This is a genomic window from Streptomyces sp. NPDC007901, assembly GCF_042959465.1.
Lineage (GTDB): Bacteria > Actinomycetota > Actinomycetes > Streptomycetales > Streptomycetaceae > Streptomyces.
In genome coordinates this window covers 57001-114286 of record NZ_JBIBKW010000008.1, presented here as the reverse complement: position 1 = coordinate 114286, position 57286 = coordinate 57001, and the positions used below count along the sequence as shown (strand labels likewise).

Genomic DNA, 57286 nt, shown 5'->3' with positions numbered 1-57286 from the left:
GGCCCGCGGCGAACACGGCGTCGAGGGACTCCGAACGCACCGGCAGCGCCGCGACGTCGGCGAGCAGCAGCCGGCCCGCGCGGTCCCGTCCGGCCCGCACCGCGGCCTGGAGCATCGCCGGGGTCAGGTCCATTCCGAGCACCGCGCCCGAGGGGCCCACGGCCGCCCGCAGCGGCGGCAGCGCGCGCCCCGTGCCGCAGCCCGCGTCGAGCACCCGGTCACCCGCGCGCAACCCCAACTCGCCGACGGCGGCGCTGTACGCGGGACCGTCGTCGGGGAATTTCCCGTCCCAGCCGGCCGCCCGCGCGGTGAAGAACTCCCGGACATGTGTGTGGTCTTCGCTCATGTCCCGCATGATCCCTCACCGTCACGGAGGACGCTCCTGCGCGCACGTTCGAACGGGACGCGATCGTTCCGGCACATCTCTGAGTCATATTGCGGCACCTTTCGAAATGCGCCCCCTTTGTGCTCCCATGCCCCCTAGCGTCCCTGGGCCATGGGACACCTGGACCACGCCACCTTCGGCTGGCTGACCCCCGTGCTGTCGTACGTGATGGCCTGCATAGGCGCCGCACTGGGGCTGCGCTGTACCGTCCGCGCGCTCGGCAGCACCGGCCGCTCGCGCCGCAACTGGCTCCTCACCGCCGCCTCCGCGATCGGCACCGGCATCTGGACCATGCACTTCGTGGCCATGCTCGGCTTCAGCGTGAGCGGCACCGACATCCGCTACGACGTACCGCTGACCATCCTCAGCCTGCTCGTCGCCGTGGTCGTGGTGAGCGCCGGCGTCTTCGCCGTCGGCTACAGCCGTGACCGCGGCCGGGCACTCCTGCTGGGCGGGCTCACCACCGGACTGGGCGTCGCCAGCATGCACTACCTCGGCATGGCGGCGGTCCGGCTGCACGGCGACGTGCGCTACGACCCGATGCTCGTCGGACTCTCCGTCCTCATCGCCGTGGTCGCCGCGACCGCGGCCCTGTGGGCGGCCCTCAACATCAAGTCGCCCGTGGCCGTCACCGTCGCCTCCCTGGTCATGGGCGCGGCCGTCAGCAGCATGCACTACACCGGGATGTTCGCGGTCAGCGTGCGCGTCACCCCCTCCGGCACCCCGCTGCCCGGGGCCACGGCCATGCAGTTCATCTTCCCCCTGGCCGTCGGCCTCGGGTCCTATCTGTTCCTCACCTCGGCCTTCGTCGCGCTCTCGCCCACGGCCGGGGAGCGCGAGGCCTCCGCCTCCGCCCAGCGGCCCGTCACCGGCGTCGCGCGCTGACCCGGCCCGAACCAGTTCCCCAGATGAGCGAGGAGGCCATGCGTACGCCCCGTAGGACCCCCAGCACAGGCCCGGAGACACCGTCCCCGCGACCTCCGCGCGGCCGTCGCGCGCACGCCGGACCACCCGCCGACGAACCGGTCGCCGACCTCGTCGACGCCGCCGACGGCACGCCCCCGCACGCGGGCGGTTGGCGGATCCGCCCCCGGACCGTCCGGGCCAAGGTCGTCTGCCTGCTCATGGTTCCGGTCATGTCGCTGCTCGCCCTGTGGGCGTACGCCACGGTCACGACGGCCCAGGACGTCTCCCGCCTGCGCCAGTCCCAGCGCGTCGACACGGCGCTGCGGACCCCGGTCGCCACCGCCGTCGCCGCGCTCCAGGCCGAGCGCGCCGCGGCCGTCCGGTACGCGACCGATCCCACCGCCGAACAGACCGGGGATCTCAGGAGACTCGGCGCCCGCACCGACCGGGCCGTGGCCGGACTGCGGCTCGGCAAGGGCAGCACCGTCGCCGACAGCGAGGAGCTGCCCTCCGGTGTCGCCCGGCGCCTGGAGACCTTCGTCTCCGGCGCGGAGCAGCTGCGTACGCTGCGGACCGCGATACAGGACCGCGGCACCGGCTGGGACGAGGCCTACGGGCGGTACACGCGGACCATCGCCTCGGCCTTCGCCGTGGACGGTGCCCTCACCGGCATCCAGGCCGACGACATGGGCTCCGACGCGCGCGTGCTGCTCGAATTCTCCCGCGCGGGCGAGGCACTGGCCCAGGAGGACGCGGTCCTCGCCGGCGCGCGGCTGGCCGGCGGCCTCGACGGCGAGCGGCTGCGGCTGTTCACCGGCGCCGTCGACACCCGCCGTGCTCTCACCGACACGGCCGTCGCCGACCTGCCCGGCGCCCAGCGCACCGCCTGGCGCCGGCTCACCGGCGGCGACGACTACACCGCGCTGGGCGCCGCCGAGGACCGGATCCTCGCGAGTCCACCTGGCGCCAAGGCCCTGCACGCCGCTCCGGAACCCGCCTGGGACACCGCCCACGCGCGCGTGCAGGACGGCATGCGCACCATCCAGACCGACACGGCGCGCACAGTCGCGGGCCGGGCCGATCCGTTCGCGCGCGGGCTGCTCACCCCGGCCGGTGCCGCCGTCCTCCTGGGACTGCTCGCCGTGGCCGCCTCGCTCGTCATCTCCGTCCGCATCGGACGCGGTCTCGTGGTGGAGCTGGTGAGCCTGCGCAACAGCGCCCTGGAGATCGCGCGCCGCAAACTCCCCGAGGCCATGCGCAGACTGCGGGCCGGCGAGGAGATCGACATCCGCGCGGAGGCGCCCCCGGGGCCGGCCGCGGAGGACGAGACAGGGCAGGTCGCCGAGGCCCTCGGCACCGTGCACCGCGCCGCCCTGCGCGCGGCCATGGAGCGCGCCGAACTCGCCAGCGGCATCTCGGGCGTGTTCGTCAACCTCGCCCGCCGTAGCCAGGTCCTGGTCCACCGCCAGCTGAGCCTGCTGGACAGCATGGAACGCCGCTCCGACGACCCCAACGAACTGAGCGACCTCTTCCGCCTCGACCACCTCACCACCCGCATGCGCCGCCACGCGGAGAGCCTGATCATCCTCTCCGGGGCGGCCCCCGGCCGGGCCTGGCGCATGCCGGTGTCCCTCACCAACGTCGTACGGGCCGCCGTCTCGGAGGTCGAGGACTACGCGCGCGTGGAGGTACGCCAGCTCCCCGAGGCGGCCGTCGTCGGCGCGGCCGTCGCCGACCTCACCCATCTGCTCGCCGAGGTCGTGGAGAACGCCGCCCAGTTCTCGCCGCCGCACACGCGCGTGCGGATCACCGGAGAGCCCGTCGGCAACGGCTACGCCCTGGAGGTCGAGGACCGCGGCCTCGGCATGGGCCAGGAGACCCTCGCCGAGGCCAACCGGCGCATCGAGCAGTCCGAGGCCCTCGACCTGTTCGACAGCGACCGGCTCGGCCTCTTCGTGGTCAGCAGGCTCGCGGCCCGCCACGGGATCAAGGTGCATCTGCGCACCTCCCCCTACGGCGGCACCACCGCGGTGGTGCTGCTGCCGAAGGCCCTGCTGCACGGCGGTCCGGCGGAACGTTCCGGCCGTCCGGCGACCGACACCGAACCGGCCCCGGAGCGCGCGTACGCGCGCGTGCCCGACGCCGCCCTTCCGGAGGCCGTCCCCGCCGACCGGCCCGCCCTGACCGTCACCGCCCGCCCGTCCCCGCAGCCGGCGGCTCCCGAGCCGCCACCTCCCGGAGTCACCACCTTGAGGCCGCACCGCCCACCGCACGACTCCGAGCCCCTGGACGACGACCTTCCGCGCCGGGTACGGCAGGCGAGCCTCGCCCCCCAACTACGCGCTCCGCGCGCCGAGGAGCCCGCGCCCGCCCGCCGGGGCGACGAGCGCACCCCCGAACTCGTCCGCGACCGCATGGCGGCCTACCGCGACGGCTGGGCACGTGGCGGCGGCAGGAAACCCGGCCGCGGAGCCGCCCCGGAACCCGCCGAGGGCACCGACAGCACCGAAGGAGACCGCGCATGATCCAGGACCCGAGCACAAGGGCGGACCGGCGCTCCGGCGAACTCGACTGGCTGCTGGACGACCTGGTGCTGCGCGTCACGGAGGTACGGCATGCCGTCGTGCTGTCCAACGACGGCCTCGCCGTCGGCGCCTCGACCGGCCTCAAGCGCGAGGACGCCGAGCACCTCGCCGCCGTGGCCTCCGGCTTCAACAGCCTCGCCAAGGGCGCCGGACGGCACTTCGGGGCGGGCGGGGTGCGCCAGACGATGGTCGAGATGGACGACGCCTTCCTCTTCGTGGCCGCCGCCGGCGACGGCTCCTGCCTCGCCCTGCTCACCGACGTCACCGCCGACATCGGCCTGGTCGCCTACGAGATGGCCCGCCTGGTCAAGCGCGTCGGAGAGCACCTCTACACCGCGCCGCGCGTCGGCGCGCGGCCGCCCGCCGCCGGATGAACCGGAAGACCGCCCCCGATGACCGAGTACGCGAGCGGCACCCCGCACGAGCCGGGCAGCCAGTGGTACGACAACGAGGCCGGGCCGCTGGTCCGCCCCTACGCCATGACCGGCGGCCGCACCAGACCGGGCCCCACCGGGGTGCGGTTCGACCTGATCGCCCTGGTCACCCTCGACCCGGGCGCACCCGGCGTGGACGACGACACCCCGCTCGGCCCCGAACACCGGGCGCTGATCGACCTGTGCCGGGTGGAGACGCAGTCCGTCGCCGAACTCGCCGCCGGAGCCGACCTCCCCGTGGGGGTGGTCCGGGTGCTCCTGGGCGATCTGCTGGAACTGGGCTGCGTCACCGTGAGCCGCCCGGTGCCACCGGCGCAGCTCCCCGACGAACGGATTCTGCGCGAGGTCATCGAGGGATTGCGGGCACTGTAGATGACCATCCGGAACCAACCGGGCACGAGCCGGTCAGCACCGACGCGTTCCGGTCCAACCGTCCGCGGCCGAGCGGCAGTTGTCATGATGCTGGCTTCGCGTCCTGACCACCCGCAGTGTGCCGAACCCCCAGACGTCGACCGAAGCCGGCCCTCCCGAGAGAAGTGATCATGGTCTCCGAGCACTCCGAGCCCGCCGCCGACGACACGGCGGCCATGGCGCTCAAGATATTGGTCGCCGGCGGCTTCGGCGTCGGCAAGACGACCCTGGTCGGTGCCGTCAGCGAGATCCGGCCGCTGCGCACCGAGGAAATGCTGAGCGAAGCGGGCCAGTTGGTAGACGACACGGACGGCGTGGACCAGAAGGTCACCACCACCGTCGCCATGGACTTCGGACGCATCACCATCCGCTCCGGGCTCTCCCTGTACCTCTTCGGCACCCCGGGGCAGGACCGGTTCTGGTTCCTCTGGGACGAGCTGTCGCAAGGGGCCCTCGGTGCCGTCGTCCTCGCCGACACCCGCCGTCTGGAGGACTGCTTCCCGGCGGTCGACTACTTCGAGCACCGGCACATTCCGTTCGTCGTCGCCGTCAACTGCTTCACCGGCGCCCGGGCCTACGGCGCCCACGACGTCTGCCGGGCCCTCGACCTGGACCAGGGCACGCCGGTGGTCCTGTGCGACGCCCGCGACCGGGACTCCGGCAAGGAGGTGCTGATCCGCCTCGTCGAGTACGCCGGGCGGATGCACACCGCCCGGCTCCTCGACTCGGTGGGCTGAACCTCAGTCAGCGAGGTCCTTGAGCGCCACCACCTTCTCCACGGCGACCCGGACCACCAGCTCGCCCGGGACGCCGTTGCGGGCGCCGAACTCCTCGGCCCGCTCCTCTCCCATGTACCGAGCGGAGATCCGGGTGGCCCAATCACGTACTTCGTCCAGCTCCTCCGACAACCGGGCACGCCCGCTCAGCACCACGAAATGGAAGGGGGGCCGGTCGTCGTCCACGCACAGGGCGACCCGCCCGTCGCGGGTGAGATTGCGCCCCTTCACGGTCTCCTTGCCGGTGTTGAAGACCAGATCGTCTCCCTCCAGCAGGAACCAGATGGGGGCCACATGCGGGCTGCCGTCGGCGTTGACGGTGGACAGCTTGCCGGTGCGGGTGCCGTGCGAGACGAACGCCCGCCATTCCTCGTCGGTCATCTTCTGTGCCATGTCCCCATCCTCCTTGCCCGGACGCCGGTGGTGGGGAAGGCTGGCGGGGAGATCCTCCAGCCAGGGGGAGAGGGCACACGGGGAGACGCGGGACATGGCGCAGAACCAGGGACTCGGCTGGCTGCTCGACGACCTGACCGAGCGCGTGGAGCACGTACGGCACGCGCTGGTCCTGTCGAACGACGGGCTGGTCACGGGCGCGAGCACGGGCCTTCGCCGGGAGGACGCGGAGCATCTGGCCGCCGTTGCCTCCGGGCTGCACAGCCTCGCCAAGGGCTCCGGACGCCACTTCGGCGCCGGTCAGGTCCGCCAGACGATGATCGAGTACGACGACGCGGTCCTGTTCGTCACCGCCGCCGGAACCGGCAGTTGTCTGTGCGTGCTCAGCGGCGCCGAGGCCGACATCGGCCTGATCGCCTATGAGATGACCCTGCTGGTGAACCGCGTCGGCGAACACCTCGGCGTGGGCGCCCGGCAGCCGGAGAGAACCTCCGTGATGGACCTCTGACCTGCGGATTCATCGTAAGCCGCGGGGTTATCCACAGGTCTGCCACGAGATTCGCCGCAGCGGCTACGGTCTTTTCCACGGCGAGCGCACCCGGCGCGAGCCACCCGCTCCACGGGGGAGAACGACCATGCCCGGCAGCCACGCCATCACCCAGCCCCGCCCGCTCACCTGCGCGTCGAGCCGCGCGGCTCGAGAACTGGGCCTCAAGCGAGGCGAGTTCGACCTCGCGGTGCATCTTGGCCGAATCCGTACGGTGCCCGACGAGGGCGGCGGTGGAGGCCGCCGCGTCCCACGCGCCGAGATCGACCGGCTCCTGGCCCGGGCCGATTCCCTCCGCGAGAGCGTGCGGGTCGTGGGGACGGCCGAGGGCGCGGCCCTGATGAAGATCCCGGCGAGCAGGTTCACCCGGTTCGCCAAACTGGGCCTGACCACCCCCGTGAAGTGGTATCCCAATCGCTATCGGGCCGTGGTCTGGCTCTATCTGGCCGAGGAGCTACGGCGGTTCGCGGCCGACGAGAAGAACGCGCGGCTGCTCACCGGCCGTACCCCCGAAGACCTGCGCGACCGGCTGAACGCGGGCGCGGACCAGCGGGCCCGGAACTGGCGGGGACGCCACTGCGGCTTCCTGTTGAGGCAGGCGGACGGGCCGTGGGAGCGGGCCGGTGCGGTGGCGGGCTTCCTGGACCCCGAAGAGATCGACGAGGTTCTGACGGACCTCCACGAGCGCGCGTACGTCAGGTCCCTCCGTTCGGCCCCACCCGCCCACGGTGCGCCGGGCTCGTCCGCCGCGCAGCTCGCCGAGGAGCTCATGACGGCGGACGACCCGGACGAGATCGGCTGGTTCCGGAGCGAGCTGGCACGGGAGGTGGCCCAAGCCCGCACGCTCCGGCCGGCACCCCGCGCTGCCGCACCGGCCCACAACCCTGCCGCACCGACTCAAGACCCTGCCGCCCCGGCTGAACACCTTGCCGCACCGCCTCGCCCCCCGGCACCGCCCCGGCCCGCGCACGGCCTGCGCGCATGGCTGCGCCGCAGAAGCCCCCGCCTCGCCCACTGAACTCGGCACTCCGAGCCCGAACTACAGGGCCCGGAAAAGCCCTTCCTGGACGACCGACACCAGCAGCCGCCCCTCCAGGTCGTAGACCCGCCCGCGGGCCAGACCCAGCCCGCCCGTGGCGACGGGGGACTCCTGCTCGTACAGGAACCACTCGTCCGCCCGGAACGGCCGGTGGAACCACATCGCGTGATCCAGCGAGGCGATGTCGAAGTTCCGCGGCCCCCACAGCGGTTCGACCGGGACGCGCACCGCGTCCAGCAGGGTCATGTCGCTGGCGTAGGTCAGCGCGCAGGTGTGCACCAGCGGGTCGTCGCCCAGCGGGCCGACCGCGCGCATCCACACCGCGCTGCGGGGCTCGGCACCCGCTATCTCCTCGGGGTGCCAGCGCAGCCGGTCCACGTAGCGGATGTCGAAGGGCTGCCTACGCGCCATCCGCTCCAACTGCTCCGGCAGCTCGCCCAGATGCTTGCGGATCTCCTCCGCGAGCGTGGGCAGCGACTCGGGGTGCGGCACCTCCCGGAACGGCGGCAACTGGTGCTCGAAGGCTCCCACCTCAGGCTTGTGGAAGGAGGCGGTCAGATTGAAGATCGTGCGGCCCTGCTGCACGGCGGTGACCCGGCGCGTCGTGAACGACCGTCCGTCCCTGACCCGTTCGACCTGGTACACGATCGGCACCCCCGGCCGGCCGGGACGCAGGAAGTACGCGTGCAGCGAGTGCACCGGGCGGTCGTTCTCCACGGTGCGGCTGGCGGCGACCAGCGCCTGCCCGGCCACCTGGCCGCCGAAGACCCGCTGGAGGGACTCCTGGGGGCTGCGGCCGCGGAAGATGTTGACCTCGATCTGCTCCAGGTCGAGCAGGTCGACCAGTCTCTCGGCCGGGTTCGTCATGGGTGGGGTTCTCCTGTGGTCGGGGCAGGCCGGGTCAGAGCTGGCCGACATCGGTGACGCGGACGATCGCGCGGCCCTCGGCGTCGGAGGCCGTCAGGTCGATCTCCGCGCTGATGCCCCAGTCGTGGTCGCTGTTCGGGTCGTCGAAGATCTGGCGGACCCGCCACAGCGCGTTCTGCGGCTCCTCCTGGATGACGAGCAGCTTGGGGCCGCGGGCGTCGGGGCCGGTGCCCAGGTCCTCGTACTCGTCCCAGTACTTGTCCATCGCGTCGCCCCAGGCGTCGGCGTCCCAGCCGGACTCCGCGTCCATCTCGCCCAGTTCCTCGACCTGGTCGAGTGCGGCGAGCTCCACGCGCCGGAACATCGCGTTGCGGACCAGGACCCGGAAGGCGCGCGCGTTGGCGGTGACTGGCTTGACCTCGTCGGCCTTCTCCTGGGCCTCCTCGGCGGTCATCTCCTCCGGATTGGCGAGCTGCTCCCACTCGTCCAGCAGGCTGGAGTCGACCTGGCGCACCATCTCGCCCAGCCACTCGATCAGGTCTTGCAGGTCCTCGGACTTCAGGTCGTCCGGGATGTTGTGGTCGAGGGCCTTGTAGGCGCTCGCGAGGTAGCGCAGCACGATGCCCTCGGTGCGGGCCAGCTCGTAGACCGACACCAACTCGGTGAAGGTCAGCGCCCGTTCGTACATGTCCCGGATGACCGACTTCGGCGACAGCGGATGGTCGCCGACCCAGGGGTGGCTCTTGCGGTACGTGTTGTACGCGTGGAAGAGCAGCTCCTCCAGGGGCTTCGGGTACGTGACGTCCTGGAGGCGCTCCATGCGCTCCTCGTACTCGACGCCGTCCGCCTTCATCGCGGCCACGGCCTCGCCCTTCGCCTTGTTCATCTGGGCGGCGAGGATCTGGCGCGGATCGTCCAGGGTGGACTCGACGACGGACACCATGTCGAGAGCGTAGGACGGCGATTCGGGGTCGAGGAGTTCGAACGCGGCCAGGGCGAAGGTCGACAGCGGCTGGTTGAGCGCGAAGTCCTGCTGGAGGTCGACGGTGAGCCGGACGATGCGGCCGGTGGCGTCGGGCTCGTCGAGCTTCTCGACGATGCCGCCGTCGAGCAGCGACCGGTAGATCGCGATCGCCCGGCGGATGTGCCGCAGCTGCTGCTTGCGCGGCTCGTGGTTGTCCTCCAGAAGGTGGCGCATGGCATCGAAGGCGTTGCCCGGGCGGGCGATCACCGACAGCAGCATCGTGTGCGTCACGCGGAAACGCGAGGTCAGCGGCTCCGGTTCGGACGCGATCAGCTTCTCGAAGGTGTTCTCCGTCCAGCCGACGAAGCCCTCCGGCGCCTTCTTGCGCACCACCTTGCGCCGCTTCTTCGGGTCGTCGCCCGCCTTCGCCAGCGCCTTCTCGTTCTCGATGACGTGCTCGGGCGCCTGGGCGACCACCAGACCTGCCGTGTCGAAGCCTGCCCGGCCCGCACGGCCGGCGATCTGGTGGAACTCACGGGCGCGCAGGGTGCGCACCCGGTTGCCGTCGTACTTGGTGAGGGCGGTGAACAGCACCGTGCGGATGGGCACGTTGACGCCCACGCCCAGGGTGTCGGTGCCGCAGATGACCTTCAGCAGACCGGCCTGCGCGAGCTTCTCCACCAAGCGCCGGTACTTGGGGAGCATGCCGGCGTGGTGCACGCCGATGCCGTGCCGGACGTAACGGGAGAGGTTCTGGCCGAACTTGGTGGTGAAGCGGAAGTTGCCGATCAGCTCGGCGATCTGCTCCTTCTCGCCCTTCGAGCACATGTTGATGCTCATCAGCGCCTGCGCCCGCTCCACCGCCTGGGCCTGCGTGAAGTGCACGATGTACACCGGCGCCTGCCTGCTCTCCAGGAGCTCGGTGAGCGTCTCGGTCATCGGGGTGAGCTGGTACTCGTAGGAGAGCGGCACCGGACGGGTCGCCGAGCGGACCACCGCGGTGGGGCGACCGGTGCGGCGGGTCAGGTCCTTCTCGAAGAAGGAGACGTCGCCGAGGGTGGCCGACATGAGGATGAACTGCGCCTGGGGGAGTTCGAGGAGCGGGATCTGCCAGGCCCAGCCGCGGTCGCCCTCCGCGTAGAAGTGGAACTCGTCCATGACGACCTGGCCGACGTCCGCCTGCCTGCCGTCGCGCAGGGCGATGGAGGCGAGCACCTCGGCGGTGCAGCAGATGACGGGCGCGTCGGAGTTCACGGAGGCGTCGCCGGTGAGCATGCCGACGTTCTCGGTGCCGAAGATCTTGCACAGCTCGAAGAACTTCTCCGACACCAGCGCCTTGATCGGAGCCGTGTAGAAGGTGACCTCGTCACGGGCGAGCGCGGCGAAGTGCGCGCCCGCCGCGATCATGCTCTTGCCGGAGCCGGTCGGCGTCGACACGATCACGTTCGCCCCGGAGACCGCCTCGATCAGCGCCTCCTCCTGGTGCGGGTAGAGCGTGAGGCCACGCTCCTCGGCCCAGGACTCGAAGGCTTCGTAGAGGGCGTCGGGGTCGGCGGTCGGCGGCAGTCGATCGATGAGGGTCACGGACCCATCTTGCCTGGCCTTGGTGGTGAGAGGGGAATCGGCTGCGAGCACGAAGATCATGGCCGCTACGCTGTGTCGCCGACGGAGCGTCATCGCACCCGGTCAACTGGACAGCGGCATACGAGGAATGGGGCGGGCAACGGCCATGATGGGACCAGCACACTCACTGTCGGGGGCCGCCGCCTGGCTCGGCGTAGGAGCCGCGGCGGCAGCGGCCGGGCATGCGATGCCCTGGCCGGTGCTGCTGGTCGGGGCGCTGATCTGCGCCGGCGCCGCGCTCGCCCCGGATCTCGACCACAAGGCCGCCACCATCTCGCGCGCCTTCGGACCGCTCTCGCGCTGGCTCTGCGAGATCGTCGACAAGCTCTCCTACGCCGTCTACAAGGCGACCCGCAAGCCCGGCGACCCGCGCCGCAACGGTGGGCACCGCACCCTGACCCACACCTGGGTGTGGGCGGCGATGATCGGCGGAGGCTGCTCGGCCGCGGCGATCCTGGGCGGCCGGTGGGCGGTGCTGGCGATCCTCTTCGCGCACATGGTGCTGGCGATCGAGGGTCTGCTGTGGCGGGCCGCCCGCGGCTCCAGCAGCGATGTGCTGGTGTGGCTGCTGGCGGCGACCAGCGCCTGGATCCTGGCGGAAGTCCTGGACAAGCCGGGCAACGGCGCGGACTGGCTGTTCACCCAGCCCGGCCAGGAGTACCTGTGGCTGGGGCTGCCGGTGGTGCTGGGGGCGCTGGTGCACGACATCGGGGACGCGCTGACGGTCTCCGGCTGCCCGATCCTGTGGCCCATCCCGATCGGCCGCAAGCGCTGGTACCCGCTGGGCCCGCCGAAGGTGATGCGGTTCCGCGCGGGCAGCTGGGTCGAGCTGAAGGTGCTGATGCCCGTGTTCATGGTGCTGGGCGGCATAGGCTGCGCCGCCGCCCTCAACGTGATCTGACCCCGAGGGAGCCCCGAGGGCCAGGGTCAGCCGGCCTTCCCCGAGCCGTTCCCGTAGCGGCGCTCGAAGGCGGCGACGCGGCCCTCGGTGTCCACCGTGCGGGCCTTGCCCGTGTAGAAGGGGTGGCTCTCGGAGGAGATCTCCACGTCGACCACGGGGTAGGTCTGGCCGTCGTCCCACTCGATGGTCTGCTCGCTGGTCGCGGTCGACCGGGTCAGGAACGCGTAACCGGCGGCCCGGTCGCGGAAGACCACGGGATGGTAGTCGGGGTGCTTGTCCTGCTGCATGGCGGCTCCTCGGACAGAGCGGTCGGGGCGGTCGGGCGCGGACGGAAGGGCTCAGCCGTAGGCGGTGTCCTCGTCGACGATGTGCATCGCGGCCTCCTCGGCGGAGGCCCCGGCGCCGTCGATGCCGATGTCGGTGGCGACCAGGCCGTTCTCGTCGTCCTCGTGCGCCCCCTCGTTCGGGGCCACCAGGCGGCCGGAGCGCAGATCGCCGACCTCGTTGTCCAGGGGTTCGCCGTCGCTGCCCTGGCAGTCGCCGATGCCGTCGTCGTCCGGGACGCCCGGATCGGGCAGCTCCTCGGCGAGCCGCTGGTCCAGGGTCTCGCCCCGGTGGCGCTCCGCCGCGGTCACCCCGGTGTGCTCCACGGCCCACGGCCGTTCGGGCGGGGACCAGCCACGGTCCAGGGGATCGCTGACGCCGTCGGACTCCAGCGTGTCCTCCACGTCGAGCAGTCCCGTGTCCTCGCGGATCTCGGATCCGTCGGGCTGGTAGACGTCGTCCCCCCATCCGTCGGCGGTGGTCACGGCTACCTCCAGGGAGTGAGGACGCGGTCCGCGGGGCGGGCCGCCGGCACGCTCGGCACGGGTCTCACACGGCGCGAACCCTGCGGTTCCCGGTCGGTTTCCGCACCGGTGCCGCTCTCCAGCCTTCCACCCCTGCTCGCACCCGCGCAACGGCACGGGGCGCGACCTGCGGCGCGCACCCCGTGCCACGGCCCGTCACCCGTGCCACGACCGCCACAGCGCCGCGTAGGGCCCGCCGGCGGTCACCAGCTCGTCATGGCTGCCGAGCTCGCTGATTCGGCCGTTCTCGACCACGGCGATGACGTCCGCGTCATGGGCGGTGTGCAGCCGGTGGGCGATGGCGACCACGGTGCGGCCGTCCAGGACCCGGGCCAGGGACCGTTCCAGATGGCGGGCCGCCCGCGGGTCCAGGAGCGAGGTCGCCTCGTCAAGGACCAGGGTGTGCGGGTCGGCCAGCACCAGCCGGGCCAGTGCGATCTGCTGGGCCTGCGCCGGGGTCAGCGCGAGGCCGCCCGAGCCGACCTCGGTGTCCAGGCCCTCCTCCAGGGCCCGCGCCCAGCCGTCCGCGTCGACCGCGCCCAGGGCGGCCCACAGCTCGGCGTCCTCGGCGTCGGTTCGGGCGAGCAGCAGGTTGTCGCGCAGGGAGCCCACGAAGACGTGGTGCTCCTGGTTGACGAGGGCCACGTGCGAGCGGACCCGTTCGGCGGTCATTCGGGACAGCTCCGCGCCGCCCAGCGTGATCCGGCCGTCCCGGGGCGCGTAGATCCCGGCGAGCAGCCGGCCCAGGGTGGACTTGCCCGCGCCCGAGGGGCCGACCAGGGCCAGCCGAGTGCCGGGCGCGACCTCCAGGGAGACCTGGCGCAGCACGTCGACGCCCTGCAGGTAGCCGAAGCGGACCTGGTCCGCGTGGACCTCCCGGCCGGAGGGGGCCAGCGCGGCGTCCCCGGCGTCGGGCTCGATGTCCCGCACGCCGACCAGCCGGGCCAGCGACACCTGGGCGACCTGGACCTCGTCGTACCAGCGCAGGATCAGGTTGATCGGCTCGACGAGCATCTGGGCGATGAGCGCGCCCGTGGTCAGCTGGCCGACGTCGATCCAGCCGTGCAGGACGAACACCCCGCCGATCATGAGCACCGAGCCGAGCACCACGGTGTGCGTGGCGTTCAGCGCCGGGAAGAGCACCGAGCGCAGCCACAGCGTGTAGCGCTCCCAGGCCGTCCACTCCTTGACCCGGCGGTCGGACAGGGCGATGCGCCGGGCGCCGAGACGGTGCGCCTCGATGGTGTGACCGGCGTCCACGGACTCCGCGAGGGCGGCGGCCACGGCCGCGTACCCGGCGGCCTCGGAGCGGTAGGCGGAGGGCGCCCGCCTGAAGTACCAGCGGCAGACGGCGACCAGGATCGGCAGGGCGAGCAGCACGGTGGCGGCCAGCGGTGGCGCCGTGACGACGAGCCCGCCGAGCAGCAGCGCCACCCACACCACGCCGATCGACAGCTGCGGCACGGCCTCCCGCATCGCGTTGCCGAGCCGGTCGATGTCGGTGGTGATACGGGACAGCAGATCGCCGGTGCCGGCCCGCTCCAGCACGCCCGGCGGCAGCCCGACCGAGCGGATGAGGAAGTCCTCGCGCAGGTCGGCCAGCATCCGCTCGCCGAGCACGGCGCCCCGCTGCCGCACCTCTCGCACGAAGACGGCCTGGACGGCGAGGGCGAGCGCGAACAGGCCGATGGTCAGGCCCAGATGGAGCTCACGGGTACCGTCCGAGACCCGTTCCACGAGCCCGCCGAGCAGGTACGGGCCGACCATGGAGGCGACCACGGCCACCGCGTTGACGGTGATCAGGAGGAAGAAGGCCCGGCGGTGCCGGCGGAACAGTTCGGCCACGTAGGCGCGGACGGTCGCGGTGGCGCCGACGGGCAGGGTGGTGGCCGTGGTCGGGGCCGCCGGGTCGTATTCCGGTGGCGCGACGCCGATCATGCGCTCTCCTCGATCTCTTCCAGTGCCGCGCCGCGCAGCGCGACCTCGTCGTCCGCGGGGTTTCGACGGGCGGTTTCCTCAGCCGTCTCCCGGGTCACCACCGCCCGGTACTGCGGCTCGGTGCGCACCATCTCGCGGTGCACGCCGACCGCCACGACCTCGCCCTCGTGGACGAGGACGACCCGTTCGGCCCGGTCGAGCAGCAGCGGCGAGGAGGTGAACACCACGGTCGTACGGCCGGACCGCAGCTCCCTGAGGCCCTCCGCGATCCGTGCCTCCGTGTGGGAGTCGACGGCGGAGGTGGGTTCGTCCAGGACGAGCACCTCCGGGTCGGTGATCAGCGACCGGGCCAGGGCGAGCCGCTGGCGCTGCCCGCCGGACAGGGAGCGGCCCCGCTCGGTGATCCGGGCGTCCATCGGGTCGGTGACGTCCAACGAGCCCTGGATCAGGGCCTCCAGGACGTCCGCGCACTGGGCGGCGGCCAGCGCGTCCGCCGCGCGCACCGCCCCTGAGGCCGGCACGTCGAGCAGCTCGCGGAGCGAACCGGACAGCAGCACCGGGTCCTTGTCCTGGACGAGGACGGCGGTCCGGGCGGCCTCCAGGGGCAGTTCGTCCAGCGGTACCCCGCCGAGCAGGACGGAGGTGCCGGCCTCGGCGGGGTGGCCGCCCAGCCGTGCGGCGAGGAGACCGGCAGCGTCGGGGTCGCCGCAGACCACCGCGGTCAGCCGGCCCGCGGGCGCCAGCAGACCGGTGGCCGGGTCGTACAGGTCGCCGTCCGGTACCGTCTCCGCGCGTGAGCCGCCGGTGTCCGTGGCCCGCTCCAGGGAGAGCACCCGAGCGGCCCGCTTCGCCGAGGGACGGGAGAAGGAGTAGGCCATGGCGATCTCGGTGAAGTGCTGCAGCGGATAGTTGAGCATCATGACCGCGCTGTAGACGGTGACCAGTTCGCCGACGGTGACGCGGCCCTCGCGGGCGAGCTGGACACCGCGCCAGACGACCGCGATCAGCAGCAGCCCGGGCACCAGCACCTGGATGGCGGAGATCAGCGACCACATCCGGGCGCTGCGCACCGCCGCGCGCCGTACCTCCTGGGAGGCGCGCCGGTAGCGGTCGAGGAAGAGGTCCTCGCCGCCGATGCCGCGCAGCACCCGCAGCCCCGCGACGGTGTCCGAGGCAAGCTCGGTGGCCCGGCCGGCCTTGGTGCGCTGGAAGTCGGCGCGCCGGGTCGCCCGGGGCAGCAGCGGCAGCACCGCCAGCGCCACCAGGGGCAGACCGGCGGCGACCATCCAGCCGAGCGCGGGCTGGTAGAAGAGCAGGGCGACGCCGACCACGACCACGGTCACCGCGGCCGCGGTGAAGCGGGAGACCGCCTCGACGAACCAGCCGATCTTCTCGACGTCGCCGGTGGAGACCGCCACCACCTCGCCGGCCGCGACCCGGCGGGTCAGTGCCGAGCCCAGCAGGGCGGCCTTGCGGGCGAGGAGCTGCTGGACGCGGGCGGCGGCGGTGATCCAGTTGGTGACGGCGGTGCGGTGCAGGAAGGTGTCGCCGACGGCGATCGCCGTACCGCACACCACCAGCAGACCGCCCGTCAGGGCCAGCCGGGTGCCGGACCGGTCGACGACGGCCTGGACGGCGAGGCCCACACAGAACGGCAGCGCGCAGACGGACACGAAGTGCAACAGGCCCCAGGCCAGCGACTTGAACTGGCCGCCCAGCTGGTTCCGCCCGAGCCACCACAGGAATCGGGGACCCGAACGCGCGTCGGGCACGCCCGGATCGGAGTACGGAAGATCTTGAATCTGCATGACGTCCCAGCGGCTTGTGTCGGGGGAGGGGGAGGTGGCGACAAGCCGTGAAAGGTTCGCGTCGTAGCGTGGTCGAAATCAAACGGTTTTCCCGGGCGGCCGTCGAAATCCACTGCCTTCCGGACAGGGTCCGCCGCCCACCGCGCGAGGAATGGTCGGTGGTTCACGGCCTGGTCGAGCCGTTCTGCTGCCCGGCCCCACCCGCCGCGCCGGCGGGGGCGGTCACCAGGTCCACGTCGTCCGCGCGGACGTAGGCGAGCCGGTGACCGAGCTGGATCTCGTAGTACTTCTCGTGGCCCAGCACCACGGGCTGCGGTGTGTCGGAGAAGAACGACCTGTCGACGTAGGAACTGCCGACGGCGGCCTGGGTCACATACCGCTGACCCGCCCGGATGGTGTAGGGGAGCGGCGCCTCCGATTCCTCCTCCACGCCCTCCGGGTAGGCCTCCTCCTCCGGGAGGGCCCGGCCGAACGCCGGGATCTCGTCCAGTCCCTCCTTCGGCGTGATCATGCGCCCGCTCGCGCCGACGGCCGTCGGGTGGTCCTTGGGGTTCCTGAACCAGGCCTTGTTGCCCTGGAACCAGATCGCCGTCCACTCGCCGCTGCGGTCGGCGACCGCGAAGACCTGGCCGGTGGAGACGCGTGAACCGAGGTCGCTGACGTCCTCGGTGGAGTCGTCGCCGTCCGGTCTGCGGCCCGGGTCCTGGAGCAGCGGGGCGTTCTCGTCCGGTTCGGTGTGCAGGCGGACGGCGCTGGAGCCGTGCGGCTTGCACTTCTTGCCGTCACCGTCGCACCCCGTGTACCGCGGCTGGTAGGTGGCGTAGTCCGGCAGGATCATCACCATGTCGCTGTCCGGTCCGGCGGTGGCCTTCAGCGGTGCGCCCAGCAGCTCGAAGTAGTGCCGCCAGTCCCAGAACGGGCCGGGGTCCTCGTGCATCTCGGGGATGCTGTCGGCGGTCGGGGAGGGCACGTTGTCATGGCCGAAGATGTGCTGCCGGTCCATCGGGACGCTGTACTTCTTCGCCAGGTAGCGCACCAGGCGCGCCGAGGACCGGTACATCTGCTCCGTGTACCAGGTCCCGGGGTGGGCGAGGAAACCCTCGTGCTCGATGCCGATCGAGCGGGCGTTGACGAACTTGCTGCCGGAGTGCCAGGCCTCGTCCTTGGTCCTGACGTGCTGGGTGACATGGCCGTCGCTGGAACGGATCGAGTAGTGCCAGGACGCCTCCGTCGGATCCTGCACGGTCTTGAACATGTTCGGCAGGTTCGACTCGGTGTCGTGGATGACGATGTACTCGATCCGCTGGTCCCGGGGCCGGTCGGCCAGGTCGTGGTTGCCGTAGTCGCCGTCGTCGTCGATCTCCTCATAGGGCGCGGCGAGCCAGTCGCAGGTCAGGTCGGCGGGGCACTCGACGTTCTTCGGCCGCCGCGCGGACTGCGGGCCGGGGTGCAGGCGGACGCCGGGGGAGGCCGGCAGCGTGACGTCCTGCCCCTCGGCGGTGGTCCGGTGCGCTCCCCGGCGGATCAGGCCGAAGACGTCGTCGGCGTAGGTGGCGGCCGATGTGACGTCAGGTGTGCCGGGGAAACGTTCCACCGCCTGCCACCAGTCCTCCGGGCGGGCACTGAGCGGCTTGCCGAGATGCCGCTGTGTGGCGGCCAGCAGGGCCGCGCCGCCGCGCACGTTGGCGACGGCGTCCGTCCGCAGCTGCCCGGCCGGGGTCTTGATCAGCCGTGCGGCGCGTCCCAGGTCCGCCGGCTGCACGGTGTGACCGCCCGGAGCGCCCGAGGCGCCCGAACCTCCCGTACCGCCCGCCGTCAGGTCGCGCGGCATGGTGGTCCGCCCGTTCGCCTCGACCGGGCCCGCTGCCGGTGCCTCGGCCTGGACCTGGCCGGTGTCCACCAGGTGCATCGGCCCGTAGCCGCCCGCGACGCTGGGCGCGCCGGGATGGGCGTCCCAGCGCGACTGCATGTAGGACACGCTCATGAGCACACTGCGCGGTACGTGGAACTCGCGTGCGGCGTCCGTGAAGGCGTTCTGCAGTCGTTGGCCCTCCGCCTCGTCGTCGCCGGACGCAGGGAGGATGAGCAGCGGTGGCAGCATCGCCGCCGTCGCGAGCAGGCAAGCCGTCCGGCGGCAGATCCGGGCGGCGTCGGGCACACGTGGAGCGACAGTTCTTCTCATTACAGAGGGTCTCCAACCGCTTGCAGAGGGTCTCCCACCACGCTTGTCGCAACCAAGGCAGAGGAGTTGCCCTTCACGTCACCCCCTGTACGTTTCCGTGCCCGGCGCGATGCGGCGCGCCGAGCTTCACCGGGGTGGCCCAGCGGTCCGGCAGAGGCCACCCGGTCGGCGGGCAACGGCCCGTCATCCGTGGGCGGCCACGCATCGCGCGGCCTCAGTCCTCGACCGGGTCCACCTGCCAGTCGGGGTGACCCGGCATCGGCGGGGTGTCCGGCCCGTACAGCCACGGGGTCAGAAACGGCGTCAGATCCTCACCCGCGACCTCGGAGGCGAGGGCGACGAAGTCCCGGGTGCCGGCCGCGCGGCCCCGGTACCTGGTCACCCAGGTCCGTTCGATCCGGTCGAACATCTCGTCACCGACCTTCTCCCGCAGGGCATACAGCACCAGCGCCGAGCCGTCGTACCGCATCACCTTGAAGAGCGTCGGCTCCGTGGGCTCGGCGGGCGCCCCGTCGTCGTGCCGCCACTGGTCGTGCTGCTCGTACGCGGCCCGCATGGCGTCCTCCATGCTGACTCCGCCGTGCTCGGCGGAGTAGAGCCGCTCGTAGAAACGGGCGTGACCCTCACTCAGCCACAGGTCGGACCAGCGCCGGATGGCGACGCTGTCACCCGTCCAATGGTGTGTCAGCTCGTGGACGAGGTTGCGCTCGGCGTCCACCCGGTCGCCCAGCAGGTCGTCCTTGGGTACGACGGACAGCGACTGCGTCTCCAGCGCCACCGGCAGGTCCGTGTCCCCGACCAGCACGCCGTAGCGCCGGAACGGGTACGGGCCGAGCCGCTTCTCCAGCCAGGCGAGGTGCTCCGGGGTCAGCGAGCGCGGCTCCTCGGTGTCCGCGACCAGGCCGTCCGGCACGACGTCCCGGACGGGCAGCCCGCGCGGGCCTGTGCTGTCGAGGACCGTGAACCTCCCGATCGCCACCTGGACCAGCTGGGCCGCGATGGGCTCCTCGGAGTCGTAGGTCCACCGGACCCGTCCGCCGGGGCGCCCGGCGCGGTCGACGAGCCGGCCGTTGGCGACGGCGCGGACACCCGGCGGGGTGGTGATGCGGAAGGTGACGGGCGCCCGCAGGCTGGGGTGGTCGTCCACCGGGAAGACCAGCTTGGCGCCGTCGGGCTGAGCACAGATCAGGGTGCCGTCGGGGGTGGGCACCCAGCCGTACTCGCGGATCGCGTCGCCGCGGTGCCGGCGCTGGGTCGGGTCGGCGGTGTAGGCGACGCGGACGGTGAACGTGCCGCCGCGCGGGATCGCCCGCGCGGGTGTGACGATGAGTTCGTCGCCGTCGCGGACGAAGGAGGCCGGAGCCCCGTCGACGGTGACCTTGTGCAGGGTGTTGCCCGCGAAGTCGAGGTCGAACCGGGACAGGGCCTGGGTGGCGGTGGCGCTGATGGTGGTGCCGGCCTCGAAGGGCGTCCCGGGTGCCCGCCAGTCGAAGTCGAGGGTGTAACGGCGGACCGTGTAGCCGCCGTTGCCGTCCAGCGGCATGAGCGGATCGCCGATGCCCGGCGCGCCGGGGGCGGGGGCCGGTCCGGACGGGGCGGCCGAGGGGCCCGGAGCGGGGGAGCCGGGGCCCTCGTGCGGGAGGCCCGCGAGAACGGCGTCGCAGGTGAGGGTGACGGCACCGCCGAGGGCCAGGGCGAGGGCCGCGCGGCGGACACGAGCGGTGGTGATCTCCATGGGCAGCACTGTGGCAGGAGTATCCACTTATAGCACCATATGCACCTATCGGGTGCGCCCGTGCGGGTCGGGTGGCCGCCGGTCCGCCGTCGGCCGGTCTCCCCATTGCGGTCGATGGTCAACTCCCCGTAGAACACCGGCCATGAGAAGACGGATCGTCATGTCCATGCTCGCAGGGGCGACACTCCTCGCGAGCGCCCTCCTCGGTACCGGTGCTCCTGCCGCCCGGGCCGCCGACGTCCCGGCCGAGTTCGGCACCGACTGGCACGACCCGGTGACCGCGGCTCCGCCGGTGTCGGTGCCCAAGGGTGCCAAGTCCTGCCAGGTCACCCTGGCCGAGGCCCAGTTCCGCGACTTCACGCCGTACCAGGGGACGTACACGCCACCCCGAGGCTGCGGTGACCGGTGGAGCAAGGTGGTGCTGCGGCTCGACGGCAAGGTGAAGGGCCGTCAGTACGACCGCCTGGGCTATCTGCACGTCGGCGGCGTCGAGGTGCTGCGCACCTCCACGCCCGAGCCCTCCCCGGACGGCATCGAGTGGCATGTGGAGAAGGACGTCACGCGCTACAGCGACACCTTCCGCACGGCCCAGGACGTCGAGATGCTCATCGGCAACGTCGTCGACGACACCTACACCGGGGTCATCGACGTCAAGGCCACGCTCACCTTCTACGAGGGGCGCGCGCGGGCCGCCGCCGTCCCCGACAAGGTGCTGACCCTGACCGACGGCACCACCCTCACCGCCCCGCGCAACAGCGAACGCATCGTCGCCGAGGTGTACGCCACCGGATCCGGCGGCGGCTGCGAGGAGTTCTGGTACCTGACCGTGGCCGACCCGGCGTCGTACTCCTGCAAGGCGGACAAGGGGCCGTACCGGGAGGTGCAGATCAAGGTCGACGGCCAACTGGCCGGAATCGCCGCGCCGTTCCCGAACGTGTGGACCGGCGGCTGGTCCAACCCCTTCCTCTGGTACGTCATCCCGGGCCCCCGCGCCTTCGACGTCAAGCCGATCGAATACGACCTGACACCGTTCGCCGGACTGCTCGACGACGGCCGCCCGCACCAGGTCGAGGTCTCCGTCGCCGGGGTGCCCGAGGGGCAGGCCGGGTGGAGCGCGCCGGTGAACGTGCTGGTCTGGCAGGACGCGCACCGCGCCCACCTCACCGGGAGGCTCACCGGGGCCACGGCCTCGGAGCCCGCCAACTCCTCGGTGTACACACCGGGTTCGGGGGAGTACCGGGTCGACACCGACGCCGGGCACCGGTTCGCCGTCTCCGGATACCTCGACACCTCGCACGGCCGGGTGACCACCGCCGTCAGCCGGACGCTGGCCAACACCTCCGTCCACCGCTGGAACGACGGCGAGACCACCGACGCGCTCGACGCCACCTGGACGGACGACCAAAAGGTCACCGTGACAGCGGTGGGCGGGGCGCCCCGGACGACCGCCACCCACCGGACGTACACCATGAACGGCGCCATCACCGTCGGCGCCGACGACCGGCTGCGCACCGAACTCACCCTCGGCGACCGGGCGACGGTCGTGGGAGCCGGAGGTGGCCGGTCGCGGCTGGACGACACCTACCGCGGTGACGCGACGTACACCCTGGGCGTACCGCGCGACCAGCGGCACGCGGTCGGCACGTCGAGCGAGCGGTACCGGCTGTACGGCTCCGGCGGGTGCTACGACCGTTCGCTGGCCACCGAACAGGGGGTGCTGACGGAGGATCGCAGCGGCTGCTGAGCCGAGTTGTGTGCGATGTGTCACTCGGAACGTGATTTACACGGCTGATACACGGTGGTCTCGGACGGGATCAAGAAGACCTCCAGAGTGATCGACGCGGAAGCCGCTTTCCGTATCGCAGAAGTCCCGCTCGGCTTCCGCGAGTCGATCCCCCCACCAGGAGTGCCCGTGCCGCAGTCCGTACCGTCCCTGCCGGGACGCGCCGCACGCATACTGCGTACCTCTCTCTTCGCGCAGGTCGCCTGCGCGCTCGTGCTCGGAATCGTCGTCGGGCGGCTGTGGCCCGGGTTCGCCTCGGACCTCCAGCCGCTCGGCGACGGTTTCACCCGGCTCATCAAGACGATCATCTCGCCGCTCGTCTTCTGCGTGGTCGTCGTCGGCATCGCCAAGGCCGGTGATCTGAAGGCCTTCGGGCGGATCGGGCTCAAGGCCCTGATCTGGTTCGAGGTGGCCAGTACGCTCGCGCTGGTCATCGGCCTCGCCGCCGCCAACCTCGTCCAGCCCGGCTCCGGGATGCACGTCGACCCGGCCACGCTGAGCGCCAAGGCGGTCGACGCCAAGACGGGCGGCGGCTCGCTGCCCTCGACCACCGAGTTCGTGCTCAACGCCCTGCCCACCAGTTTCATAGGCGCCTTCGCCGAGAACTCCCTGCTCCAGGTGCTCGTCCTGGCCTGCCTGGTGGGCGCGGCCCTGCTCCACCTCGGCCACACCAAGGTGCCGCAGGTGCTGCCGGCCATCGAGCAGGCCCAGGAGATCATCTTCGCGATCGTCGGCTTCGTGATGCGCCTCGCCCCGATCGCCGTCTTCGGCGCGATGGCCGTCCTGATCGGCCAGTACGGGCTGGGCGTCATCGAGACCTACGCCAAGCTTATCGTCCTCTGCTACGCGGCCGCCGCCCTCTTCATCGCCCTGCTCGCCGTCGCCCTGAAGGCCCTCACCGGGCTCAGCCTCTGGAAGTTCGTCCGCTACATCCGCGAGGAGCTGCTGCTCGCGCTGGGCACCGCCTCCACGGAGTCCGTACTGCCGCGCGTGATGCAGAAGCTGCGCAAGGCCGGCGCGCGGGACGACGCCGTCGGGCTGGTGCTGCCCACCGGGTACTCCTTCAACCTCGACGGGGCCTCGCTCTACCTCTCCATCGGCACCCTGTTCATCGCGCAGGCCGTGGGCGTCGACCTGAGCCTGGGTCAGCAGATCACCGTGGTCCTGGTGCTGATGCTCACCAGCAAGGGCATGGCCGGCATCCCCGGCTCGGCTTTCCTCGCCCTGTCCGCGACCGCCTCCTCGCTCGGGGCGATCCCGGCCGGTGCCGTCGCCCTGCTGCTCGGCGTCGACCGCATCATGGACTCGATGCGCGTCGTCACCAACCTGCTCGGCAACTGCGTCGCCGTGTTCGCGGTGTCCCGCTGGGAGGGTGCGCTGGACATCGAGCGGGCGAAGCGGGCGCTCGGCGGCGAGACCCCGGTCGTGACGGAGAACGAACCGGCCGAGGAGCTGGTGTCCGAAAGCTGACGGCCGGGCCGTACGGCGGAAGCGGCTTCCCCTCCCGGAAACGCCGGGCGGGGAAGCCGCTTTCTCATCTCTCGGCAGCGTGTCTCAGCAGCGCTTCGCCGTCACCGGCCCGTCGACCAGCGTGTCCAGCAGCCCGCCCAGCACCTTGCGCTGCTCCTCCGAGAGCGGAGCCAGGATCTCCTCGGCGGCGGACCTCCGGGCCGCCCGCAGCTCGCGCAGGGTCTCGCGCCCCTCGTCCGTGATCTCGATCCGGGTCACCCGGCGGTTCGTCGGGTCCGCCACCCGGCGCACCTTGCCGCTCGCCTCCAGACCGTCGACCAGGGTCGTCACGGCGCGCGGCACCACCTCCAGGCGCTCCGCGAGGTCGGCCATGCGCGGCGGTGCGTCGTAGTGCGCGAGGGTGCGCAGCAGACGGGACTGCGCCGGCGTGACGCCGAGATCGCGCGCCTCCAGATGGCGCTTCTGGATACGCCACACCCGGCGCGTCAGGCGCAGCAGCTGCTCGGCGAGCGGGCCGTCGGGATCGGGGGTGCTCATGCGGGAATAATATCAGGACCTAGTTCATTGTGAGCGTAGGTAACAGTGAGCTATGCTCCGCCAGTCCGCACACACCGCACCCATCCGTAGGAGCCATGCCCCGAGACGAGATCAACTGGACCCCCGACGGCACTTCGGCCGGACAGCCCCGCCAGGTACGCCGTATCCTCACGCTCTTCCGCCCCTATCGCGGCCGGCTCGCGATCGTCGGCCTGCTGGTCGGCGCCTCCTCGCTGGTCTCGGTCGCCACGCCGTTCCTGCTGAAGGCGACCCTCGACACCGCGATCCCGCAGGGCCGCACCGGACTGCTCAGCCTGCTCGCGCTGGGCATGATCCTCAGTGCCGTCCTCTCCAGCGTCTTCGGCGTCCTGCAGACGCTGATATCCACCACCGTCGGCCAGCGCGTCATGCACGACCTGCGCACCGCCGTCTACGGCCGGCTGCAGCGCATGTCGCTCGCCTTCTTCACCCGCACCCGCACCGGCGAGGTGCAGTCCCGCATCGCCAACGACATCGGCGGCATGCAGGCCACCGTCACCTCCACCGCCACCTCCCTGGTCTCCAACCTGACCAGCGTGGTCGCCACGATCGTCGCGATGATCGCCCTCGACTGGCGTCTCACCGTCGTCTCGCTGGTCCTGCTCCCCGTCTTCGTGTGGATCAGCCGCCGAGTCGGCAACGAACGCAAGAAGATCACCACCCAGCGCCAGAAGCAGATGGCCGCGATGGCCGCCACGGTCACCGAGTCCCTCTCCGTCAGCGGCATCCTGCTCGGCCGGACCATGGGCCGCGCCGACTCGCTCACCGCCTCCTTTGCCGAGGAGTCCGAGCAGCTGGTCGACCTGGAAGTGCGCTCGAACATGGCCGGCCGCTGGCGGATGGCCGTGATCACGATCGTGATGGCCGCGATGCCCGCCGTCATCTACTGGACCGCCGGCATGGCCCTCCAGACGGGCGGCCCGCAGATCTCGCTGGGCACCATCGTCGCCTTCGTCTCGCTCCAGCAGGGCCTGTTCCGCCCGGCCGTGAGCCTGCTGGCGACCGGCGTCCAGATCCAGACCTCCCTCGCGCTCTTCCAGCGCATCTTCGAGTACCTCGACCTGCCCATCGACATCACCGAGCGGGACGAGCCGGTGCACCTGGACCGGGTCAAGGGCGAGGTCCGCTTCGAGAAGGTCGAGTTCCGCTACGACGGCAAGAGCGGCCCCGTCCTCGACGGCATCGACCTCACTGTCCCGGCGGGCGGCAGCCTGGCCGTCGTAGGTCCGACCGGCGCCGGCAAGTCCACGCTCGGCTACCTGGTTCCCCGGCTCTACGACGTCACGGGCGGCCGGGTCACCCTGGACGGCGTCGACGTCCGTGACCTCGACTTCGACACCCTCGCCCGCGCGGTCGGCGTCGTCTCCCAGGAGACGTACCTCTTCCACGCCTCGGTCGCCGACAACCTGCGCTTCGCCAAGCCGGACGCCACCGACGAGGAACTCCACGCGGCCGCCCGCGCGGCCCAGATACACGACCACATCGCCGGGCTGCCCGACGGCTACGACACGGTCGTCGGCGAGCGCGGTCACCGCTTCTCCGGCGGCGAGAAGCAGCGGCTGGCCATCGCCCGCACCATCCTGCGCGACCCGCCGGTCCTCATCCTCGACGAGGCGACCAGCGCCCTGGACACCCGCACCGAACACGCCGTCCAGGAGGCCATCGACGCGCTGTCGGCCAACCGGACGACGCTCACCATCGCCCACCGGCTGTCCACGATCCGCGGCGCCGACCAGATCGTCGTCCTCGACTCCGGGCAGGTGGCCGAACGCGGCACGCACGAGGAACTCCTGGAGCTCGACGGGCGGTACGCGGAACTGGTGCGGCGGGACGCCCGGCTGGAGACGGCGGGGGACCCGGCGGTCGAGCCGGGCGGGCCGGGTGTGCCGGTCGAGCCGGTCGGGACCGAAGAGGCGAGCCAGTGGGAGGCGGCGCGACGGCCGGGGCGCCGACGGGGCGACCGGGGGCGCCGACACGCGACTCCGCCGACAAACTGAGGTCGACAAGCTGAAGATATGTCGGGTTTGGGGCAATATGCGGGCTAACGTTCCCGCATGCAGACGAACACTCCGCCACGGAGCACGATCCGTCGGAACACCGGCCGACCGCACCCGACTCGGCGCAGGACGGTCCGGCTCACGCGCCGGGGCAGGCTGGTGCTCGGTGTGACCGGCGCCGTCGTGGCGGGCGCCGCCGTGGCGGTGCCGCTGCTGTACCTGGCCCACAGCGGGACTTCCCGGCCCGCCACCCTGGTCATCCCGGAGGGCTGGCGCGCGTCCCAGGTCTACGACGCCGTCGACAAGGCCCTCGCCCTGCCCGCCGGCAGCACCAAGAAGTCCGTCGGCACCGCGGGCCTGAAACTGCCCAGCGACGCCGGGGGCAACCCGGAGGGCTACCTCTTCCCGGCCAGCTACCCCCTGGACAAGGACGCGACCCCGCAGTCGGTGCTGCGGTACATGGTCGACACCGCCAACCAGAAGTTCGAGGGGGCGCCCGTCGCGGCGGGCGCGCAGCGCAACGCCATGAACGTCTACCAGGCGGTGATCATCGCCAGCATCGCCCAGGCCGAGGCCGGGAACAAGGCCGACATGGGGAAGGTGGCCCGGGTCATCTTCAACCGGCTGCAGAACGGCATGCCGCTGCAGATGGACTCCACCCTCAACTACGGCCTCAACCGCAGCACCCTCAAGACCACGCTGGACGACACCCGCAGCGAGAGCCCGTACAACTCCTACCAGCGCATGGGCCTGCCGCCCAGCCCGATCGACAACCCGGGCGAGGACGCGATGCGCGCCGCGCTCAACCCGCCGCCGGGCAACTGGCTGTACTTCGTCACGGTCAAGCCGGGCGACACACGGTTCACCGCCGACTACGCCGAACAGCAGCGCAACGTCGCCGAGTTCAACGCCGTACAGAGCAGCAAGGCCCAGCAGTCGCCCCAGTCGCCCCAGTCGCCGCAGGCTTCGCAGCCGTCGCAGTCGTCGCGCTGAGCCGCTGCCTGCCGGTCAGGCGGCGGCGACCGGCTCCCCGGTGAGCAGCCTCCTGATGTCCCGGACGGCTTCCCGGCCCGCGCGGTTGGCGCCGATGGTGCTCGCCGAGGGGCCGTACCCGACGAGGTGGACGCGCGGATCGGCGACCGCGCGGGTCCCCTCGACCCGGATCCCGCCGCCAGGCTCGCGCAGCCGCAGCGGTGTCAGATGCTCCAGGGCGGCGCGGAAACCGGTGGCCCAGAGGATGACGTCGGCCTCGACCCGCCGCCCGTCGTTCCACTCCACCCCGTCCGCGGTGATGCGGTCGAACATCGGCTGCCGGTCCAGGACGCCGTCCTTGAGGCCCTGCCGGATCGCGTCGTTGAGGGGCAGCCCGGTGACCGAGACCACGCTCCGCGGCGGCAGCCCCTGCCGTACCCGCTCCTCCACCAACGCCACCGCGGCCCGGCCCGCGCCCTCGTCGAAGGGGCCCTCGCGGAAGACCGGCGGCCGCCGGGTGACCCAGGTGGTGGACTTCGCGAACGGGGCGAGCTCCAGCAGATGCTGGGTGCCGGAGGCCCCGCCGCCGACGACCACGACCCGCTTCCCGGCGAACTCCTCGGGCCCGGCGTACTGCGCGGTGTGCAGCTGCCGCCCGCGGAAGGTCTCCTGACCCGGATAGCGCGGCCAGAACGGCCGGTCCCAGGTGCCGGTGGCGTTGATCAGCGCTCGCGTCGACCAGTCGCCGTGGTCGGTCTCGACGAGCAGCCGCCCCTCCTCGCCCTCGCGCACCGCGCGGACGTCGACGGGCCGTCGTACCCGCAGGTCGAAGGTGCGTTCGTACTCCGTGAAGTACCCGCCGATCACCTCGGCGGACGGCCGCGCCGGATCGGCCCCGGTCAGCTCCATGCCCGGCAGCGCGTGCATCCCGTGCACCTTGCCGTATGTCAGCGACGGCCACCGGTACTGCCAGGCGCCGCCGGGGGCGGGGGAGTGGTCCAGGACCACGAAGTCGCGGTCCGGCTCGAAACCGGTGCGCCGCAGGTGATAGGCGCTGGACAGACCCGCCTGACCAGCGCCTGTGACGACTACCTCGACCTCACGCACATTGTTCACGCTTCTACCAACAGAGGGGCGGCCATGGACCTTCCCGTCACGGCCGCCCCGCTGCCGGCCCGGCGCATGGGCCAGGATGGGGGCATGTCGGATGCCTTCACCACACGCGAGATCCATGTCGCCACCGGAAGCCGGGAGCGGGTCGTCGACCTGACCGGCGACTGCGAGGCCTTCCTCCGCGAGGCCGCGGCCGGCCGCGACGGACTGCTGAACATCTTCGTCCCCCACGCGACGGCCGGCATCGCCGTCATCGAGACCGGCGCCGGCAGCGACGACGACCTGCTGGCCGCCCTGCACACCCTGCTCCCCGCCGACGACCGCTGGCAGCACCGCCACGGCACCCCCGGCCACGGCCGCGACCACGTCCTCCCGGCGCTCGTCCCCCCGCACGCCACCCTGCCGGTGATCAACGGCCGCCTGGAACTGGGCACCTGGCAGTCGGTGTGCCTGGTCGACACCAACATCTCCAATGCCAACCGTCAGGTTCGACTGAGCTTCCTGGGCTGAGCGAGATCACCCTGGGTGTGGCCGCCCAATCTCCGTACCTCGCGTGTTCGGAGCGGAGAAATCTTGCGCGGTGCGGACCTGAACATGATCGAACGCCCCTACGACGGATGCGGGAAGTGTGCCTGCTCGGCGTACGACGGGTTGGTCGCTCCTCCAGGCGCACGACGCGCGGTGACCCGCGACGTCTTCACCCACCCGGCGGCCGGTACCTACGGCACCCCTCGTGACGCCTCGGCGGGTGCGTGAAACACGCCACTTTCCGGAACGTCAGCGTCCGCCCTGCTCCGTACGGGTGGTCGCGCATTCGCCCAGACGACGGACATCACTGAGAGCGAATGAGACCGTGCACGCGCGTCGGCGCGGGCTACCGCACGGGCAACCAGGGCATCAGGAACTCCTCCTCTCTCCCAGCGGCCCGAAGCACGGTGCACTACGTTGGGGCGGTACAGCCGAGCGGCATCCACGTTTACCCGATTCTTGCCACATGAAGCCAAAACGGCTGAGCAGTTACTAGAGGCGGGACCTCCCATGCGGGATGCTGGGAGGTCCCGCGCTTCACTCACAGCCGGCTGGCACGGGAGGGCATCGGGTGGTTGAGACAGCGAGGACGCACTCCGGCGGACGGGCGATCGCCTACGAGACATGGGGCGATCCGGACGCGCACCCGGTGTTTCTCCTGCATGGGACTCCCGGAAGCCGACTCGGTCCGCGACCTCGCACCTTCGATCTGCACAAACTCGGTGTACGCCTCATTGCCTACGACAGACCAGGCTACGGCGGTTCCGAACGCCATGCGAAGCGCACGGTCGTCGACGGCGCCGAGGACATCGACGCCATCGCCCGGGATCTGCAACTCAAGAAGTACTCCGTGGTGGGCAGATCGGGCGGCGCACCGCATGCCTTGGCCTGCGCGGCACGGAATATCGGCAGCCAGGTGGCGAGTGTCGCCGCGATGGTCTCGCTCGCCCCGCCGGACGCCGACGGCGATGGGCTCGACTGGCACAAGGACATGTCCGAGTCCAATGTGTCGACTTATCACCTGCTCGACCGTCATGCACCCGATGTGACCGAGTTGGGCGCGCTGTTGGCCCGTAACGCGGACATCATCCGGCGTGATCCCACTGTGTTCCTCGCGTCCCTCCGCGAGGAGATGCCGACGGTGGACCGGGTGATCGTCGAGGACGCCGGCATCCGCCAACACCTCCTGAGGAACTACCTCTCCGCAGTGGACCAGGCCGAACAGGGCGAGGGGGAGAAGGACGATCCGCGCGCGCCGATGGGCTGGGTGGACGATCTGGTCGCGTTCCGCTCGCACTGGGGGTTCGATCTCAAGGAGGTCGACGGTTCGGTACCTGTCATGCTGTGGCACGGCGAGCGCGACATCTTCGCGCCCGTTGCCCATTTCCACTGGCTGGCGAAGAAGATCCCCTCGGCCAAAGCCGTTCTGCAGCCGTCCGCGGCCCACTTCGCGGCCCTGCCCGCACTGCCCCACGTACTCGCCTGGGTCCGGGACAAGGCCAACGTCTGATCCACAGGCGCCGGCATCCGATCCCACTACCGTCGCTCATGCGGCCCGATGGGGCAGCGCTGGATGTATAGCCCTGTGAGGTTGGGGACGCGGCCGGCGGGTGGGTTCTCTGCGAGCGCGGTGTGTCCGCGGTGGAAGCGAGCGACCCGGGAACTCCAGCGCTGTGGGGAATATCGCCGTCGTCGACATCGATGTCGGTCAGGGCGCGTTCGACGATGATCCCGCGGTCGGCGAAGAAGGCGTTGGCGCGGGTCCAGAAGCCGGTGGCGGTCTGCTTCCTCGCGTCCGTGTGGATCTCGCTGTAGGCGAGGCGGGCCAGGCCGTGGTGGGCAAGGACGCGGTGCACCGCGGCCGGGTCGGACCTTGGCGATGCGCCGCTCGGTGCGGGCCGGGGGTCCGCCACGGGCTGCGGTGCCGACGGCTGGAACGGTCGGCCATGCCTGCTTCGCCGGACATCCGGTAGCGGTCGGCCCACCGCAGGGCCGGCCGTCCTCGACCACGCATGAGGGCCTTTCTGGTCACTGTGCAGAAGTCGCAATCCACACCAGGCCAGAAGGCCCTCACCCATTTCAGGATCCCGGTAATTGCTAGATCGGGTGTGGCTCCAGGTCCAGGCAGCTGAGCTTCCACTCCTTGAGGGCCAGCACCCGGGGGTGCTCCCTGCCGATGCGCTTGCTCAACTCGGCCAACGCGTCGTGGTGTTTGGTGCGGGCCTCGTCCGCCCTGCCCACATGGCTCAAGATGACGGCGAGGTTCCCGGCGCAGGTCAGCGTCGACGGATGGGAGGGCTTGAGGACCTCCCTGAGCAGTTCGTACGCCCCGATGCTGGTCTTGCGGGCTTCCTCCCAGTCGCCGAGTGCCGCCTCGGCGATGGCCAGGTTGGCACGGCAGATGAGCACGAAGGGGTGGCCCTCACCGTTGAGTTCGGAGAACCTGTCCCGGGCCCGGCTCAGCAGCTCCCGCGCCTCGGCCGCCGCCTCGGAGCGCACGGACATGCCGTCGTCGAGCAGCAGAACGGCGTAGTTGACCGAGCAGGCGATGGTGTGGGAGTGGGCTTCCCCAAGGTTGTCCCTCAGCTCTCCCAGGGCCCGGCGAATCAGGCCCAGTCCCTCGTCGACCCTGCCCTGGGCGGCCATGTCGCCGGCCAGGCTCATCTCCAGCAAGGGCCGCTCCGAGGTCGATCCCTTCTCTCCCTCGGGGGTGCTCCGCAGAACATGGCGTACGAGATCCTCGGCCTCCGCCGCCCGTCCCGCCCTGCGCAGTGAACCGGCCAGCCCCTTCGCCGTGTTCAGCACGGTGGGCGAGCCCTGGGTGAGGCGGGCGTTGCGCAGACAGCGTTCGTAGGCGCTGCTCAGCAGCGTGACAGACTCCTCGTAGTCTCCGCAGTCACGCAGGTCCCGGCCCAGGTTGACCGCCGACTCGATGGTCAGGGGATGGTCCTGAAGCTGGATCGCCTCACGCAGTTCCAGCGTCCTGCGGTCGAGATCGCGGGCCCTCTCGTAGTCGCCGGACAGGCGTAGGGCGACGGCCAGGTTGTTCGCCGCGCTGAGCGTGCGGGCGTTGTCCTCGCCATAGATGTCGCTGTACCTCTCGTAGGTCTCCTCGTCGTAGCGCAGTGCCTCCGACAGTCGGCCGAGCCCTCGCAGATCGGCCGCGATGCTGCTGGTGGTCATGAGGATGTGCAGATCGTCGACATCGTCGAGTACCTGGAGCTGCCGGTCCAGGACCTCCTGGTCCAGGGCCAGCGACTCCTCGTATCTGCCCTGGGCGCGCAGGATGTTGGCGATCTGGAAGCGCATGTGCAGCGTCCAGCGCTCGTCCGACGAGCCTTCCTTGGACCACGTGGCCACACGCCTGTCGCTGTACTCCTTCGCCAGGGTCAGCTCGCCCCGGCGGCGTAGCTGGCGGACCCGGTCCACGAAGAGTTCCTTGATGCCTTCGTCGGGCGAGCTCTCCGCCCACGGTGTGCCGAGATGAGGCCAGATGACGCGGTACTTCTCCCAGGTATTGGGGTTCTCGGGATCGTCCCCGCTGGGCCTCGCGGCGATCAGCGAGCGGTAGACCACTTCCTGCGCCGCCTCGTACTCCGCCTCGCTCATCTCCTTCCGCATGGCGGCCTGCAACGTCCGGTGCACCGTCAGCGTCCGCGCCTTGCGGTCCACCGTGGCCAGCGAGAAACGGCTCAGTTCCTTGTACGCGCGGGAGACCATACGGACCCCGCCCAGGGCACGGGAGACCTCGTAGCCCTCCAGCAGGTCCATCGAGATCGGCTCGGCACTGTAGTAGGAGCAGATCTGCAGGAGTTTCACCGCGTGCGGGAACTTCTCCGCCAGTTGCCCGAGCGGGAATTCCCAGGTGTTCTTGACGACTTCCCCGACCGTGTTGTCGTCGGGAGCTCCGGTGGCCTGGGGCTGGAGCTGATTGATGTAGTCGCGGACGTCGGCCCTGGCCTGCTCGATGTAGGCCGCGGCCCGTTCGATGGCGCTCGGCAGGTCGCCCAGGGCTTCCGCGATCTGGTCGGCCTCCGCCCACCCGCAGTCGGGCAGTCGGCTGTGCAGGTGGGCGATGCTCTCCGGCCGTTCGAAGACGGGGACGTCGAGGGTGTCCACGAAGCGTCCCCAGCCCTCGGCACGCTGGCTGGTGACCAGAATGTGGCCGCGGCGGCCGTCCATCATGAAATCGGGGAGGTGGTCCGGCTCAGGGACGTTGTCCAGGATCAGCAGCCAGCTGTCGTAGCTTTCGCCGTCGTTGAGGGCGTCGTACACGGTCTTGGCCGTGTCGGTCGGATTCGTCCGCTCCGGCAGATGGAGTGGCTCGGCCAGGCCCGCGAATGTCTCGACGGCCAGCATCCGCTGCTCTGCCTCGATGTGCCAGACGACGTCGTAGTCGCTTTTGTAGCGATATGCGAACTCCTGGGCCAGCAGGGTCTTGCCGACCCCGCCCATGCCCTTGAGCACGAGGGACCGGGTGTCCGCCTTCCAGAGCTTCTCCCGGATGCTCTCCAGCAGTTCCGTACGGCCGGTGAAGGACGACGTACGCAGCGGGACCCCGAAGACCAGCGGCTCGGACTTCGGGAAACGGGGCAGTTTCGGCTCGGCGCCGGTGAAGTGATTACCCGTCAGGGACTCCCCGCCGCGACCGAACCAGGTCAGCAGAGCGGCCCGTCCGGCTTCCCCGCTGTCGCAGCGGGTCATGTCGGCGAGTTGTTCCGTGAAGGGCGCCTCCAGGACCACCTGCCGGTCGACCTTTATCGAGACGAGTTGGTGGGCGCGCCGGTCGCTCTCCGCGAAGACCGTCTCCCAGGTGGTGCGGAAACGGGGCGACCTGACGTAGTCCTCGGAGAAGATGATCAGCGTGTGCGAGGCCGACTCGACGCCGTGCTCGATCTCCTCGCGCGCCTGTGAGCCCTCGTCGGTGCCCTCCTGCGCCAAATGGACCTTGAACCCGGCCTGTTCCAGGACCGCGCCGGCCCAGTTGGCCCAGCTCCTGTCCTGGGGCACGAAGCTGACGTACACATCGGAGATGCGCGGCGGGCGATGGCGGGTGTACCGATCCAGGGTCTTGCGGCGCAGTGACTCCTCGATGCGCGGCATCGAGTCGACCTGACCATCCGTGATGACCGCGGTGAGCCTCTCGTACGCGGAGAGCAGACTCTTGGGGTCCCCCGGCTGCTCACGGAACGGGGCCAGCGTCTCCTCGTAGGAGTAGATGGGCCGGTAGGGGATCTCCACGCTCCCCCAGTAGTCCTCCGGGTCCTGCTCGGGCAGGTGCTTGCGTACGATCCGGTCGAAGCGGTACTGGATCTGTCCACGGGCGGCGTCCAGCCGGTCGGCCTCGGCGTTCTCCACCCGCATCGGCACGGGCAGGATGCGGATGTCCCGGTTGCCGTACAGCATCCCGTCGATGCGCTCGGCGACACCGGCCGCGCCCTCGATGCTCTGGCTGCTCGGGGTGAAGCAGGTGACGACGGTGTGCGGCAGATTGACCGTGCAGATGTCGGAGATGTCGTTGAGTCCGGTACGGCTGTCGATGAGGACGTAGTCGAAGTTCTCGACGAACTCGCGTTTCAGCCCTTCCATGAACCGGGTGGCCAGCGGGCCGTCCATGAATTCTTTCCAGTCGAACTGCGAGAACGCCGAGAGGTAGCCCTTGTTCTTCGTGCCGGCCGGCAGATAGTAGAGCTGACCGCCTTCGGGGAAATTCCAGTCGACCTGGATCAGGCAGCTGTTGAGGGTGATTCCGTCGGGTGCCACCAGGTCGGCCGTACCGGGGTATTCGGAGCCCGGCTCCCGGTGCTGCGCGGGCTCGCCCAGACCCTGTGCCGAGCTCATGAACTGGGTCGACCGGCTGACCAGTTCGAGCACTCCGGGTGTCTCGCGCAGCTGCCTCTCGCTCAGGAAGGGATGCAGGAAGCGGTCGAGACCTGGAGCGTCGAGATCCCAGTCGACCACCAGCACACGATTGCCCGAGGAGGCCAGAATCCATGCGGTATTGGCCAGTGCCATCGTCCGCCCCGTACCGCCCTTGTACGAGTAGAACGTGATGATCCTGCGCATGTCCTCGCCGGTCATGGCCTGCCCTCCACGCGACCTCCGCCGCTCGATGCCCCGTTGTCCCGGCCTGCGTCGGGCCGTCGGGGCAGGTCCGGACCGGACTCCGGAACACCCCGGGCGCCAGCGTCACTCCGGGACAATTGCGAATGAATGTACCGCAAATAGCGGATCTTGGTTGCCTCGGCCAGCTCACCGAACCAGCGGGTGAAGACATCGGCCCCGGCCAGCCCGCGGACCGCTTCCTGCTCTCCCACCCGGCCCTCGCTGAGGAAGCGGGGGAAGTGCTGCATCAGCAGCCCGTGCAGCCGATCGGAGTGCTCCTTGGTCTGCAGATCGTCCCCGGCAAGGGTACTCAGCACAGCGGTCCACGGTCGTCGGGCCCTGTCGAACTCCCGTGCTTGGCTTGCCATTTGGGGATTCTCCAGTGCCCAGGGGTCCACCACCAGGATCCACGGGGCGGTGGGGAGTTCCGTGCTCCGCAGCTCCGCCTGGATCTTGTGGAAGGGCACCACGGTGGGTTCGAAGCCGAGGTTCCGGGCCAGGGCCTCCATCTGTCCGACCAGCGGGCCGACAGCGGGACCATAGGGTCGCCAGTCGTCGGCGCGTGGTCCGTAACGGCTGCTGTCCCGGCCGACCGGTAACTGCTCCTCGGTCGGGGCGAGCACGGTGATGTGCAGCGGGGAGGCGAAGGGCGGGTCGGCGAAGGCGTCGTCCAGCCCCGCGAGCGTCATCGGCCGCACCGGATTCCCCCCGCCGGGCGGGGTCTGCGACGGCTCGGGAACCGTGGCGGCCTGGTCGACGATGCGCCGGGCCAGCCAGTCGGTCACCTGGGCGAGCTGGGCGGAGGCCTGGGCCGCCGCGTCCTCGTCCTCCGGGTCCGGTCGTTCGGTCAGCTCCAGCAGCTCGTCGAGCAGCCGGTGCAGTCCCATGAGCCCCTTGGCTGTGTAGTTGTCGGCCGCCTCACCGATATCGTCCGGCTTCTCGGGGTAACGGTCCTTGACCTTCTTGGGGAGCGACGTGGGCAGGACCGGCGTCCACAGCACGGGCACGATGCTCGGCCGGGGTCCTTGAACCGTGTACTGGGTGACGGCGGTCCACTGGCGCCCGCACTGGGGGTTGCTGAAGTACCTCTGCGAATACAGCGGAACGAAGACCTTGCATCCGAAGAGTGCGTCGATCGACTCCTCGCCGGGTGTCCCGAGCCGCTCGACGAAGCCCGCCTCCTCCCGCGGCACTCGCGCCAGGCGCGCCACCTTTCCGCACAGTTCGTCGAAGAACTGGAAGACCAGGCGATTGGGATCCTGCGATGCGTCCCGGTGTCGGGGGGCAGGGACCCGCGCATAGCTCATGAAGAACATCGGCATCCTGCTAGTCCCCCTCGAAGACGTTCCGGAGGTCTTTGAACAACTCCACGTCGCACGGTTCAAGGCTGGTCTGCTGAGCCACTTTGACGATCATCTGGGCGAGCGCCCACACAGAACTGCGGTACTTGACGTGACGGCCGGCCTGCTTCAGCCCGTAGAGACCGGACTGCAGATAATCCTTACCCAGATCGGGGTGGGCGTACTGCACCTTCGCGACCACGGACGGCAGGGCCAGATGCTGTTCCCCCACCCACAGAACGGGCACGATCGCGTTTCCGGTGTAGGGCCGCGTACGGAGTTGTTCCTCCTGACGCCGGGCGAAGGCGTCCCATTCCTTTCCGCACCATTCTCGGGTGAAGTACCTAATATTGTAGATCGGTACGAACACCCGGCAGGTGGCCAGAGCCTGCTTGAGCCGGTTCTCCCAGTCGGCGCCGACACCCATTCTCTGGTCGAGGAAACCTGGTGATTCCTCGCCGTCATGGTCGGTCAACTGCATGATGTCGCTGCATAACTGTGCGTGGAATTGCTCCAGTGCCACATCCGACGCGTCCTTCTTCGGACGTGCCCCCATCAGCGGCGTCCGGGCATAGCTCATGAAGAACACATACGGATCGGAGGAATCCGCCGATTGGGTCGCTTGAACAGCCGCTTGAACCATGGACTCGTCTTTCCCCTCCCCCGTCGTCCCCCTCGGGCCCCTCCCAGGCCCTGAACCTCGCGGCCGGATCTCCTCCGGATCCATTGGACGCGAAAAACACTGCCGGTGCCAGGGGCTGACCGGAGCAAGTTGTACGGACACCGGTACGAGGAGCGGAAGTCGGCCCATCATTACACCGCGACCGGGCCGGTTTCGGCCACCCCGCCCAGGGTTTCCGCCTCGCCCCGGAGTCCGCGGACGAAACGGTGTCCCAATGCGGTGAGGGAGCCGGATCCGGCCACGGCGTCGAGGGCGTCGAGAACGGCCGTGCGCCATTTGTCGGCTTCCACGCGAGAGCGTTCGTACAGAGCCGCACCCACCCCCGGCACCCCGCGCCGAAGCCTGATCCGCCACACATCGGCCACCGCGAGGTGGGCGTAGGCCCCCTGGACCACGGCGTCCAACGGCCTCGGGTCGGGGCGCCACAGCACTCGGTACCGGCGCTCGTCCACGCTGTCCAGCAGGTCGAACATATCGAGCATCGCACCCAGTTTGACGTGCTGATACTCATGGATGATCAGCATGGCCAGATCCTCCGCCGAGCGGGGCAGGGCGAGGCCGACCGCGCCGAAGGCGTGGCGGGAGGTGGCGCTGGTGTCGTCGCCGGAGGGGGCGGGGGCGAGGGGGGTCACCGTGGTGAGGCCGGCGGCAATGGCGTGGGTGTAGTCGGGGTACTCGGTCCGGATCAGTCGCCAGGCCTCCCCGAACAGCTGCTCCCAGCGTCGGAATTCGGCCTCGGAGAGGCGGGGCAGAGGTCGGTATCCGTAGCAGTCCCGGGACGGGTCCAGGTCGTCCAGCGTCACTTCCAGACCATCTGCGGAGAGTTGTCGCAGGGGCTGCCAGAGCATTCCGTCGGGGAGCCGCTCCCGGCCCAGAACGTGTCCCTCGGCCATGAGCTCGGTGTCGGCGGTCGTGACCGTGACCGTCCCCGGCCGTCGGTCGCGGCTGCCGCCGCGCAGCAACAGGCGTCCCATGCCGGGCAGATGGATCGACGGGCCCTCGGGGCCGTGGCGCAGCGGGACGGGCAGGGTCAGACTGCCGCCGGTGCGGGCGGTGGCCGACAGGGCGGCCTCGGCCGGGTGGCCCTGGGCCCGCCGCACCGACTGCACACAGCCCAGGGCCCACACGCGTAGATACGGGTCGGAGAGGAGGACGTCCAAGGCGGGCGGCGACAGGGCCGCTATCGCCTCCCAGGCCGCGGAGCGCTCCGCCGGAGGTGCCGCGATATGCCGTCGATCGTCTGCGGCACCGTCGCGGCCGACCGCTCCTTCATTCTCGACCGCGCTCGAACAGGAGGGACCCCCGTCGCGGCGGAGGCGCACATCGTTCCGCCCCGTGCTCCTTCGGGGGTGCGCTGTCGAACCGCGGCCGACTTCGTCCGATCCGCTTGGCGACAGTGCCTCCGTGTCCGCGCGGCGGGCCGCTGCCAGCAGGGCCCGGCGCTGGCTGTTCTGGGCCGCCGCGAGGGACCGTACGGCTGCCGTTCCACCGTATCCGGCGGCCAGTTCGTCGAAGTGGGTCCAGGTCAGGCCATGCCAGCCGTGCCGGATGTCGGCGTCGTCGCGTTCGGTGGTCTGGACGTACTCGATGATCTTGAGGAGGTCGGCGCAGTAGACGGAGGGGTTGTCGAAGCCGTTGGACGCGCGGTGGCGGTGTCCGTACAGGCCGCCGCCGCAGACGGCGACGACGGGGCAGGCTCGGCACTGTGCGCTCAGGCCGTCCAGGCCGGCGCGGCGGGCCTGGATGCCCTGGTGCTCGGCGGCTTCGTCGAGGCGGTGGGTGTCGATGCGCATTCCGGTCTCCGGGGCGCCCGGGTAGGCCGTCTTGAGCCAGTCCGCCTGTTCGATGGCGCCGTCGGTCTCCACCACCAGCAGATCCGAACTGCCCAGCCCCAGCGCCTCGGTGAGGCTGCTCCGGCCCCGGGTCAGCCGGCTGATCGACTCGAACATCCGGATGCGCATCGGCATGCCGTCCGCGGTCCACCGCTGGTGCACGGCGATCAGCCAGTCGGCGTAGGCGGCGCCGGTCGCTCCCCCGCTGTCGACCGCGTTCGAGCGGGAGGGACTCGCATCCCGGCGGGGTGGCGGGTGCTCCCAGGTGGCGTGTGGGAGCAGGAAGTCGACGGCGGGCGGGTGGAGGGCGGCGAGGGCCTCGTAGACGGCCACGGGGTCGTTCTCGATGTCGATGGTGCAGAGCAGACCGCCGAAGGCGCTCCGGTGGTCGGGGGCGGTCATGAGGCGGACGGCACGCACCACGTCGTGGTAGGAGCCGGTGCCGTTGCGACGCACGCGGTGGCGGTCGTTGGACGTCTCGTCGCCGTCGAGCGAGATGCTGGTGATGATGGATTCCTCCGCGAGCATCGCGCAGAAGGCGTCGTCGAGCCGCAGCCCATTGGTCTGCATCCGCAGGTCTAGTTCGGCCACGCCGTGCAGCGCGGAGCGCAGTTCGCGGGCGAAGCGGCGCAGCCGTTCCCGTCCGGCGAGCAGGGGTTCGCCGCCGTGCAGGACAACGTGTACGCGGGAGAGGTTGTGCGCGGAGGCGTGCTCGGCGATCCGGTCGGCCGTACGCCGGAACGTCTCCTCCGACATGGTCACCGGACGCCGGCTCCAGCTCTGGTCGGCGTGCTGGTAGACATAGCAGTGGTCACAGGCCAGGTCGCAACGACTGTGCACTTTGATCACGAACTGGCGGAAGGGCCGCGTCACCGCGATCATCGGTACGGTCCCTTGGGGTTGCGGTCGGCCGGTCAGAGCGACGACTGGAAGGCAGCCACCTGTTCTGCGTCCCCCACGAGCATTCTTGCCAGAGTCAATTCCTGAGCGGACTCCGGTACCTCGTCCAGCGAGGTGTCGTGCAAGTCTCTGACGACGCTCGTGGCAAAGAACTGCTCGTGGCTGTCCATAGGCGTCTCCTCGGCGTACGGCTCCGGGCGGCACATCTATGGTGACGGCCCGGTAACCGAACGGCAAGGCGATCGCCAGCCAAGTCCTCTTCAACAAGGCGTTGTCGGGCGCGGTCTCCTGGGCCGTACGAGGGGCCGTCCGACCGTCCCAGGCCTCCCTCCGGCCGGATCGAACGTCTCGTCAAGCACCGTGAAAAGGAAGGGACTTGAAGATCCGACACGCATGAGACGTACGGCACGAGCGAGGGCAGCCGGACCGGTGGATCCCCATGGTGTGATCCGGGCTGCGAGCGCGCGATGCCGAGCGGTCAGGACACCGCGTCGAGCAGGTCGAGCGCGCTCTGCTGGCGTGCCGCGTCCACCTGGTCGAGCGGCCCGTACCAGTGCAGCCCGTACTGGTCGAGGGCGTTGCGGTCGTTCGCCTGGGCGCTGTCCGCCTGGCGCTTGAGGTACGCGGTGTACGGGTGGTCCGGCAGCACCGAGTTCAGCCTGCCGAGGCCGCGCACGTCCGCGCCCTTGAAGGACGGTCCGTCGGCTCCGCAGTCGCCGGTCTCGCAGGGGTCGCGCAGGATGCCGTCGGAGGTGTGGAGCAGGGAGGTCGTGGTGGCGGCGTCGGCGATCTGCCGGGCGTTGGTGAGCAGTCCGGCGTCGCCCGTGGCCCGGTAGAGCTCGGCGAGGGCGCCGAGGAGGACGCCCTGGTTGTAGGACCAGACGGCCTGTCCGTTGTTGCCGCAGGTGGACAGGTCGATGCCGTCGTTGACCAGGTGGGAGCCGTTGACCATGCCGGTGCCCTGGAACCAGGTCCAGCCGGCGCGGGCGCGGTCGAGGTAGGTCGTGTCGCCCTGGACGCGGTTGTGGAGGGCCGCGTTGAGCTGGATGTAGAGGGAGTTGGCGATCGCGTTCTTGTACGTCTTCGCGGTGCTCCACCACACCCCGCCGCCGCAGGTGCCGTCCCAGTAGGCCGCCATGTGGTCGGCGTCCGCGCGGGCCGTGTCGAGATAGCGGGTGTCGCCGGTGAGGTCGTAGGCGGCGACCCAGGCGAGGCCCCACCAGCCGGTGTCGTCGATGTAGTCGTTGCGGAACTGGCCGCCCTGGGCGTTGATGTTGAGGTCGTAGGTGCGGGCGATCGCGTAGCGGTAACTGCCCATGCCCGTCACGCGGATGTTGTCGATGACCGCGGTCAGGGCGTTCGCGGAGTTCCACCAGCCGGTGGTGTCGAAGAGGCCGGTTCCGTAGTCGTAGAAGGTCATCAGGCCGGTGGCGGCGGCGGTGCGGGGCTCGCCCGCGTTCCAGGTGGTGCGGGCCCAGGGGGTGCACGCGATCTCGGCGCGGTCGCCGGCCTTCCCGCAGGCGCGCAGGGCTCCGACGCCGAGGTTGTTCCAGTCGTCCACGTTGTACATGAGGGTGCGCCAGCCGCGCTGCCCTGTGGGCACGGTGGTGTCGCCGAGCTTGCTGCCCGAACTCCAGGTGCGGCCGCCGTCGAAGGAACGGTCGAGCCACACCTCGTCGCCGGGGTTGCCGTTGTCGAGGGAGGCCCAGCCCATGGCGTCGGTGTCGTCGAAGTGCAGGACGATCGAGCGCCCGTAGACGCTCGCCGTGACCGGGGTGCGGTCGCCCGGGGAGAGCGCGGGGTCGCGGGTGTCGCAGTACTTGTTGCAGACGGTGGCCGCCGCGGAGGTGTCGGCGGCGGCCACCGGGGGTGTGAGGGGGACGAGGGCGACGAACAGAGCCGGGGCGAGCGCTGCCGCCAGCCGGCGCAGGGGACGGACTCGTGGTCGGTGGACGGGGGACATCGGGGCTCCCTGCGTCGGGGGACAGGTGTGAGAGCGCTCTCGGACCGTAGGGAAGGGGCAGGGAGGCGTCAATGTCGCTTACGGGTACGGAAGTTGCCCTCAGGACTGCACTAAAGGGCACCCGCCAGCACCTCGGCGGCGGCGACCCCGGAGGCGGCCGTGGCGCCGTGCGTGAAGATCTGGGCGGCCGAGGGGACGACGGTGCCCGGCAGGCCCATCTCCACGACGATCGCGTCGGGACGCGCGGCGACGAGGTCCGCGAGGGCTTGGGCCATCCACGCGTGCCGGGCGGCGTCGCGGACCACCACGACCAGGGGCCGTCCCGAGGCGGGCGCCAGCGCCTGTGTCTGGAGCGTGGTGGTGTGCGCCTGCAGGTCCTCGCGGCGCACTCGGACGGAGGTCGTGCCGGGCAGCCGCTCGCCCAGCGGGGCGGCCACGCCCCAGGGGGTCTCCTTGCCGATGGCGAGGTTGGTGGCGGGCGCCAGCTCCACCACGTGCGGTGCGGTGACCAGGGGCAGGGCGTGCCGTACGGCTCCGGTCAGCCGGATGGCGCGGCGGGCGGCGGCGAATCCGATGCCGCCGTCGCCCCAGGGGGCGAGGCCGGCCGGGGTGAGCCCCGCCGACCAGGCCGCGAACTCCCGGACGCGGCGGCTCGCCGCCACGAGTCGTTCCTCCGGCAGGCCCCCCGACCGGACGGCGTCGGCGAGGGTGTCCACGAGGAGGCCCACGGTGGCCTCCTCGGCGTTCTCGCCGCCGACGCAGACGGCGTCGGCACCGGCGGCGACGGCCCTGACCGTGGCTCCGCCGATCCCGTAGAGGCCGGTCACCGCGCCCATCTCGATGGCGTCGGTGACGATCACGCCGTCGAACCCGAGTTCCTGGCGCAGCAGTTCCTCCAGGATGCGCCGGCTCAGGGTGGCGGGCAGGTCGGGGTCGTAGGCGGGTACCAGCAGGTGACCGCTCATCACCGCACGGACGCCCGCCTCGATCGCCGCGCGGAACGGCGGCAGGGCCTGCTCGGCGATCCGGGCGCGGTCGGCGCCGTACACGGGCAGGCCGTGGTGGGAGTCGACGGCCACATCGCCGTGGCCGGGGAAGTGCTTGGCGCAGGCGGCGACCCCGGCCGACTGGAGCCCCCGGATCCAGGCCCCGGTGTGCCGCGCCACCACCTTGGTGTCGACGCCGAAGGATCTCACCCCGATGATCGGGTTGTCGGGGTTGGAGTTCACGTCCGCACTCGGCGCGTAGTCGAGGCTCACCCCGGCCGTGCGCAGCTGGCGGCCCAGGTCGGCGGCGACGGCCTCGGTCAGGTCGGTGTCGTCGACGGTTCCGAGTGCGAAGCTGCCCGGCCGGGTGGAGCCGGTCGCCGACTCGATCCGCGTGACGTCACCGGCCTCCTCGTCGATCGCGATGATCAACTCGGGGTTCTCCGCGCGTAGTTGCCCGGTCAGCCGGGCGACCTGTTCGAGCGTGACGATGTTGCGGGAGAAGAGCACGACCGACGCGAGCCCGTCCCCGATCTCGCGCAGCACCCAGTCGGGAGCCTCGGTGCCCACAAACCCCGGCTGCAGGACGGAGCGCGCCAGCTGACGCAACCCCTCGCTGTGCGTACGGGAGACCATAGCGTGCACCCTCCTGTTGGTACAGACCAATGCGTTGCCGCTCAGGCTAGCTGCGCTGTCAAGTGGGCCCGGATCGCGTCATGTTGGCGCAGAAGCGCCCTCAACTGCGGTGTTTGACAGTTCGAGTTGGTCTAGTCCAAGTTGGTTGCAACGCGAGTTCGAAGAGGGGCTGGTGCGGCCCGTGGTGCAGTGATGCTGCCGCGCGTCCCCGCCCCGCACTCCGCGCAGTTGGTGACCCGGCTGGGTCGCCGGTACCCGAGAACGAGGTGTGGAGCACCGTTATGCCCACGACTGACCGTTATCTCCATCGAGCCCCCTCGGACACCCCCTACTTCAGCTCGGACGGCGAGACCTATCTCGCCCCGACACCCCTGCGGGACCTGAAGAAGTCCCGCCCCCTGCGAGTCCTGTCCGAAGAGGACCTCGCCTTCTGGCAGACGTACGGCTACGTGGTGGTCAAGCAGGCCATCCCCGCCGCGTCGGCCCGTCAACTGCTCGACTTCGCCTGGGAGTTCCAGGGCCTCGACCCCGAGCGGCCCGAGACCTGGTACGAGGAGCGCGAGTACCGCTCCGACCTCGACCGGGAACTGCACATCTACGGCTTCGTCGAGGCCTACCACCACCAGCTCATCTGGGACAGCCGCCAGACCCGGCGGGTCTACGACGCGTTCGTCGACGTCTGGGACTGCGAAGAGCTGTGGGTGACGCTCGACCGGCTCAACCTGAACCCGCCCAACATCAGGAACCGTGACCGCGCCCTGATCCCGCGCACGGAGGAGGGCTTCGACATCGAGCTCCACTGGGATGTCGACACCACGCTCGGCGTCCTGCCGCAGCGGGTCCAGGGGATCATCGCCCTGACCGACACCCGGCCGGAACTCGGCGGCTTCCAGTGCTGCCCGGAGCTGTTCAAGCGGTTCGACCAGTGGAAGGTGTTCCAGCCGGAGGACCGCGACCCGATCCGGCCCAGGATCGACCGCGCGGAGTTCCCCGTGGTGCGACCGGAACTCGAGGCCGGTGACCTGCTGATCTTCAACGGTCTGCTGGCGCACGGCGTGGCACCGAACACCGCCCACGAGAAGGTGCGCGCGGTCCAGTACCTGTCGATGATGCCGGCCCTGGAGTCCCACGAGACGCTCCGGAGGTCCCGGGTCGAGTCCTGGCGCACCCTCGCCACACCCGACTGGAACGGAACGCTGCTGGGCGACGCCACCCGCCACGAGTCCCTGCGGTACGGGCGGGCCACGCTCGACGAACTCGGCGCGAAACTGCTCGGCCTCAGGTCCTGGACCGGAGCGGACCTCGACGGGGCGACACCGCCGGCCGGAGAAGAGACATGCGCCGAATCTGCCTGACCCTGCCGACCAACAGGCCCTGCGCGGCGACGATCACGGCCGTGGCCGAGGAAGCGGCCTACGCCGTCCGGCACTTCGACGTCGAGGTGCACCTCCTGATCCTGGACTCCTGCCCCGCACCGGCTTACGCGGAGCACGCCGACACCCTGCGCCGGATCCCGCAGGACCCGCGGATCGTCGTACACCACCTCGACGAGGCACTGCAGCGGGACTTCCTCCGGCGCGCGATCGACCGGTCCGCGGCGACGAAGCCCGACCTCCTGCTGGATCTGATGCTCCCCGCCGGTGTCTCCTACGGCGCCTGCACGAACCGGGCCTTCCTCCTCGCCGCGGCGCTCGGCTGCGAGTCGGTCCACCGCAGGGATTCCGACAGCCGGTACCAGGCCGTGAACGGCGCGGCCGTCTACCCCGTCCACCACGAACTGCTGTCACTCGGCAGGCGCGCGACCGACGCGGCCCCGCATGTCACCGAGACCGCACTGTCCTCCGACCACCTGGACCGCCGGGTCGCGATGGTCGGCAGCTCCTTCGTCGGCGAACTCTCCGTCGACATCGGCGACATACTCCGCATCGACCCCGCCGTCTACCACGACATGGTCGGCCTCTGGGCGCCCGCCCACTGGTCCGGCGAGCAGAAGAGAGAACTCGTCGAGGAGTCCTTCCGGGGCGCCGGCACCGACGCCTTCACCGCGGACCACTCCACCCTCACCCTGGTCGACCCCATGCGCGTGGACATGTGCAACATCGCCTTCCACGGCGTGCACGAACGGGTGCCCCTGCCACCCGCGACCGACACCATCGGCAGCGACTACTTCCTGATCCACCTGGTCCACGACGCCGCGCTGCCGGGCGTCCTGCACAACCGGAACATCGTCAACTACTACACCGGCGAACGCCGCACCGACTCCGGGTTCACGGCGTACCAGCTGCGCTTCGTCAAGTTCCTGCTGTCGATGCTCTACTTCAACTTCGTCTACGACCGGATGGCACGGGCCGGTGCGTCGTTGCTCGACGGACAAGGGCGGGTACGCCCGTCCGTCGTGGCCGGGCTGGCCAGGCAGAGCGCGAGCCTCGACCGGACCGAGAACGTCCACCGGCTGGACGTCCTGGACACCGCGTACCGGAAACTGGGCGGCAGATACGCCGAGTTCGCCGACCTTCTCGGGCAGCGCCGCGAACGTCTCCTCGACGAGGCACGCGGCGACATCGAGGACTTCGCCCTGCTGGTGGAGGCGTGGGAGCCGCTGGTGCGGGCGGCCGCGCTCACGTCCGTACCGCAGCGGCGGTGAGGGCGACGATGGCGCACGAGTCGGCACCGCTGCGCGCCGCGCTGGCGGGCGCCACCGAGGATCGGATCTTCTTCGACCTGACCGGAATCGAGAGCCGCTACGACACCCTCCGGCGCGAACTGCCCGGCGTCGCCGTCCGTTTCGCCATGAAGACCTGCCCGGTGGACGAGGTGCTCGCCCATCTGGCCCGCAAGGGCGCGGGGGTCGACGGGGCGAGCCCCCGCGAGCTGGAGCAGGCGCTGCGCGCGGGTGTCCCGGTCGACCGGACGCACTACGGCAACACCGTCAAGTCCGACCGGGACATCGCCGACGCCCATCGCCTCGGCGTCCGGGACTTCGCGACCGACAGCGTCGAGGACCTGGCGGCCGTCGCGGCCCACGCCCCGGGAGCCCGTGTGTTCTGCCGGCTGGCGACGAGCGGCGACGGGGCGCTGTGGGGACTGAGCAACAAGTTCGGCTGCTCGCCGGCGGACGCGGTACGGATCCTGGAGGCGGCACGGGAGACGGGACTCACGCCCTCCGGACTGTCCGTGCACGTCGGCTCCCAGCAGATGACGGCGGACGCCTGGCACAGCGCCGTCGAGTGCCTGGCGGACGTGCTGACCGCCCTCGGCCGGCGCGGGATCGTCCTGGACCACGTCAACCTCGGCGGCGGGCTGCCGGCCCTCGGCTATCTCGACCGGTACGGCCTGCCCCTGGAACCCCCGCTGGACAAGATCTTCGCCGTCGTCCGCGAAGGGATGCGCCATCTCAGAAAGGTCCACGGCGAACACCTCGCGTTCGTCATGGAGCCCGGGCGCCACCTCGTCGCCGACCACGGAGCCATCCGCGCCCATGTGGCCCGCCTCGCCGAGCGCCGAGGACCCGACGGCGAGCGCCGGTACTGGCTCTACCTGAGCTGCGGCAAGTTCAACGGCCTCTACGAGATGGACGCGTTGCAGTACCCGCTCGTCTTCCCCACCCACCCCGACGCCGAGTACGTCCCCGCCGTCCTGGCCGGTCCCACCTGCGACAGCGACGACGCCTACCCCCAGGGACACGCCCTCGTCCAGGTCCCCCGGGAACTGGCGTCCGGCGACCCCGTCTGGCTGCTCTCCACCGGCGCCTACGCGATCAGCTACACGACCCAGGGCTTCAACGGCTTCGCCCCGCTCCCGTACACCTGCGTCGGCGGAGGACGCCCGTGAGCGGCGACGGCGTGGGCATCCGCCCCATCACCGACGCCGACTGGGACGCCATCGCCGCCATGGAATCCCGTGCCTACACGGAACTCGGCCTCTCCGAGGGGCAGGCGGCCCTGCGGTCCAGGGCGGACGCCTCACCGGAGACCTGTTTCGTCCTGGACGTCGACGCGCGACCGGCCGGGTACCTGCTGGCCCTGCCGTATCCGCCCTTCAGATACCCCGACCTCGAACGGGCGGAGGAGTCATCGGTCCCCGCGCACCGTCCGCGCAATCTGCACCTGCACGACATCGTCGTCGCGGAGCGGCTGCGCGGCGGGGGGCTGGGACAGCGTCTCCTGAACCACCTGACCCTGACCGCCGGGTCGCGCGGCTTCGAGCGGATCTCGCTGATCGCCGTCGGCCGGAGTGAGCCGTTCTGGACGAGGCGCGGGTTCACCGCGTACCCGGGGATCGCTCCGGGCGGATACGGCACGAACGCCGTCTACATGTCCCGTCCGCAGGTCCGCGGCGACGGCCGAGTCGACGAAACGAGTTGATGCGCGTGTTCCCTGTCCATGACCCCTTCCAGCGCAGCCGGCTGGCCATCGCCGCACTGTTCTGCTCCCTCGGCTTCCAGTACGCCACCTGGGCCGCGCGGATCCCCGCCATCAAGGCGGACCTCGGGCTGACCGCGGCCGAGGTGGGGGTGCTGCTGATGGCGGCCGGTATCGGCGCCGTGGTGTCGTTCCCGCTGGTGCCGGTGCTCATGCGGCGGCTGGGCTCGGCACGGCTGGCCGTGTTGTCGGCCCTCTGCCTGACCCTGCTGCTCCTGGCGCTCGCCCTCGCGCCGGACTATCCGGTCGCCCTGCTGGTCATGGTCGCCGACGGGGTGTGCGTGGGATGCCTGAACGTGGCCATGAACGCACAGGGAACGGCCCTGGAGACCCGCTACGAACGCAACACCATGGCCAAACTGCACGCCACGTTCAGCGCGGGCTCGCTGCTCGCCGCGCTGCTCGCCTCCGGCATGAACGCGGCCACCTCCTCCGTCACGGCGCACTTCGGTGTGGCCGCCGCGGTCCTGGTCCTGCTGGCGGCTGTGGCACGCGCCGGCCTGCTCGTGGACGAGGCTCCGGCGGCCGAGAAGCAGAGCAGGAGCCGCACCGGCTGGAGCCTCCCGTCCAGGGTGACGGTCTGGATGTGCTGCGCCATGGCGTTCGGCACGGTCACCGAGGGCGCCATGAACGACTGGTCCGCCCTCTACCTGAGGGAAGTCGCCAAGTCCTCGGCGGAGTTGGCACCGATGGGCATCGCCGTCTTCTCCGGCATGATGGTGCTGGCCCGGCTCTTCGCGGACGGCTGGCGCAGCCGCTGGGGCGACGGGCGCGTCGTGCTGTTCGGCAGCGCCCTGGCCGCCGCCGGGCTCGCCTTCGCCCTGGTGAGCGGCGGAGTGGTGGCGGCGCTCGTCGGGTTCGCCTGTGTCGGACTGGGCTGTGCGGCGGTGACCCCGTGCGTCTACGTGGCCGCGGCGAAACAGGGCTCGGAGGCGCTGGCCCTGGTCGCCGCCATGGGCACGACGGGTCTGCTCGCCGGGCCGCCGCTCATCGGTTTCGTCGCGAACTCGAGCAGCCTGGTGTGGGGCCTGGGAGTCGTCGCGACCGCGGCGGTCGTGGTCTCCCTGTGCAGCACCCGGATCCAGTGGACACCGGCGAGCGGTTAGCCGGCCGGTGTCCGTCCCCGGTCGGCGAGGACACCCCGGTCGGCTAGGCCGGCTTGCGCCACACGGAGATGTGCTTCGAGGAGTCCTGCACGAACGGGGACCCGTCCCAGTCGGCGACGCGCCGCTCCAGCTCCAGGCCCGCGATCCGGGCCATCAGGTCCAGCTCCGCCGGCCAGGCGTACCGGTGCCGGGAGTCGTCGCGGCGGTAGTGGCCGTCCTCGCCGTCGCGGGTGAGGTGGTGCGAGACGAGGATCTGCTCGACCAGGTCGAAGGTGTCGAACCCGAGATGCCCCGCGGAGACGTCGAACGGCACCGCGACCTGGCCGGGCGGCAGCAGCCGCAGCGGCGGCACCCCCAGCTCGATCACGAACCGGCCCCCGGGTGCCAGATGCCGGGCGGCGTTGCGGAAGCACTCGACCTGCTCGTCCTGGGTGAGCAGGTTCGAGATGGTGTTGTACACGAGATAGACCAGGGAGAACGCGCCGGGCACGGTGGCCCTGGCCATGTCCCCGATCACGACCGGCAGCGTCTCCTCGTCGGCCTTCCGCCGCAGCACCGCCGCCATCGGCTCGGAGTACTCGATGCCCGCCACGGGTACCCCGCGCTCCCGGAGCGGGACACCGACCCGTCCGGTCCCGATGGCGAACTCCAGCGCCCGGCCGTCTCCGGCGAGTTCGGCGAGGAAGTCGACGGTCGGCCCGAGCACCGCGGCCGAGTTCATCCCGGTCTCCTCGGCGTCGTAACGCTCGGCCGCGGCCCGGCTCCACAGCTCACTGGTCGTCATGATCGCCCACTCTGCCGGGTGCCCGAGGACCCTGTCCAGGCGTTTCCCGGCCGCCCGGCGTTGTCAGTGGCGTCCGGTACGGTCGTGCCCAAGTCGATGACGACTGGGGCGAGCCGACCGTCGACCGGGTCGAGGACGTCACCACGGTCCGGGTGCCCAGCGGCCGGCTGGTGGTCGCCGATCCGCTCTATCCGGCCGCCCCCAGGGAACTCACCCAGGCGATCCCCCCGGGGGAGTACCGCGCAGAACCCGTACTCGTCGGCGAGGGCGAGGATCCCCGGGCTGTTGCTCGACGGCGAGCCCGGAACGTTCCGGCGCTACTACGACGGCGAAGGGGACGGCGGCGAAGGGGACGGCGGGGTCGAGGAGGTCAGGACCGGCACCCTGCGCGTCGCCGACCGGAGGACCGGCGGCGACCTGGTGACCTTCTGCACCGGCGGTGACGGAGCCTGGTCGGTGTGGCTCGGCCGGTCCGCGTCCGGGGATGTGGTCTCCGTGGTGGTCCTCACCGACCGGCTCTCGGACTACATGCCGTTGTGATCCCCGGCGCCCGACGGCTGCCCGCCGCCCGGCGGGCGGTCCGGTGCGGGCACCAACCCCAGCCGCTGGGCGTGCAGGACCGTGCTGAGGCGGTCCCGGGTGCCGAGTTTGCGGTAGATGTTCTCGATGTGCTTGTGCACCGTGCGCGCCGAGATGCCCAGCCGGCGGCCGATCGCGTCGGCGGTCAGGGCATCGGTGAGCAGGAGCAGGACGGTGAGTTCGCGGGGGGTCAGCGCGCAGTCCGCCGCGCGCTCCTCCGGCTCGTCGGCCGCCGCAGACAACCGGCGCCACTGCTCCAGGAGTTGCCGCTGCTGCTCCACGGCGGCCAGCAGCGGCTGGGCGCGCTCCGCGATCCTCACCTGGTCGTCGGTGAAGTCCGCTCCGGAGCGGTAGACCAGACACCCCGTGATCGGCGCGACCGTCCCGGGCAGCGGGAGCGCCAGCACCTGGTTCAGATCCAGGGCGTCACCCAGCACCCGCACGGTCTCGCTCGCCGACCAGGCGCGGTCGGCGATCCTGCGGGCCGTGACGGGGCTACGGCCGAGACCGGCCGCGTAGTGGTGGGCGAACGGATAGCCCGAGCGCAGCACGCCCAGCGCCTCGTCGTCCAGACGGCCCAACTCGATGGCCGCGGCGGGCGCCAGACCCAGGGTGCCCTTCCCCTCGCTCCAGTCGTCCAGCTTGTAGATCAGCGTCTCGCCGCCGCACAGGCAGGTCAGGGCATCGGCGAGCAGCGGCCACAGCCGATCGGGCTCGCGTTCGTGCAGCGCGGCCACGGCCAGCTCGGTGAGCCGCTCGTAGGCCCTGTCCAGCCCGTGTACCACGTGGTCCTCTCTGCCCCTGCCCCTACGCAGTTATACGCATACCCAGGCAACGGTCAGGTGTCGCATGCTTCAACCGGGCACCGCGACCGGGTGCGACGACTCCGGTCGTGCGGGCCGCCGACACGGGGGAGCGGCGGCCCGCGGCCCGTCGTCGTCCCCGGTCATCCGCCCCACGCCGCCGCGCACAGCGTACGGTCCACCTCGTCCGTGTAGCGCGCCGCGGTCAGCCAGACCCGGGCGAAACGGCCGGTGTCCGCCGGCAGGAGGCGGCCGAAGGCGTCGCGCGAACGTTGCGCCGCGGCCCCGAGCAGCTCGTCCAGGACATCGCCTGCCGTACCGAGACCGTGCCGGTGCAGACGGCGGACGTCGGCCGCGGAACTCCCCGGAAAGGCCAGCACCCGCCGCCCGCCCGAAGCCGCCTGCTCGACCCGGCGCCGCAACAGGTGCAGGGGCGCCTCCTCCGGAGCCGGTACGGCGGCGGCCGGCGCCGGAACCGGCAGGTCCGCATGGTGCAGCCGGTCCAGGCCCAGGTCGACGCGGCTCCCGGAGATCGTGGGGTGTTCGGTCGCGAGCAACTGGGCGCGGGCGTGCGGAGCCGGGGTGAGACGCGTGATCACCCGCAGCCGGCTGCCCCGCGCGGCGGCCAGCAGCCGCAGGTTGTCACGGTGCGGCAGCGCCGGATGGTCGTGCGCCGCCGTCAGCCGCACCGGTACGCCGCCGCACTCGGCCAGCAGACAGTCACCCGCGGCCTCACGCACCGCGCCGACCAGCGTCACCTCCAGGAACAGCAGATCGGCTCCGCCGCCCAGAGCCCGCCCCACCTGCTCGGCCACGGGCACCGTCCACAACCGCTCCAGCGGCTCCGCCCGCCAGTCGGCACCGGACGCGCGCACCGCCCGTACCCCCGCGCCCGCACCGAGCCGCCCGGTCGGCGAGACCGTCGCCCCGGACACCGCGAGGCCCGCCCGCGACAACTCCCGGTGCGTCAGCGCCGTGTCCCCGATGCGTACGGCACGGTCGGCGGCCCCCACCGCCCGGCCCGCGCCGCCGGGGGCCACGTCCGAGACGGTGTACAGCCGGCCCTCGGTGTCGGCGGTCCAGGTGACGGCGCCCGCGTAGCCGCTCGCGGTGAGCACGGGCTCGGAGAACAGGCCGTACAGCCGCAGCGAACCGTTCGGTGCGTACGGCTGCCGTCCGGTGCCGCGCAGCCCGGTCAGTTCGGGACCGGTGGCGAGGGGGACGCGGTGGGCGACGTACAGGGTCTCCGACAGGGCGGTGACGAGACCGGCGAGCCGGAACGCCGGGTCGGCCGCGCGGGCCGCGCGCAACCCGGTGACCACGGAGACCGCCGCCGTGGCCGCCCGGGGGAGACCCGCGAGGCGCGCGGTGTGCGCGGCCCGCAACAGCTCCGCCTGCAGTACGGCACCGGATCCGTCCGTACCGGCGTCGAGCACGGCGGCCGTGGCGGCGAAGACGGCTTCGGCGGCGGCGAGTTGAGGCGGGGGCGCGGAATCGTCGGAGGCCGGGCCAGGAGGGGGAGCGGGAGCCGACACGGCGGTCGAGGCCTTGGGCGTCGGCGCGTCGGGTACGGGCACCTCGACGGTCTCGGTCGGATCCGCCACCGGCGCCGCCGAAGCCGCGGCCGCGCGGTGCAGGCAGTCCGGGGCCAGCAGACAGCCGCAGCGGATGGCCGCCGCGTCGGCCACGGCGCCCTCGGGGGCGTGCAGTTCGAGGGCGGAGCCCTCGTCGTCGACGGTGATGCGCACGGTGTCGCCGTCCCGGACGACGGGCCGGTCCGCCAGCTTGGCGATGCCCGCGTCCAGCCGTTTGCGCAGCCGTGGCGACAGGGCCGCGACCAGCTCGGCGGTCACCGCCGGTGCGACGGCGGGCAGTTCCGTGGTCATGCGATCTTCTCCCCTACCCAGCGCGCGAGTTCGAGCGGGCTGAGGGCGGCGACCGGCATCCCGGCCGCGACCAACTGCCCCGCGACTCCCGTGGAGTACCGGGGGCGCCCCGAGTCGTCCAGGCTCGCGCAGCCCAGCACCTGACAGCCCGCCCCGACCAGCGCCCGCACCTCGGCGAGCAGTCCGCCCACCGGATAGCCCTCCTCGAAGTCGCTGACCACGACCACGAGCGTGCGGGACGGCACGGTCACCAGCTCCCGCGCCTGCCGTAGCCCGGCCGCGATATGGGTGCCGCCGCCGACGCTGACCTCCAGGAGCAGCGACAGCGGGTCGGCGACATGGTCGGTGAGGTCGATGACCTCGGTGGAGAAGGCCAGGAAGTGCGTGGACAGCGTCGGCACCCCCGCCAGTACCGAGGCCGTGAGCGCCGCCCAGACCGTGGACGCCTCCATCGACCCCGACACGTCGGTCACCAGGACCAGCCGCCAGTCGGCGGCCCGCCGGGCCCGGGTCCGGAAGACGGGGTGCTCCGGGATCACCCGCACCGTGCCGTCGGCGGTACGGCGCGCGGTGGCCAGGTTGGCCCGCAGCGTACGCGGCAGGTCGAGGCCGCCGCCCGGACGCCGGCTGGGGCGCGGCAGGGCGGTGCCGTGCAGCGCGGGACGCAACCGGGTCGCCAACTCCCGTGTCAGCGCGTCCACGAGACGCCGTACTAGCGGGCGCAGCGCGGCCAGCCGGGCCTCGGGCAGCCCGCCCGCGTGCCGCAGCACCGACCGCAACAGGTCCACGGAAGGCCGCACGCGGTCCGGGTCCAGCTCGGCCAGCACGTCCTGACGGCCCGTCGCGGCGGCCGCCGCCAGCACCTCCTCCCGGACACCCGGCCCGAACAGCGCCGCCAGCTCCTCCGACCACTCCCGCACCCCGGGATACGGCGCCTCGCGCCCGCCCCCGCCGCCGAGGTCACCCCGGCTGCCCTCACCGCGTCCGCTGCCGTACAACTCGTCCAGCGCGGTGGCCAAGGACCGTGCCGAAACGGGCAGTTGATCGGTACGGCGGCCCAGCACCAGGCGCCAGCGGTCGGCGGGCGCCAGCCGGTGGTCCTCCGGGAGCGGAGCCGCCGTGGTGGGTTCGGGCTCCGGGAGCACCCGGCGCGCGGGCAGCAGGCCGAGCGCGCGCAGGGTTTCGCGGGCGGCGAGGTCCGCGCGGGTCCAGGTGGCCAGCGCGGCCGGGTCGACGGCGCCGGTGTCGGCCACCCGGTCGACGCCGAGGCGCCCCTCGACACCGGTCAGCAGCCGCTCGCGGTCGGCCGGGCTGAGCGCGTCGAAGCCGCCGCGCAGCGCCGGCAGCCGGTCGAGGAAGTCCCGGTCGGACAGCTCCGACACCCGGTCGACCAGGGGCTCCAACGCGGGGGCGGCCGCCTCCAGCAGGCGTCCGGCGGCGGTCAGCACCCCGGTCAGCCGGGCGGTCAGGGCGGTTCGGGCCTCGGCGTCGACGGCCCCGTCGACCCAGGAGGCGACCCGGCGGCCGAACGCTTCCGGTTCCTCCTGGCCGAGCAGCACCCGGACGGCACCCGCGGCGCCCCGCATCAACGGGGAGCCGTCGGCCGCCAGCCGGGCGAGGGCGTCGGTGAGCCGGATCCCGCCCAGCAGGTCGGCACGATGGGCGAGTTCGAGCAGGGCGTGGGCATCGGCCCGGTCCTCGGAACCGGTGAGTCCGTCCACCTGCCGTACCGCCGCGGCGGTCAGCAGCTCGGCCACGGCGACCGCCTTGGCCGTACGGTCCTCGTCCGCGTCGAGTCCGGCGACATGACCGGCCCGCAGCCGGTCCGACAGGGCAAGAGCGGCGAGGAGTTCGGGCAGGGTGCCGGAGTCCGGGAGCACGTCGGCGGTGTCGCCGAGCCGCTCGTCCACGAGCCCGGGCAGACCGCAGTGTGCCGCCTGCTCCAGACCGGCCAGCACCTGGGCCGCCGTGGGTCCGCCGGCGTCCCGCTCCCTGCGGCCGTGCTCGCGCAGCACCCCCTCGGCCGCCTGCGCGAGGGTGACCCCACGCACCCCGGCCGCCGCCAGCATCGCGGCCGTGGCCGGAGTCCAGCGGACCTCCCAGCGCGAGGTGAGGGCATCGGCACCGCCCGTGCCGGTCACCTCCTTCCGCTCGGCGTACGGCACCGAACACAACGTCAGGCGGCGCAGCAGGAGTTCGCGGCGGCGGTCCAGGTCCGAGCGGAGGGGGTCGAGCCGAAGGTCCCGGGTGGCGCCGGGTCCGCTGTCCGCCGGGCCGGGCAGCCCGAGGTCGGCGAGCTCGGCCTCCACGGCGGGGGCGAGGCCGCTGCGGGGCACGCGGGGCGTGGGGCGGCCGGCGCGGTCGCCGACCAGGACGTTCTCCATCGCCTTCGCCACCGCCCGGCCGCGGCCGTACGGCTCGCCCTGCGCCAGCACGGTCTGGACGGCCTCGACCAGCTCGCCGCGGCCTGCGGCGGGGAGGTTGCGGAGGCGGGCGAGGTCTCCGGCGAGCCGGATGATCTCCCTGGCGTCGGCCGGGCCCGAGGGGTGGCCCATCGAACGGAGTTCGGCGCAGATGCGGACGGCGGCGCGGGTCAGCATCTCCGTCAGGGCCGACGGTTCACCGGCCGCTTCGAGGACCATGTGCTGCCACTCGGGGTCGCGGATGCCGGCGGGGTAGCCGGAGCGTTCGTCGAGGAGGGCGTAGGTGTAGGGGATGAGGGAGGTGGTCCATTCGGGTGCCGGCGGGTGAGGGCTGGTCGCGCCCACGCGGCGGCAGCCGCACGTCGATCGCGGCCCCGCGCCCCTGAAGGGGCGCAACAGTGCCGGCGTGTGAAAGGCGCCGACCACAACCGCTGCTCGGCTGCCCTCCGCCGTTGCTTGTGCCAGCCGCTCACGCATCCACTCCTCCCGCCGCAGATCCACCTCCGACACGGCGGACTCCTCCCGCATAGCCCACCCCGTCAGCAGCGCCGCCCGGCGCAGGGCCTCCGGTGTCGAACCGGGTGCTGCCGCCTCGACCAGCCGGTCCCAGAGGTCGTCCCCCGGGCGGCCGGTGAGCCGGGAGCGCAAGGCGGTCGAGAGGTGGCCCGGTCCCCGCGCCGCGGCCTCCCCCTCCCGCCACCCCCGATCCGCCAGCGGCAGATCGCAGGCCACCACCGGCACCCCGCTCCGCGCGGCCCAGCGCACCGCCGCCAGTTCGGGGGAGAAGTCGGCGAACGGGTAGAACGCGGGGCCGCTGCTGCCGTCGGACGGTGCCGCGGCGAGGGCGACCGGGGCGCGGGTCTCCTCGTCGGCGAGCCATGGCAGCCACTCCTGCAGTTCCGCGGGCAGCTCGACGAGCAGCACGTCCGGCGCGGCCGTGTCCAGCAGTTCGGGTACGGCGGCGGCCAGCGACGGAGCGTGGTGCCGCACGCCGATCAGATACGGTCCCGCCGGGTCGGTGAGGGCCGCGAGGGCCTCGTCGGGAGAGGGAGAGGAAGAGGCAGAGGGAGGAGGTTGCACGGCGTCAGGCCTCCAGCACCGTACGCAGGTCCCACAGCGTGCGCCAGGTGGCCGAGCCCTGCTCCGCGCGCCGGCGTACCGGACCGTCCCAGTAGCCGCGCAGCCGGGCCGCGTCGGCCGGGTCGTCCTTGCGTACGACACCGAGGAGGTGGCCCGGGAGCAGGCCGAGGACGTCGCGGTCCCCGGGGAAGTAGGCCGCGGCCAGGGCCAGCGCACCCGCCACCGAAACCGCCTCCGCCGTGCTCATCACCGTGGACGGGCGCTCCACCTCCCAGCCTTCGGCCGACCGGCCCTCTCGCAGATCACGGAACGCGGTGACCAGGGCCTCAAGGACCGCGTCGTCGACCTGGAAGGGTGCCCCGGCCCGCTCCACCGACGCCCGGGCCTGGCCGCGGACCAGCGCCGTCTCGGCGTCGAGGTCCGGAATGGGGCCCACGGTCTCGAAGTTGAAGCGCCGCTTCAGCGCGGCCGACATCTCCGAGACACCCTTGTCCCGGAGGTTGGCCGTGGCGATGAGATTGAAGCCGGGGGCGGCGTGCGCCAAGGCGTCCTCACTGCCCGCCAGTTCGGGAACCGCCATGCGCCGCTCGGACAGCAACGACACCAGCGAGTCCTGGACCTCGGGGAGGCAGCGGGTGATCTCCTCGACGCGCGCGAGGGCGCCCCGGGACATCGCGGTGAGGACCGGGGACGGCACCAGCGCCTGCCGGCTGGGGCCCTGGGCGAGCAACAGGGCGTAGTTCCAGCCGTACTTGAGCTGGTCCTCCGTCGTCCCCGCCGTGCCCTGCACCACCAGGCCGCTGGTACCGCACACGGCGGCCGACAGCAGCTCGGAGAGCATCGACTTGGCGGTACCGGGCTCGCCGACCAGCAGCAGACCCCGCTCACCCGCGAGGGTCACCACGCAGCGCTCGACCAGGGAGCGGTCGCCGACGAACTTGCCCTCCACCACCAGCCGGCGCGGAACCCCCTTTGCCGC

General features: G+C 71.5%; 45 protein-coding genes and 1 pseudogene (2 of these 46 running past the window's edge). 21 read left to right on the top strand and 25 right to left on the bottom strand.

Annotation, left to right across the window (positions count from 1 at the left end):
* Positions 1-346 carry the 5' portion of a methyltransferase domain-containing protein gene (locus tag ACFZDK_RS26000; protein WP_390976080.1) on the bottom strand. The gene continues 254 nt to the left of window position 1, outside the view, so 346 of the gene's 600 nt are visible here — the first part of the coding sequence; its start codon is at positions 344-346; its stop codon lies beyond the left edge, outside the window.
* A 150-nt stretch (positions 347-496) separates the two neighbouring features.
* Here ACFZDK_RS26000 and ACFZDK_RS25995 point away from each other — a divergent pair, with 150 nt between their 5' ends.
* From ACFZDK_RS25995 to ACFZDK_RS25975, 5 genes are all read left to right on the top strand, one after another.
* A complete protein-coding gene (locus ACFZDK_RS25995) occupies positions 497-1270 on the top strand; it encodes an MHYT domain-containing protein (protein WP_390976078.1) in 774 nt (257 codons plus the stop codon).
* 38 nt (positions 1271-1308) lie between these two features.
* Positions 1309-3816, top strand: coding sequence for a nitrate- and nitrite sensing domain-containing protein (locus ACFZDK_RS25990; protein WP_390976076.1), 2508 nt, complete (start codon positions 1309-1311; stop codon positions 3814-3816).
* Positions 3813-4250 carry a roadblock/LC7 domain-containing protein gene (locus ACFZDK_RS25985; protein ID WP_355711946.1) on the top strand — a complete coding sequence of 146 codons (438 nt, stop codon included), beginning with the start codon at positions 3813-3815 and terminating at the stop codon, positions 4248-4250. The genes ACFZDK_RS25990 and ACFZDK_RS25985 overlap by 4 nt, the downstream gene beginning before the upstream one ends.
* Before the next feature lie 18 nt (positions 4251-4268).
* Complete coding sequence (locus ACFZDK_RS25980) at positions 4269-4682, top strand: DUF742 domain-containing protein (RefSeq protein WP_390976074.1); 414 nt, start codon at positions 4269-4271, stop codon at positions 4680-4682.
* 170 nt (positions 4683-4852) lie between these two features.
* Positions 4853-5458: an ATP/GTP-binding protein gene (locus ACFZDK_RS25975; RefSeq protein WP_390976072.1), complete on the top strand. Its 606-nt coding sequence runs from the start codon at positions 4853-4855 to the stop codon at positions 5456-5458.
* A gap of 3 nt (positions 5459-5461) precedes the next feature.
* Here the strand turns inward: ACFZDK_RS25975 and ACFZDK_RS25970 are convergent, their stop codons facing one another.
* Positions 5462-5890 (bottom strand): TIGR03618 family F420-dependent PPOX class oxidoreductase, encoded by a 429-nt coding sequence (locus ACFZDK_RS25970; protein WP_390976069.1) that lies wholly within the window; start codon positions 5888-5890, stop codon positions 5462-5464.
* Positions 5891-5984: 94 nt separating this feature from the next.
* Here ACFZDK_RS25970 and ACFZDK_RS25965 point away from each other — a divergent pair, with 94 nt between their 5' ends.
* Together ACFZDK_RS25965 and ACFZDK_RS25960 are read left to right on the top strand one after the other, a co-directional pair.
* Complete coding sequence (locus ACFZDK_RS25965) at positions 5985-6398, top strand: roadblock/LC7 domain-containing protein (protein ID WP_390976068.1); 414 nt, start codon at positions 5985-5987, stop codon at positions 6396-6398.
* Between the two features lie 127 nt (positions 6399-6525).
* Positions 6526-7455: a DUF6397 family protein gene (locus tag ACFZDK_RS25960; protein WP_390976066.1), complete on the top strand. Its 930-nt coding sequence runs from the start codon at positions 6526-6528 to the stop codon at positions 7453-7455.
* Between the two features lie 21 nt (positions 7456-7476).
* On the opposite strand, the gene ACFZDK_RS25955 is transcribed toward ACFZDK_RS25960, so the two are convergent.
* Both ACFZDK_RS25955 and ACFZDK_RS25950 read right to left on the bottom strand, forming a co-directional pair.
* Positions 7477-8343 carry an acyl-CoA thioesterase domain-containing protein gene (locus ACFZDK_RS25955; protein ID WP_390976064.1) on the bottom strand — a complete coding sequence of 289 codons (867 nt, stop codon included), beginning with the start codon at positions 8341-8343 and terminating at the stop codon, positions 7477-7479.
* A 34-nt stretch (positions 8344-8377) separates the two neighbouring features.
* Positions 8378-10891 (bottom strand): DUF3516 domain-containing protein, encoded by a 2514-nt coding sequence (locus ACFZDK_RS25950; protein WP_390976062.1) that lies wholly within the window; start codon positions 10889-10891, stop codon positions 8378-8380.
* A gap of 145 nt (positions 10892-11036) precedes the next feature.
* On the opposite strand from ACFZDK_RS25950, the gene ACFZDK_RS25945 reads away from it, so the two are divergent.
* Positions 11037-11831, top strand: coding sequence for a metal-dependent hydrolase (locus ACFZDK_RS25945; RefSeq protein ID WP_390976060.1), 795 nt, complete (start codon positions 11037-11039; stop codon positions 11829-11831).
* Positions 11832-11857: 26 nt separating this feature from the next.
* On the opposite strand, the gene ACFZDK_RS25940 is transcribed toward ACFZDK_RS25945, so the two are convergent.
* The 6 genes from ACFZDK_RS25940 to ACFZDK_RS25915 form a co-directional block, all read right to left on the bottom strand.
* The gene (locus tag ACFZDK_RS25940) at positions 11858-12118 is read right to left on the bottom strand and encodes a type B 50S ribosomal protein L31 (protein ID WP_355711964.1); all 261 of its coding nucleotides are present in this window, start codon (positions 12116-12118) and stop codon (positions 11858-11860) included.
* Between the two features lie 51 nt (positions 12119-12169).
* The gene (locus ACFZDK_RS25935) at positions 12170-12640 is read right to left on the bottom strand and encodes a DUF5709 domain-containing protein (protein ID WP_390976057.1); all 471 of its coding nucleotides are present in this window, start codon (positions 12638-12640) and stop codon (positions 12170-12172) included.
* 195 nt (positions 12641-12835) lie between these two features.
* On the bottom strand, positions 12836-14617 hold the full coding sequence (locus ACFZDK_RS25930) for an ATP-binding cassette domain-containing protein (protein WP_390976055.1): 1782 nt from the start codon (positions 14615-14617) through the stop codon (positions 12836-12838).
* Positions 14614-16425: an ABC transporter transmembrane domain-containing protein gene (locus tag ACFZDK_RS25925; protein WP_390976053.1), complete on the bottom strand. Its 1812-nt coding sequence runs from the start codon at positions 16423-16425 to the stop codon at positions 14614-14616. Before ACFZDK_RS25925 ends, ACFZDK_RS25930 begins: the two co-directional genes overlap by 4 nt.
* Positions 16426-16588: 163 nt before the next feature.
* Positions 16589-18607, bottom strand: a complete 2019-nt coding sequence (locus tag ACFZDK_RS25920; RefSeq protein ID WP_390976051.1) for an N-acetylmuramoyl-L-alanine amidase — start codon at positions 18605-18607, stop codon at positions 16589-16591.
* A 214-nt stretch (positions 18608-18821) separates the two neighbouring features.
* A complete protein-coding gene (locus ACFZDK_RS25915; RefSeq protein WP_390976049.1) occupies positions 18822-20342 on the bottom strand; it encodes a M1 family aminopeptidase in 1521 nt (506 codons plus the stop codon).
* A 142-nt stretch (positions 20343-20484) separates the two neighbouring features.
* Between ACFZDK_RS25915 and ACFZDK_RS25910 the strand changes: the two genes are divergently transcribed.
* Both ACFZDK_RS25910 and ACFZDK_RS25905 read left to right on the top strand, forming a co-directional pair.
* Positions 20485-22086: a peptide-N4-asparagine amidase gene (locus ACFZDK_RS25910; protein ID WP_390976047.1), complete on the top strand. Its 1602-nt coding sequence runs from the start codon at positions 20485-20487 to the stop codon at positions 22084-22086.
* A 168-nt stretch (positions 22087-22254) separates the two neighbouring features.
* Complete coding sequence (locus ACFZDK_RS25905) at positions 22255-23595, top strand: cation:dicarboxylate symporter family transporter (protein WP_390976500.1); 1341 nt, start codon at positions 22255-22257, stop codon at positions 23593-23595.
* A gap of 84 nt (positions 23596-23679) precedes the next feature.
* Here the strand turns inward: ACFZDK_RS25905 and ACFZDK_RS25900 are convergent, their stop codons facing one another.
* Complete coding sequence (locus ACFZDK_RS25900) at positions 23680-24132, bottom strand: MarR family transcriptional regulator (RefSeq protein WP_390976045.1); 453 nt, start codon at positions 24130-24132, stop codon at positions 23680-23682.
* Positions 24133-24227: 95 nt separating this feature from the next.
* On the opposite strand from ACFZDK_RS25900, the gene ACFZDK_RS25895 reads away from it, so the two are divergent.
* Both ACFZDK_RS25895 and mltG read left to right on the top strand, forming a co-directional pair.
* Entirely contained in the window at positions 24228-26168 is a 1941-nt protein-coding gene (locus ACFZDK_RS25895; protein WP_390976043.1) for an ABC transporter transmembrane domain-containing protein, read from the top strand.
* A gap of 57 nt (positions 26169-26225) precedes the next feature.
* Positions 26226-27161: an endolytic transglycosylase MltG gene (gene mltG, locus ACFZDK_RS25890; protein ID WP_390976041.1), complete on the top strand. Its 936-nt coding sequence runs from the start codon at positions 26226-26228 to the stop codon at positions 27159-27161.
* A gap of 15 nt (positions 27162-27176) precedes the next feature.
* Here the strand turns inward: mltG and ACFZDK_RS25885 are convergent, their stop codons facing one another.
* Positions 27177-28256 (bottom strand): NAD(P)-binding domain-containing protein, encoded by a 1080-nt coding sequence (locus ACFZDK_RS25885; RefSeq protein WP_390976040.1) that lies wholly within the window; start codon positions 28254-28256, stop codon positions 27177-27179.
* Positions 28257-28340: 84 nt separating this feature from the next.
* On the opposite strand from ACFZDK_RS25885, the gene ACFZDK_RS25880 reads away from it, so the two are divergent.
* The 3 genes from ACFZDK_RS25880 (at position 28341) to ACFZDK_RS25870 (ending at position 30291) form a co-directional block, all read left to right on the top strand.
* Positions 28341-28763, top strand: a complete 423-nt coding sequence (locus tag ACFZDK_RS25880; protein WP_390976498.1) for a secondary thiamine-phosphate synthase enzyme YjbQ — start codon at positions 28341-28343, stop codon at positions 28761-28763.
* 63 nt (positions 28764-28826) lie between these two features.
* Entirely contained in the window at positions 28827-29009 is a 183-nt protein-coding gene (locus ACFZDK_RS25875; protein WP_390976038.1) for a hypothetical protein, read from the top strand.
* Positions 29010-29352: 343 nt separating this feature from the next.
* The gene (locus ACFZDK_RS25870) at positions 29353-30291 is read left to right on the top strand and encodes an alpha/beta fold hydrolase (protein ID WP_390976035.1); all 939 of its coding nucleotides are present in this window, start codon (positions 29353-29355) and stop codon (positions 30289-30291) included.
* Between the two features lie 26 nt (positions 30292-30317).
* Here the strand turns inward: ACFZDK_RS25870 and ACFZDK_RS25865 are convergent.
* The 8 genes and pseudogenes from ACFZDK_RS25865 to ACFZDK_RS25830 all read right to left on the bottom strand — a co-directional run.
* Positions 30318-30774: pseudogene (locus ACFZDK_RS25865) on the bottom strand (hypothetical protein); the annotation flags it as partial.
* A 104-nt stretch (positions 30775-30878) separates the two neighbouring features.
* On the bottom strand, positions 30879-34862 hold the full coding sequence (fxsT, locus tag ACFZDK_RS25860; protein ID WP_390976033.1) for an FxSxx-COOH system tetratricopeptide repeat protein: 3984 nt from the start codon (positions 34860-34862) through the stop codon (positions 30879-30881).
* On the bottom strand, positions 34859-36208 hold the full coding sequence (gene fsxC / locus ACFZDK_RS25855; protein WP_390976031.1) for an FxsC protein: 1350 nt from the start codon (positions 36206-36208) through the stop codon (positions 34859-34861). The genes fxsT and fsxC overlap by 4 nt, the downstream gene beginning before the upstream one ends.
* A gap of 4 nt (positions 36209-36212) precedes the next feature.
* Positions 36213-36806 carry a TIR-like protein FxsC gene (locus tag ACFZDK_RS25850; RefSeq protein ID WP_390976496.1) on the bottom strand — a complete coding sequence of 198 codons (594 nt, stop codon included), beginning with the start codon at positions 36804-36806 and terminating at the stop codon, positions 36213-36215.
* Positions 36807-37039: 233 nt separating this feature from the next.
* Entirely contained in the window at positions 37040-39622 is a 2583-nt protein-coding gene (locus ACFZDK_RS25845) for an FxsB family cyclophane-forming radical SAM/SPASM peptide maturase (RefSeq protein WP_390976030.1), read from the bottom strand.
* Between the two features lie 32 nt (positions 39623-39654).
* Complete coding sequence (gene fxsA, locus ACFZDK_RS25840; RefSeq protein WP_390976029.1) at positions 39655-39810, bottom strand: FxSxx-COOH cyclophane-containing RiPP peptide; 156 nt, start codon at positions 39808-39810, stop codon at positions 39655-39657.
* 308 nt (positions 39811-40118) lie between these two features.
* Positions 40119-41603 (bottom strand): glycoside hydrolase family 76 protein, encoded by a 1485-nt coding sequence (locus ACFZDK_RS25835; RefSeq protein ID WP_390976027.1) that lies wholly within the window; start codon positions 41601-41603, stop codon positions 40119-40121.
* A 110-nt stretch (positions 41604-41713) separates the two neighbouring features.
* Positions 41714-43225 (bottom strand): glycoside hydrolase family 3 N-terminal domain-containing protein, encoded by a 1512-nt coding sequence (locus tag ACFZDK_RS25830; protein WP_390976025.1) that lies wholly within the window; start codon positions 43223-43225, stop codon positions 41714-41716.
* Between the two features lie 281 nt (positions 43226-43506).
* Here ACFZDK_RS25830 and ACFZDK_RS25825 point away from each other — a divergent pair, with 281 nt between their 5' ends.
* The 5 genes from ACFZDK_RS25825 to ACFZDK_RS25805 are packed head-to-tail and all read left to right on the top strand — an operon-like array spanning position 43507 to position 48752.
* Complete coding sequence (locus ACFZDK_RS25825) at positions 43507-44580, top strand: phytanoyl-CoA dioxygenase family protein (RefSeq protein ID WP_390976024.1); 1074 nt, start codon at positions 43507-43509, stop codon at positions 44578-44580.
* Positions 44562-45869 (top strand): DUF6271 family protein, encoded by a 1308-nt coding sequence (locus tag ACFZDK_RS25820; RefSeq protein WP_390976022.1) that lies wholly within the window; start codon positions 44562-44564, stop codon positions 45867-45869. Before ACFZDK_RS25825 ends, ACFZDK_RS25820 begins: the two co-directional genes overlap by 19 nt.
* A gap of 8 nt (positions 45870-45877) precedes the next feature.
* Positions 45878-47056, top strand: coding sequence for a type III PLP-dependent enzyme (locus ACFZDK_RS25815; RefSeq protein ID WP_390976494.1), 1179 nt, complete (start codon positions 45878-45880; stop codon positions 47054-47056).
* 59 nt (positions 47057-47115) lie between these two features.
* Positions 47116-47589 (top strand): GNAT family N-acetyltransferase, encoded by a 474-nt coding sequence (locus ACFZDK_RS25810; protein WP_390976492.1) that lies wholly within the window; start codon positions 47116-47118, stop codon positions 47587-47589.
* Positions 47589-48752, top strand: coding sequence for an MFS transporter (locus ACFZDK_RS25805; RefSeq protein ID WP_390976020.1), 1164 nt, complete (start codon positions 47589-47591; stop codon positions 48750-48752). Before ACFZDK_RS25810 ends, ACFZDK_RS25805 begins: the two co-directional genes overlap by 1 nt.
* A 43-nt stretch (positions 48753-48795) precedes the next feature.
* On the opposite strand, the gene ACFZDK_RS25800 is transcribed toward ACFZDK_RS25805, so the two are convergent.
* On the bottom strand, positions 48796-49536 hold the full coding sequence (locus tag ACFZDK_RS25800; protein WP_390976019.1) for a methyltransferase domain-containing protein: 741 nt from the start codon (positions 49534-49536) through the stop codon (positions 48796-48798).
* A gap of 285 nt (positions 49537-49821) precedes the next feature.
* On the opposite strand from ACFZDK_RS25800, the gene ACFZDK_RS25795 reads away from it, so the two are divergent.
* Complete coding sequence (locus tag ACFZDK_RS25795) at positions 49822-50076, top strand: hypothetical protein (RefSeq protein ID WP_390976017.1); 255 nt, start codon at positions 49822-49824, stop codon at positions 50074-50076.
* Here ACFZDK_RS25795 and ACFZDK_RS25790 read toward each other — a convergent pair.
* The 4 genes from ACFZDK_RS25790 to ACFZDK_RS25775 form a co-directional block, all read right to left on the bottom strand.
* Positions 50061-50900, bottom strand: a complete 840-nt coding sequence (locus ACFZDK_RS25790; protein WP_390976015.1) for a LuxR C-terminal-related transcriptional regulator — start codon at positions 50898-50900, stop codon at positions 50061-50063. The two genes, ACFZDK_RS25795 and ACFZDK_RS25790, sit on opposite strands and share 16 nt — an antisense overlap.
* Before the next feature lie 161 nt (positions 50901-51061).
* Positions 51062-52804 carry a hypothetical protein gene (locus ACFZDK_RS25785; RefSeq protein WP_390976013.1) on the bottom strand — a complete coding sequence of 581 codons (1743 nt, stop codon included), beginning with the start codon at positions 52802-52804 and terminating at the stop codon, positions 51062-51064.
* Positions 52801-56307 (bottom strand): DUF5682 family protein, encoded by a 3507-nt coding sequence (locus ACFZDK_RS25780; RefSeq protein WP_390976011.1) that lies wholly within the window; start codon positions 56305-56307, stop codon positions 52801-52803. Before ACFZDK_RS25780 ends, ACFZDK_RS25785 begins: the two co-directional genes overlap by 4 nt.
* Positions 56308-56311: 4 nt before the next feature.
* Positions 56312-57286, bottom strand: the 3' portion of a protein-coding gene (locus ACFZDK_RS25775; RefSeq protein ID WP_390976009.1) for an AAA family ATPase. The gene runs 183 nt beyond the window's last position; 975 of the gene's 1158 nt are visible here — the last part of the coding sequence; its start codon lies off the right edge, out of view — the gene reads right to left on this strand; its stop codon occupies positions 56312-56314.

Bases quoted from the DNA above. Each gene is read 5' to 3' on its own strand.
- ACFZDK_RS25985 (WP_355711946.1), top strand. From the start codon at position 3,813: ATGATCCAGGACCCGAGCACAAGGGCGGACCGGCGCTCCGGCGAACTC.
- ACFZDK_RS25925 (WP_390976053.1), bottom strand. From the start codon at position 16,425: ATGCAGATTCAAGATCTTCCGTACTCCGATCCGGGCGTGCCCGACGCG.
- ACFZDK_RS25990 (WP_390976076.1), top strand. From the start codon at position 1,309: ATGCGTACGCCCCGTAGGACCCCCAGCACAGGCCCGGAGACACCGTCC.
- ACFZDK_RS25945 (WP_390976060.1), top strand. From the start codon at position 11,037: ATGATGGGACCAGCACACTCACTGTCGGGGGCCGCCGCCTGGCTCGGC.
- ACFZDK_RS25995 (WP_390976078.1), top strand. From the start codon at position 497: ATGGGACACCTGGACCACGCCACCTTCGGCTGGCTGACCCCCGTGCTG.
- ACFZDK_RS25830 (WP_390976025.1), bottom strand. From the start codon at position 43,225: ATGGTCTCCCGTACGCACAGCGAGGGGTTGCGTCAGCTGGCGCGCTCC.
- ACFZDK_RS25810 (WP_390976492.1), top strand. From the start codon at position 47,116: ATGGAATCCCGTGCCTACACGGAACTCGGCCTCTCCGAGGGGCAGGCG.
- ACFZDK_RS25930 (WP_390976055.1), bottom strand. From the start codon at position 14,617: ATGATCGGCGTCGCGCCACCGGAATACGACCCGGCGGCCCCGACCACG.
- ACFZDK_RS25845 (WP_390976030.1), bottom strand. From the start codon at position 39,622: ATGATCGCGGTGACGCGGCCCTTCCGCCAGTTCGTGATCAAAGTGCAC.
- mltG (WP_390976041.1), top strand. From the start codon at position 26,226: ATGCAGACGAACACTCCGCCACGGAGCACGATCCGTCGGAACACCGGC.
- ACFZDK_RS25835 (WP_390976027.1), bottom strand. From the start codon at position 41,603: ATGTCCCCCGTCCACCGACCACGAGTCCGTCCCCTGCGCCGGCTGGCG.
- ACFZDK_RS25880 (WP_390976498.1), top strand. From the start codon at position 28,341: ATGTCGGATGCCTTCACCACACGCGAGATCCATGTCGCCACCGGAAGC.
- ACFZDK_RS25910 (WP_390976047.1), top strand. From the start codon at position 20,485: ATGAGAAGACGGATCGTCATGTCCATGCTCGCAGGGGCGACACTCCTC.
- ACFZDK_RS25805 (WP_390976020.1), top strand. From the start codon at position 47,589: ATGCGCGTGTTCCCTGTCCATGACCCCTTCCAGCGCAGCCGGCTGGCC.
- ACFZDK_RS25975 (WP_390976072.1), top strand. From the start codon at position 4,853: ATGGTCTCCGAGCACTCCGAGCCCGCCGCCGACGACACGGCGGCCATG.
- ACFZDK_RS25915 (WP_390976049.1), bottom strand. From the start codon at position 20,342: ATGGAGATCACCACCGCTCGTGTCCGCCGCGCGGCCCTCGCCCTGGCC.
- ACFZDK_RS25965 (WP_390976068.1), top strand. From the start codon at position 5,985: ATGGCGCAGAACCAGGGACTCGGCTGGCTGCTCGACGACCTGACCGAG.
- ACFZDK_RS25920 (WP_390976051.1), bottom strand. From the start codon at position 18,607: ATGAGAAGAACTGTCGCTCCACGTGTGCCCGACGCCGCCCGGATCTGC.
- ACFZDK_RS25815 (WP_390976494.1), top strand. From the start codon at position 45,878: ATGGCGCACGAGTCGGCACCGCTGCGCGCCGCGCTGGCGGGCGCCACC.
- ACFZDK_RS25970 (WP_390976069.1), bottom strand. From the start codon at position 5,890: ATGGCACAGAAGATGACCGACGAGGAATGGCGGGCGTTCGTCTCGCAC.
- ACFZDK_RS25825 (WP_390976024.1), top strand. From the start codon at position 43,507: ATGCCCACGACTGACCGTTATCTCCATCGAGCCCCCTCGGACACCCCC.
- fxsT (WP_390976033.1), bottom strand. From the start codon at position 34,862: ATGACCGGCGAGGACATGCGCAGGATCATCACGTTCTACTCGTACAAG.
- fxsA (WP_390976029.1), bottom strand. From the start codon at position 39,810: ATGGACAGCCACGAGCAGTTCTTTGCCACGAGCGTCGTCAGAGACTTG.
- ACFZDK_RS25785 (WP_390976013.1), bottom strand. From the start codon at position 52,804: ATGACCACGGAACTGCCCGCCGTCGCACCGGCGGTGACCGCCGAGCTG.
- ACFZDK_RS25955 (WP_390976064.1), bottom strand. From the start codon at position 8,343: ATGACGAACCCGGCCGAGAGACTGGTCGACCTGCTCGACCTGGAGCAG.
- ACFZDK_RS25800 (WP_390976019.1), bottom strand. From the start codon at position 49,536: ATGACGACCAGTGAGCTGTGGAGCCGGGCCGCGGCCGAGCGTTACGAC.
- fsxC (WP_390976031.1), bottom strand. From the start codon at position 36,208: ATGCCGATGTTCTTCATGAGCTATGCGCGGGTCCCTGCCCCCCGACAC.
- ACFZDK_RS25850 (WP_390976496.1), bottom strand. From the start codon at position 36,806: ATGAGCTATGCCCGGACGCCGCTGATGGGGGCACGTCCGAAGAAGGAC.
- ACFZDK_RS25980 (WP_390976074.1), top strand. From the start codon at position 4,269: ATGACCGAGTACGCGAGCGGCACCCCGCACGAGCCGGGCAGCCAGTGG.
- ACFZDK_RS25900 (WP_390976045.1), bottom strand. From the start codon at position 24,132: ATGAGCACCCCCGATCCCGACGGCCCGCTCGCCGAGCAGCTGCTGCGC.
- ACFZDK_RS25820 (WP_390976022.1), top strand. From the start codon at position 44,562: ATGCGCCGAATCTGCCTGACCCTGCCGACCAACAGGCCCTGCGCGGCG.
- ACFZDK_RS25960 (WP_390976066.1), top strand. From the start codon at position 6,526: ATGCCCGGCAGCCACGCCATCACCCAGCCCCGCCCGCTCACCTGCGCG.
- ACFZDK_RS25895 (WP_390976043.1), top strand. From the start codon at position 24,228: ATGCCCCGAGACGAGATCAACTGGACCCCCGACGGCACTTCGGCCGGA.
- ACFZDK_RS25940 (WP_355711964.1), bottom strand. From the start codon at position 12,118: ATGCAGCAGGACAAGCACCCCGACTACCATCCCGTGGTCTTCCGCGAC.